Consider the following 53,923-nt stretch of genomic DNA (forward strand, 5'->3'; position numbering starts at 1 on the left):
CAAATTCCAGACGCAGATTCATGGTGTCTCTCGGGTTCCACGGCATGGCCGGCTCCAGACGATTCACTTGTCCGAAGTGTTACCCATGTCTCCGTACACCTGTTACCCATGTCTCCAGTCCATACACAGCGGCAAAGAAAAGTAGGCAAAAGAAAGCCGCTCACACCGCTAGTGTGACGCAGTTGGCAAACCGCCTTTTAGGGGGAATGGTATAGGCGCATCCGGTCCCCCGCACCATACCACTCAGTGACAAGGCGCCCGCACATCCGGCGGCGCTGCGCGCGCCGTGGGGTATAACCGGTAATTCCGCCGTGGGCATAGCCGGCAAACCATCGGTTTGCCGGCTATGCTGCACTCTTACTGCTTTGCCTCGATTCCCATCTGATTGCGTACGCGCTTCACGTCGCTCGCCGTCACCGCGCTTGCGTCGTTGCCCCACGCCGTTCGCACGAAGGTCGCCAGTTGCGCGATTTCGTCGTCGTCGTAGCGCCATGCGAACGGCGGCATCGCCAGCGGTGCCGGTGCCGATGCCGTCGACGGCAATCGCGAGCCCGCCAGAATGACCGCGATCAGCGAGTCGGGATGCTTCGCCAGTACCGATGGATTGTTCGCCAGTGACGGGAATACGCGCGCTGCGCCTTCGCCATTCTGACGATGGCAGGCCGCGCAGCTATCCATGTAGATGCGCGCGCCAACTTCGTTGGCGTGGCCCGTCATGATCGACGTTAGCGTGGCGTCGTCGGCCTTGTATGCCGGCGCGCCAGCTTCGTCCGAAAGCGGCGTGAGGCTCTTCAGGTAGACCGCGATCGCGTGCAGGTCGGTGTCGCTCAGGTACTGCGTGCTGTGCTCGACCACTTCGCCCATCGGCCCCGTCACAGCCGAATGCGCCGTGCGGCCCGTCTTCAGCAGCGCGACGATATCGGCTTCGTTCCACTCGCCCAGACCCGTGCCCTTGTCGGCGCGCAGGTTGACCGGCGAACTGCCGTCGATGCGTGCGCCCGAGAGGTAACGCGCGCTCGATCCGTCCAGATCGAGTTCCTGGAAGCCCACGCCGCGCGGCGTGTGGCAGGTGCCGCAGTGCGCGAGACCTTGCACCAGGTACGCGCCGCGATTCCATTCGATGCTATGCGCGCTGTCCTGCTTGTAGCGCGTGTCGTCGTGGAAGACGCGGTTCCAGTAGGCGAGCGGCCAGCGCGTGTCGAGCGGCCACGGAATATCCGCCGGCTGGTTCGGCTGCGGCGATGCGCTCACGCCCGAGGTGAAGTACGCATAGAGGTCGCGCAGGTCGCTGTCGCTCACCTTCGCATACGACGTATAGGGCATCGCCGGATACAGGTGGCGTCCGCCCGGCGTCACGCCTTCGCGCATCGCCAGCGCGAAGTCTTCGAAGCTCCAGTTGCCAATGCCGTGCGTCTTGTCCGGCGTGATGTTGGTCGAATAGACCGCGCCCAGCGGCGTCGACAGCGGCACGCCGCCTGCGAACGGCGCGCCGCCCTTCGAGGTATGGCAGGCCATGCAGTCGCCCGCACGTGCGAGATATTCGCCGTGCGCGGCGTTGCCCGGCGCGCTCAGCGCCTGGGCGTCGATCGTCAGGCTCGGCTTGATCAGGCTGCCGGCCCACAGGCCGCCCACGACCACGACGGCCGCGGCGATTGCTACGGTAAGTTTGCGCATGTCGTGTGGCTCCTCAAACCTGGACCATCGGGCCGGGGTTCTTCAAATAACGCTCGCGGATATTCGCGGCCGCCCAATAAGCGAGGCCGCCCACGAGACCCGTCGGGTTGTAGCCGATGCCGTGCGCGAATACGCTCGCGCCCAGCACGAATACGTTCGACACGTCCCAGCTCTGCAGGTATTTGTTGACCACCGAGGTCTTCGGATCGGCGCCCATCGACGTGCCGCCGTTCACGTGCGTGCTCTGGTACGCGCGCGTGTCCCAATGCGCGCCCGGCTTCAGAATGCGGCCCGAAATGCTCTTCGGGTTCATCTGCTTGCCGATCTCCATCATCTTGCCGGCCACGTATTCCGAGGCGCGCAGGTCGTTGTCCTGCCAGTCGAGCGTGATGCGCAGCAGCGGTTCGCCGTAGGCGTCCTTGTAGGTCGGATCGAGGTCGGCGAAGCAGCCGCGATACGCCATGTTGCTGATCTGCGATTCGATACGGCCGGTGTGCAGGAAGTTATCGGATACCGCCTGTTTCCATTCGCTGCCCCACTTGGGCGTGCCTTTGGGCAGCGGAATGCCGCGCACCGGACCATTGCCGGTCTGACGACCCCAGATAATGCCGCCGCCGATAAAGCCAAGCGGGCCGTGATCAAAGTTGTCCGCGTTGAACTCTTCGATCGCCTGGCCGCCGCCGCCCGCGCCCATGAACTGGTTGATGTAGACGTCCTTGTCCCAGAACATGTTGACGCTGTTGAGCACCTGGTAGCAGAAGTTGCGGCCCACGGTGCCTTCGCCGGTATCGACGTTGTACGGCTTGCCAATCTTCGACGACAGCATCAGGCGAATGTTGTGCAACTGGAATGCGCCCAGCACGACCATATTGGCGGGCTGGAATACTTCGTTACCCTGAGCATCGATATAGGTGACGCCGGTGGCCTGCTTGCCGTCCTTGTCCAGTTCGACGCGCAGCACGTGCGAATTCACGCGCAGTTCGAAATTGGGCTTGCGCAGCAGCGCCGGAATGATCGCGGTTTGCGGCGATGCCTTCGAATAATTCAGGCAGCCGTAATCGCTACAGAAACCGCAGAAGTTGCACGGTCCGAGCTGGCAGCCATATTCGTTCTGATACGCGCCCGACGCATTGCCGGCAGGCAGCGCGAACGGCTTGTAACCGAGTTCGCGCGCGGCCTTGGCGAACAGGCGCCCGGTCGGGTGATCGGGCAGCGGCGGCAGCGGGAATTCGCGCGAGCGATACGCTTCGAACGGATTGCCGCCTTCCTGCGGTTTGCCCTTGATATTGCCCGCACGGCCCGAGGTGCCGCACACATATTCCCAGCGGTCGAAATGCGGTTCGAGTTCGTCATAGGTGACGCCCCAATCCTGCAGTTGCATGCCTTCGGGAATGAACTTCTCGCCATAGCGTTCTTTCACGCGGCTATGCAGGCGCAGTTCGTCCGGCATCACGCGCGACTGCACGCCCGACCAGTGCGTGCCTGCTCCGCCCACGCCTTCGCCCGGTTTGAACGAGCCGATCTGGCGATAGGGCAGAGCCGTATCGTCCTTGCTATGGCGCGTGGTGACCGTGGTCTTGGAGAGATTCTGCAGGAGCGCATTGCGCGCCGAGTATTTGATTTCGTCGACGATCTGCGGATACGCGAAATTCGGAATCGTGTCGCGACCGTCGCCGCGTTCGAGCGCAACCACTTCCAGGCCCGCGCTGCACAGTTCCATCGCCATGATCGAGCCGGTCCAGCCGAAGCCGACAATGACCGCGTCTACCGGTTTTTTCTTGATTGTTGCCATGCTGCTTAACCCCGCTTGCCGTACTGGCTGACCGGACCGTACGGATACGGTTTCGATTCGCTGACCCATTCGACGTAATCCGCGCGTGCGCCCGGATAGCCGATCATCTTCCACGAGCCCATGTCCTTGTTGCCGCCGTACATCGGGTCGCCGAAGAAGCCTTCCATGGTGTTCTTGAGCAGGAAGCCGCTGAAGAACGATTTCATGTTGAAGTCGTCCTGGATCTTGCCGCCTTCGACTTCCTTCAGGAATGCGATCTGTTTTTCCTTGTCGAGCTGCGCAAAAGTCTTGCCGCCGAAATGCGCCTTGCAATACGTGTCGATGGCGCGAATGCCCAGGCGGTATTGTTCCTTCGGCGTGAGCTTCGACTGATAGCCGAATTCCGGCGCGCCCTTCTGGAACGGGCCGCTCATGTACCAGCGCGAGGCGTCGCCGTAACCGGTCTGCAGTTGACGGTCGATGTATTGCGGCACGCCCAGTTCGACGGCGCCGGGGCCGACCTTGTCCTTGGGAATCAGGCAGTCGCACGCGGCGTTCACGAAGGCCCATTCGTCGGGCGTGAAAAAGCCGGGCTGATAGTGCTCCTGGGCGGGGGTATCGGGCGGCGGCGCGGAGCGTTTGATTTCGTCCGCGGTGGGGCGCAGCACGGCAGAAGCCGTGCCGACGGCGGCAACGGGCACGATCGCAATCGATCCTTTAAGGAACGAGCGACGGCCCGCCTTGTCTGGCGATGTCATAAGGAAGGGGACTCCAGCATGTGGCGCTGATGCGCTTGTGATACATAGGGCGCGCGGCCGCTCGCGCAAAGCGAGCCGCAACGCGCCCGGAGAACGGGGAAACCGGAACGCCGTGAAGGCGTCAGGCCACCCGGAAAACCTGCACGGTGTTGCTGAGCTTGTTCGACTGCGTGTCGAGCGCTTGCGCGGCGGCAGTGACCTGCTCGACCAGTGCCGCGTTCTGCTGCGTGACTTCGTCCATCTGCGTCACGGCCGTGTCGACCTGTTCGATACCGCTTTGCTGTTGTTCGGATGCCGAAGCAATTTCGTTCATGATCGCCGTGACGCGCTCGACCGCGGTATGCAGTTCCGACATCGTCGCACCCGCCGACGACACCAGTTCCGTGCCGTGCGAGACGGTCTGCACCGAGTTCGCGATCAGATCCTTGATTTCCTTGGCTGCGGCGGCGGAGCGCTGCGCAAGCGAGCGCACTTCGCTGGCGACCACGGCGAAGCCGCGTCCCTGTTCGCCTGCGCGGGCCGCTTCGACGGCCGCGTTGAGCGCAAGAATATTGGTCTGGAACGCGATGCCTTCTATCAGCGCGGTGATGTCCGAAATCTTGCGCGAGCTGCCTTCGATTTCGCCCATCGTGTGCACCACGCGCTGCACCATGTCGCTGCCGCGCGTGGCAACGTTTGCGGCGGTTTGCGCAAGATCGCTGCCGGTGCGGGCGTTGTCCGTGTTCTGCTTCACGGCCGAGGTGAGTTCGTTCATGCTGGCGGCCGTTTCCTGCAGCGACGCCGCCTGTTCTTCGGTACGCGCCGAAAGATCGATCATGCCCGCAGCGATCTGGCGCGTGGCGACCGAGACCGACTCGCTGCCCGAGCGCACCGAGCCCGTCACATTGCCGAGTTCGATACGGGTCTTTTCGATGCTTTCCAGCAGCAGCCCCATTTCGTCATTTCGTTGCGCGCGCACCGTCTGGCTGAGATTGCCCGAGGAGATTTCCTGCAGGCTTTCCAGTGCGTAGTTGAGGGGATTCATGATCGCACGGCGCAGCAGCACCCAGCCGAGACCTGCAGAAACCAGACCCAGCACCACCATCACGCCGCTGATCGTCGAGAACAGATAGAAGTTCGATTCGGCTTCTTCGTAGCGCGTCTTCGCGTTCTCGTACAGATGCTTTTTGACCTCGTTATTCGCCGCGCTCATCTTGCTGTAGAGATCGGAGAGCTGCGTCATCGCGATGTTGTCGGCGGTTTCCTTGTCGCCCGACTGCAGCGCCTTGGTGAACGCGGAGACGGCGTCGCGCATGGCCGTGCGGCGCTCGGTCGTCTTTGCGATCAACGGCAGTTCGTCGGGTTCGTGCGGCATCTGCTGGAACTTGCCCCACCACTCGTCGGAGTTCTTGAAGAAGCCGGCGGCGCGATCGATCTGGTCGGGCACGCTCGACGCTTCGGGGTGCAGCGCTACGCGGTCGAGCACGAGGCGCGTGCGCGCGATGTAGATCTCGGCGTTGTCGATCGCCGTGGATTCGGCGAGCTTGTTGCGATAGGTGTCGCGATTGGCGCTATTGGCCTTTTCCGTGCTGATGAAGCCCAGCACACCGGAGATGGTGAGCAGGGCGGCGAGAAGTGCAAAGGTGAGTGCGATACGCGCTCGAATAGTGAGTGTCATGCGTCTGTACCGGTTTGACCAAGGATGACGCTGCGCAGTGACCGGCTTGCTGAGACGTGGGTGGCTGCGGGCGTACCTCTCTCATAACGTCATTTGTCTGACTATATTTAGGGCGCATATCAAAATTTTTAAGAAAGCACTGAAAAATGCTTTGCAATCAGTCTGTAAGGGCGCTGAAAATTTTCATCTTGTGCGGCGATCAGGTGACTTCGAGGGGCTAGATGACGCATTTCTGGTGCTTTCTTACCGGAAATTACCTGAGCGCAGCTTGTCTCGAATGGCGTCTATTTTTCTGTTTATGTGGAAAATGATTCAATAAGGCGCTCAATTATCAATTCTGGCGGCGGGTCGCAGAATGCATTCATACGCACTGCACGACGCGTCGAACCCTCCGACTCTCTCTGCCAGGAACCGTCATGAAAGCCACGCTTGCTCTTACCGCCGCCGCCCTGATCCTTGCCGCCAGTCAGGCGCAGGCCGCCGGCGCAACCGATACCAACCTCGTCCAGCCGCACGAACTGATCGTCGATAAAAGCTTGCCCGCGCAACAGGTTGAGCAACAGATCCATGCCGCGCGTCTCTACGACACCTTCTGGAGTACGGGCGACGAAGCGCAGGCGCGCGCCGCGCTCGCGCCGGACTTCACGGACCGCACGCTGCCTGCCGGGCGTGCGCAAGGTATCGCGGGGCCGCTCGCTGCATCGAAGGTCTTTCACGCCGCGGTGCCCGACGTTCACGCCGATGTCGAGCAGATGATCGTCGCTGGCGATCGTGTGATCACGCATCTGCGCTTCACGGGGCATTTCACGGGCACGTTCAACGGCGTGCAGGGCAAGGGCCAGACGGTGGATTTCATTGCCACCGATATCTATCGCATTCGCGACGGCAAGATTGCCGATAACTGGCATCTCGAAGATAACCTGACTTTCCTGCAGCAACTGGGTGTCGTTGCCCGGTGAATGGAATAAGGCGCGCCATGGAATCAGTTTCCATGGCGCGGCTTATGCAGTTGCTGCGCATCGAAGTTCGAAGTTTTTAAATCACTCGTTGAGTGCGATTCAAATCGCATTTAAAGGGAATGAATTGCCTGTGGATGCATCGGTGCCTGCTCGGGATCAGCAAAATGTGCCGTGTATAAGGGCTCAGAAAGGGCGTTTCGAAGCGAAATCGATGTGATGTAAAAAATGCCTTTAAAGACCGATTGAGCATGAATGGCAGAAGCAATTACGCGATGCTATTCACGATGAATAATCAATCTGTAACAGAATGTAATTGCGCTCAACGTAATGTGACATTGTTCGTATAAATAAAGTGTCGATTCACTGGATAATCGATAGTGTTCACTTCCCCGTAGTCCGATGCTATTCGCTTGATTGAAGCCGCATGCAGGAGCAAGGTCGATGAAACGAACCAACCTGATCGCTACCGCCGTCGCTGTGCAGATTGCCTTGATGCCGGTCGCGCCGCTCGTTCCGTTAGCTCAGGCCGCCGTCTATTCGAACGGCACCGCCACCGCCACATTCAACGTCACGCTGACATTGCAGGCCAATTGCGCGATCTCCGCCAATCCCTTGAGCTTCGGCACGAATGGCGTGCTGGGCACGGCGATCAACCAGCAGACCACGTTGAGCGTCACCTGCACGAACACGACGCCCTATAACGTGGGCCTCGACGGCGGCAACGTCACGGGCTCCAGCGTCACGAGCCGCTTGATGGCAGGCACGGCTACCGGCAACACCACCACGACCGTGGGCTTCCAGCTCTATCAGGATGCGGGCCGCACGACGATCTGGGGTAACACGCAGGGCACCAATACGGTGGCCGGCACCGGCAGCGGTTCGGCGCAAACGCTTACGGTCTACGGCCAGGTGCCCGTGCAGACCACGCCGAAGCCGGATACCTACCAGACAACGGTCACCGCGACGGTCTACTTTTGAAGCGCAGGCTCGCTGTGCACGCCGCGACGGCTGCTGCGAGGGCCATCGCGGCGGCGTTGCCGTGGGCGCTCGCCGCTCACGGCGCCATGGCCGCGACCTTGCAGATATCGCCGGTCACGATCGAGTTTTCGGCGGGCGAGGCGGCGACCGGGCTGACCCTGCGCAATCCCGGCGATACGCCGCTTTACGGTCAGGTGCGCGTGTTCCAGTGGAGCGAGGCGCAGGGCGACGACGTGCTCACGCCCACGGGCGAGGTCATCGCGAGTCCGCCGCTCATCGAGATCGCGCCGCATAGCGATCAGCTCGTGCGGCTGGTGCGTGCGAACGCCTCGGCGCCGCCGCAGGGCGCAAGCGCTGCCGCTGCGATCGAGCAGAGCTACCGCATCCTGATCGACGAACTGCCTGCGCCGGGCTCGCCGGGTGCGGAAGGCGTGACGATCCGGCTGCGCTATTCGGTGCCGGTATTCGTCGATGGGCCGGGCGGTTCGGTGGCGCGGCCTCTGCTTGCCTGGCGTCTCGTGCGCGGTCCGCAAGGCTATGCGTTGCGCGCCGATAACGCCGGCACGAAGCGTGCGCAGATCGCGGCGGTGTCGTTATTCGACGATGCCGGTCATCACTGGGATGTCACGCACGGGCTGCTCGGCTATGCGCTTGCGCGGCAGAGCCGCCAGTGGAATGTGCCGGTGCCCGCCGATACGAAATTCGGCGGCCAGCTCAAGGTGCGAGCGACGGTCAACACCTTGCCGCTCGAAGGAACCGTGTCGATCGAGCAGGGAGGCTGAGCGTAGCGAGGGCTCGTCGGCGCACGCGTCACCATGCGGCGCGCGCCGGAGGACAGCATGAAACGAACGACGAAGAATGAAACGAACTCGGAGCGGTGTGCGCCGTGGCCGGGCGAGGCGCATGGTATCGGTGGCCGTGCTGCTGGCGTTTTTCAGCGCCGCGGCGCATGCACAAGGACAGTTGATCAACGCGGGCGCAATGGATACGCGTGATCTGTATCTCGAAGTCGATGTGAACGGCCAGCGTACTGCCCAGATCGTGCACTTTCGCCAGTTGGGCGGCCATCTGTTCGCGACCGGCGAAGATCTTTCGCAGGTGGGCGTGGCGACGGCGCAACTCGGCATTGCAGACAGCGCGAGCGTCGATCTCGATTCGCTGCCGGGCCTGCATTATCGCTACGATGCGCAGCATCAGACGCTCGAACTGCAGATTCCCGATGCGATCCGCAAGCCTTTTGCCTTCGATACGCGTTCGGTTTCGGCGGTGCCGCCGGCCACGTCCGCACGCGGCTTCGTGTTCAATTACGATGCGTTCGCGCAGGGCGGCTCGGCTTCCGAATTTGCACTCTGGAGCGAGGAGCGTTATTTCGATCCTCATGGAGTGCTAAGCAATACGGGCGTGGCGTATCTGTACCACGACCGCAACGAGTACGTGCGCTACGATAGTTCGTGGAGCATGTCGAATCCCGCGAACCTGAGCACCACGCAATTCGGCGACACGATAACGTCGTCGCTCGCGTGGACGCGCTCGATCCGCATGGCCGGTTTTCAATACCGCAGCAACTTCGCCTTGCGGCCCGACCTCGTGACCTTCCCGGTGCCCGCGCTGCCGGGCAGCGCCGTGGTGCCCACGTCGGTCGATCTCTACATCAACAGCGTGCGCCAGTATTCGGGCAATGTGCCGAGCGGCCCGTTCATCATCAACGATGTGCCTGGTATCACGGGCGCGGGCCAGGCCACGGTCATCACGCACGACGCGCTGGGCCGCACGATTTCGGCTTCCGTGCCGCTCTATGTCGATACGCGCCTGATGGCGGCGGGACTGTCGAGCTATTCGTTCGAAGCGGGCTTTTTGCGCCGTAATTACGGGCTCGATTCATTCGACTACGATACGAACCCCGCGGTGAGCGCTTCGTGGCGGTATGGCCTGAACGATCATGTGACGTTCGAAGCGCACGGCGAAGCCACCGGCGGTCTCGTCAATGCGGGCGGCGGCGTGCTGTTCGGCCTGGGCACGGCGGGTGTGCTCAACGGCTCGGTATCGGGCAGCGGCGGCAAACTCAATGGCGCGCAGTTGAGCCTCGGCTATCAGTACGTATCGCAACGGTTTTCCGTCGATGCCCAGACGATCCGCGCGTTCGGCAATTACGGCGATCTCGGTTCGCGCGACGGCTCGCCCGTGCCCGATATCACGGACCGCGTGACGCTGGCCGTGCCTTTTCTGCGCAATCAGACGGTGTCGCTCAGCTATATCGGCTACAAGATTCCTTCCGCGCCGGTTTCGCAGATCGGCTCGATTGCGTGGACATTTAACTTCGGCAATCTGGTGTCGCTGAATCTGAGCGCGTACCAGGATTTTCGCCAGCACGATTCGCGTGGCGTGCTGCTTTCCGCGAGTATCGGGCTGGGCGGCAACGCTTCGATCAACGCGACCGTGGGCCGTCAGGACGGGGCATCGACATGGAACGTCAATGCGTTGCGTCCGCCTGATTATTCGGGCGGCTGGGGCTGGGGCGTGCAGGCGGGCGGCACCGGCGCGACGCCGTTCCGCCAGGGCCAGTTGCAGTATCTGGGCCGCTATGGCGAGGCCACGGCTTCGGTGCAGCAGGTGGCGGGGCAGACGATTGGCGCGCTCGATCTGACCGGCGCGGTGGTGGTGATGGACGGCACCGTGCAGCCCGCGCGGCGTATCGACGATGGCTTTACGCTGGTGTCGACCGATGGCGTGTCGGGCATTCCGGTGCTGCACGAAAACCGTGTGATTGGCGTGACCGATGGCGGCGGTCATCTGTTGATCCCCGACCTCAACTCCTTCCAGCACAATCAGGTGGCGATCGACGCCATGCATTTGCCCGTCGACGCGCGTATCGCCGATACCTCGATGGATGTGGTGCCGCAGGCGCAGTCGGGCGTGCTCGCGCACTTCGGCGTGACGCGCTATCACGCGGCTTCGATCATCGTGCACGACGCCGACGGCAAGCCGCTGCCCGCCGGCGCGCGCGTGCATCATGTGGAGAGCGGGCACGACACCATCATCGGCTATGACGGGCTGACTTTCGTCGATGGACTTGTGCCGCAGAATCATCTGCAGATCGAGTCAGGTGATAAACAGTGCGAAATATCGTTTGCGTGGGCTGAGGGCAAGGGCGATACCCTGCAGACCATCGGGCCGCTTGTGTGCCAGTTGCATGGGCAACAAGGCCAGGGAGCGCAGCCTTGAAAGCGATCAGGCACGCGCTGTTGATGATCGGCGTCTGTCTCGCGCTGCTGCTGGGCGCGAGCAGCGCGCAGGCGCAGAGTTGCACGGCGGTGGCCAATCCCGTGTCGTTCGGCTCGGTCAGCCCGATCGCGGGCGTTGCGGTCACCGCGACCACCACCATCGCCGTGACCTGCACATGGCCCGCGGTCTCGCTCACACCCGATGTGCTGGTGTGTCTGAATCTGGGCGGTACAAGCCCGCGTGTGCTCACCAACGGCACCAACCAGTTGAGCTACGACCTCTTTCGCGATGCGGGCCACAGCCAGGCGTGGGGCTCGACGTATTCGGGCACGACGCCTATTTCGCTCACGATGGCCAAACCGAGCGGCACCACGCTCACGACCAACGTGACTGTTTATGGCCAGATAAGCTCCGCGCAGCCCACGGTGCCCACTGTGAATAACGCGAGCACGGTCTATACGCAGAACTTCGGCGGTACCACCACGTCGATCAATTACGGCTTCTATTTGCTGATTGCGCCGACTTGCGCATCGCTGGGAACGGGCGGCACGTTTCCTTTTTCGGTCACGGCCACGGTCATCAATAACTGCAATATCACCGCGACGAATGTGGCGTTTGGTTCGGCGGGCGTGCTGTCATCGGCGCTCAAGGCGACCGGGGCTATCACCACGGTCTGTACCAATGGCGATGCCTTCAAGATCGCGCTCAATGGCGGCGCGAGCGGTAATGTCGCTGCGCGCGCGATGCAGCGCTCGGGTGGCGGGGGAGCGGTGAATTACCAGCTCTATCTGGATTCAGGGCATAGCAGCGCGTGGGGCGACGGCACAGGTGGCACATCCACACAGGCCGGCACGGGTTCCGGCACGCAGCAGGTTTTCACGGTCTATGGACAGGTGCCCGCACAAACTACGCCAACGCCTGGCAGCTATAGCGACACCATTACCGCCACAATCTATTTCTGATCGACAGAATCCGATCCCCTTGACGTCAAAAATCGAAACTTACCATTGCGCAGAACGCGCTTAATTATTCGCAGCACTCTTCCTAAACTGGTCGTTAGCTGGCGTCGAACGCATTGCGCGTCGCCAAAGCTGATTGAGAAATAAAAAGCAGATCGTTTAGATCGGTATTTCAATCCAATATGGAGGAGCACATCATGAACCAGGCAACTCGCACGCTAATCGCGATCGCCGCGCTGGCCCTGTCGGGCGGCGCTTTTGCGCAGAACAACACGCTGGCGACGCCGAGCGTCAAATCGCCGGTGAGCGCAACGACTGAATCGAGCGGCTATGGCACGCCAGCCGCCGCCAATACGGAAAGCGGTATGAGTGCAGCAGCGCAGGGCGCGAGCCAGCAGAACGCTACAGCGGTTACTGGCGCCTATGGCGCGAACAATACGCTGGCACGGCCGAGCGTGAAGTCGCCCGCGGCTCAATAAGCGTCGAATGAAGGTCGAATGAGCGTCGAATAGACGTAGTAAAAAAACCGCTGCTCGGTGCAGCGGTTTTTTTATGCCTTCATGGCGATTTTTACACGCCGCCTTGCACCGTTCCGGCAAGCCCGGCGACGGCTAGCACCAGCAAAAACCCCGCAGACAGAATGGAAATCCAGCGTTGCTGACGATGAATCAGCGGATGTCTGCACGCCGCGATATAGCTGCTCAGGATCGTGAAATCGACAATGATCCACATCGCCGCCAGAATCAGCAGGCTCACACGCGAATCCGAAGTGACGCCGATAAACTGCGGAAAGAACGCAACAAAAAACAGCACGTCCTTGGGATTGGCAATGCCCACAAAAAAGCCCTGAAACGTAGCGGGCAAACGCTGCGGTGTGGCAGCGGCGCCAGGCGTTGTCTTATCGCCGCTCCGCCATTCGCCGTACAAGGTGCGGATCGCCAGTATCGAAACGAAGACGCAGCCCAGAACCTGCAAGCCCGCAAGCAGGCGATCGCTGACTAACACCACGCCAAAGACCATCAACGTTGCCACGGCGATCAACACCAGGCTGGCGGCGTTCGCGCCCACGGCAGTGAGAAAGCCCTGCTGGACACCGCGTCGCGCCGCATTGCCCACCACGAGCATGACGACAGGGCCGGGTGTTGCGATCAGCAGAACGATTGCCGCCACATAGGCGAGCAGAAGCGTGTAGTGGAGATTCATGAGTAAAAGTCGAATTTAAAGCCGTGCGCGAAGAGTGCGGTTAAGGCGTGAAACCATGCAGATCGCGTAGATGGGTATAGTATTGCCGCTCAGCACCGCAGTCGAAAAACGGAAAATACTGCGCGAAAGCATGACTTTTACTCATGGTACGCCCGCCTTGAAAACCCAACCTTTGCCACCGGTTTACGCCTTGCGTGCGTTCGAAAGCGCTGCACGCACAGGTTCGTTCACGCTCGCCGCAGAAGAACTCAATCTCACGCAAAGTGCCGTGAGCAAACACGTGAAGACGCTCGAAGATTATTTCGGCCGCAAACTGTTTGTGCGCCAGGGGCCGAAGTTGCACCTGACGGCGCAGGCGCAGATATTTGCGTCGGGGCTCAGGCGCGGTTTCCGGCAGATCGAAGAGGCCTGTGCGGTGTTTCAGGCGCCGCGCGATGTGCTGCGGCTGAAAGCGCCTTCGACGCTGACCATGCGCTGGCTGCTCGACGCGCTCGCGGCGTTTCGCAAGACGCAGCCCGGGTTCGAAGTGCAGATCGCCAGCGTGTGGATGGATGTCGATACGGTCGATTTTTTCAGCGAGCCCTACGATTGCGCGATCCTGCTCGGCGGCGGCCGGTTTGGCGAAGGCACGCACAGCGTCAAGCTATTCGATGAATGGCTGATCCCGATCTGCTCGCGTGCGCTCGCGCCAGCGGCGCGCGCGAATCTGGGCGCGTGCGATCTGATTCATCCGTCAACCGACCGCCGCGACTGGCGCCGCTGGCTGAAGGCGAGCGGCCACGCTGGTCACATCGACATCACGCGTGGCCAGGTTTTCGACATGCTCGAACAGGGGATGGCCGCGGCCGCCGCGGGCCACGGTGTTTCGATTGGCGATCTCGCGCTTTGCGCGAGCGCGATCGATGCGCGGCAGCTCGTGCTGCCGTTCAAGACGGCCGTGAGCAGCGGCGACGCGTATTACCTGAGCCGGCCGGAGGACTCGGACAAAGCCGCGCAGGTGCAGGAACTGCACGCCTTCCTCGCGAGCCGGACGCCGAAACTCGACTATCCGGGCATCGCGTTCAAGGCGCTGCGCTAATGCCGGGGCGAGCCAATCAGAACGTGACCGTCCACAGCGCATTCGCGGTGCGCTGCGCGCCGAATTGCACCGCCGAGGTGATGCGGATGGGCGAAGCGTCGGCGTGGGAGACGAGGTAGGGCTCGCCGTGCAGGCAACTGACGGCGGGCGCGACACTGTCGTCGACGGCGCTCACGAGGCAGGATTGCTGGACGACAAGACTCACGACCATGGTGGCCGGTGAGGGTTCGGCGGCGTCGCCGGTGGCGAGAACCGAAAGACTGAGGGCGAGGCCGAAGGCCAAAGCCAGCCAGAGGCGGATGGGGCGGGACATGTTCGGAAACGATTCTGGAATGCCGGATTCGCGGATTCGATAACGGCGACTGAAACGGTGGTGGGAACAGCGTCTATCCCTTTGTCGGCAGCGCGGCGCAAAAGTTGAGCGCTGCGGCGATCGGCAGCAGTTTCAGACTGGGTTTTGGGTCATGGGGCGCGATCCTCGCGGTACGGCGCGCGGTGTCAGAACGGCCAGCACGGCCGCGATCACGAAAAGCGCGGGCACATCGCCCAGCAGATGGCCGGCATGGCCGGGCGTCGCGAGCGACTGCACGGTCATGATCGCGCCGTGCACCACGCTGGACCAGACCGTGAACCAGATCAGGCTCAGATGGCCGAGCGGATCACGTGCGGCGCGCATCAGAAACACGCCGAGCGTCGCATAAATGCCGGCGATCATGAGCGGATAGTCCGAATGCCCGCTATGCCAGGCCCAGCCAGCAGGCCAGAGCACCATCAGCGGATAGACGGCGAAGGTGGCGATCGCACCGGTCACGAGGAGCGCGAGGCGCAGATATCGCAGGCGTGCAGGGTCGTCCATGACTTTGACTCCGCCCGCGCGAGTGTGGGCCGATGGCGACAATATGCGCGCGGGCCACGCCGCTTGCAAGTCTGTCGAAAGAATTTGTCGATGCGGCTGGAATCCTTGCCTGCCGGGTTATCGGCCGGATTCCCCTGCTGCCGTTCCGCCATTTCTGTCCCAAGCCAACTGAAAAATTTCTTCACAATTGGTAATGTTATAACGTAACATTCGCGTCGACTGTTGCGGGCAGCCATGCACGCAGAACAGAGCAAACCATGCGCGGCGCACGCGGGCCCAGGGGAATTGGCCACGCGCCGCGTTTCAATCCACCGACGCAAAAAACAACCATCGTGGCGATTTCAACCGAGTCTGAATCTTCAGCGAAGCAGCGGCGCGCGCGTCGTTTGCCCAGCCCGCAACGCGCTTTTTCGTCCCGCGCGACGCTTTTGCGCCTCACGCCTGTCTCGTTCGCTCTCGTGAGCGCGCTGGTTCATGGGCAGTCCACGGACAGCGCAACAAACACCGCAACAAGCACCGCAACAGCGCAGCAAAACACCGCCGACGCCACGCTCGCGCCGGTGTTCGTCACCGCGAATCCGCTCGGCGATAAAGACCTGATCGCGCCCGCGACTTCGCTCAGTGGCGACGCGCTCACACTGCGCGCGGCCAATTCGATCGGCGAGACGCTCAACGGTCTGCCGGGCGTCTCGACCACGACTTATGGCCCGATGGTCGGCCGTCCGATCATTCGCGGCATGGACGGCGACCGCATCCGCATGCTGCAGAACGGCGTCGCGGCCTGGGACGCGTCCTCGCTCTCGTACGACCATGCCGTGCCGCAAGACCCGCTCACGGTCGAGCGCGTCGAAATCGTGCGCGGCCCGGCGGCGCTGCTTTATGGCGGCAACGCGATCGGCGGCGTGGTCAACACCATCGACAACCGCATTCCGCGCGAGCCGATCCAGGGCGTGACGGGCGCCGTCGATGCGAGCTACGGCGGCGCCAACGACGCCCGCGCGGGCGCCGCGCAAGTGGAGGCCGGCAATGGCCAGTTCGCCTTCCATGTGGACGCCTTCGACCGCGACACCAGCAACGAACGCATTCCCGGCTACGCGCATTCGGCGCGCCAACGCGCGCTCGACGGCAGCGACGCGAGCGAAGCCTACGGCAGCATCCCGAACAGCGATGGCCGCTGGCACGGCGGCGCGGTCGGCACCTCGTACACCTGGGCCGATGGCTACGCGGGCGTGTCGTACAACGGTTACCAGGCCGATTACGGCTCGGTTGCCGAAGACGATGTGCGCCTGCGCATGCATCAGGACCACGTGGCCGTGGCCTCGGAAGTTCGCAACCTGAGCGGCCCGTTCAGCCAGTTGAAATTCGACTTCGGCTACACCGATTACGAGCACCGCGAAATCGATAACGGCGAAGTGGGCACGACGTTCCGCAATCACGGTTACGAAGCGCGGCTGGAAGCGCGCCACAAGAAGATCGGCCCTTTCGAAGGCGCGATTGGCGTGCAGGTGAGCCAGAACACGTTTTCCGCGCTCGGCGACGAAGCGCTCGTGCCGACCACGCAGACCACCAACGTCGCGCTATTCGGTCTCGAAGAATGGAATGTCACGCCGGCGCTCAAGCTGAGCCTGGGCGCGCGTTACGAGCACGTGAAACTCGACCCCACGCCCAACGGCAACGATAAATTCGCCAGCGCGCAAGGGCGTGATTTCAACGCGGGCAGCCTTTCCGCAGGCGCGCTCTACAAGCTCGCGCCGGCCTGGTCGATTGTCGGCGACATCGCCTATACGGAACGCGCGCCTACGTTCTACGAGTTGTACGCGAACGGTCCGCACGACGCGACGGGCCAATATCTGATCGGCAACCCGGATGCGCAGAAGGAGAAAGCGGTTTCGACGGATCTGTCGCTGCGCTTCGAAAGCGGCCCGAACAAGGCCAGCGCGGGCGTGTTCTACAGCCGCTTCCGCAACTATCTGACCGAGTACAACACGGGCCGCCTCGTCAACGACGATGACGAAGTCGTCCCCGCCGGCACCGACGATGCGCTCAACGAAGCCGTCTATCGCGGCGTGCGCGCCGAGTTCTACGGCGTGGAAATCGACGGTAAATGGCGCGTGTTCGAGAAGGGCGCGCATCGCGTGGATGTGTCGTTCACGGCGGACTACACGCATGCACGCAATGTCGATACCGGCGCGCCGTTGCCGCGGATTGCGCCGCTGCGCGCGACGCTGGCGGGCGAATATGGCTACGGGCCGTTCGGCGCGCGCGCGGAACTCGTGCATGCGTGGGCGCAGCATCGCGTGCCGGAGGACGACGAGCCGACCGATGGTTACACCACGCTCGCGGTGATCCTCACGTACAAGTTTCACGTGGGATCGACGAACTGGCTGGCCTACGTGCGCGGCGATAACCTCACGAATCAGGACGTGCGTTACGCCAGTTCGGTTGTACGCGATATCGCACCGGAAGGCGGACGCAGCGTGATGGTCGGCTTGAGGACGACGTTCTAGCCCTACAGCGCGCTCCAGCGGAATCGATGACTTCAGCTTGAATAGTCATCCTAAGTGAATGAGCGAAGGCGGCATGCAAATGCCGCCTTCGCCGTGACGCTTTCAGACCTGCGCTTTGGCCACCGTTTCTTCCTGCGCGAGCAATCCGCTCACGGAAGCCGTCAAGCCTTTGCCGCCGGGATTGTTGCGCAGCACGAGCTTCAAACCGTGCCGCTGCGCGATACGCATCGCAATCGAAAGACCCAGGCCGCTGCCCGTGCCCGGCACGTGATTGGCGCGATAGAAGCGGTCGAGCACGCGCCCGAGATGTTCTTCGGGAATGCCCGGCCCGTTATCGACGACTTCGAAGCCCACATGCGAAGCCGTGCGCGTGAGCACGAGATCGATCTTGCCGCCGGGCGGCGTGTAGCGGATCGCGTTATCGATCAGGTTATTGAGCAGCGTGGCGAGGCCGTGTGCGTCGGCGGCCACGTTGCAGGCATCGTCTTCGGTCACCGGCGGGCGCAGTTCCAGCCCGAGATCGATGTTCTTTTCTTCGGCCAGCAGCGAAAGATCGCTGATCGCCTGTTCGCCCAGCCGCCGCAAGCTCATGGTGGCGACCGGCAGTTCCGCCTGCGCGTCTTCGCGCGCGAGCGTCAGCAATTGCTGCACGAGGCGGATCAGGCGATTCAGACGCGTTTCGATACGCTCGGTGGTGTGCGGCTCGCCGCTGAGCGTGCCGTCGCGCAGCGCGGCCTGCAGTTGCAGCTTGAGCGCCGCGAGCGGCGAGCGCAGTTCATGCGCGGCATCGGCGATAAACGTGCGCTGCGCCTGCGAAGCCGTGTTCAGACGCGCCAGCAGATCGTTGAGCGCGACCACCAGCGGACGCAGTTCGATGGGCACCGAGCGATCGAGCTTGAGCGGCCCGAGCGCATGGTGCGAACGCGCGGTCAACAGCGCCGAAAGCGCACCCACAGGCGCGAGCCCGCGCGCCACCACCAGCAGCACCATCACGATCGCCAGCGGCACGAACAAGGCAAGCGGCCAGAGCGTGTGCAATGCCAGCCGCATGGCCAGCGCCTCGCGCACGGAGATCGGCTGCGCGACCTGCACGAAACGGTCGGGCTGCTGCACGCCGAAGGTGCGCCAATGCGATTCCTCGTGCTCGAAGGTGTGGAAACCGGCATCGTTACGCGGTAGCGGCTCGTCGTGCGAGGAGTGATAGATCGCCCGGCCGTCGCGATCCCAGATCTCGATCAGAATGCGGTCGTCGGCGATGCCTTGCATATCGGGCGCGGGCTGATCCGCACCGTGGCCCGCACGCAGATTCGTGGGCAGCGACAGCGCCACCGCGCGCAGTTCGTAGTCGAACAACTCGCTCGCCTCGTTGCGCGCAGTGTGGAAAATGCCGAAGCCCGCCACCGCCGATCCGGCCGCGAAGCCGAAAATCAGCCAGCCCAGCAGGCGGCGCTTGATGGACCTCATTGCTCCCTCTTGAGCCGATAACCCACGCCGCGCACGGTCACGATCTGGTCGGCGCCGATCTTGCGGCGCAGGCTGTGCACATGCACTTCGATGGTGTTGCTGCCCACTTCCTCGCCCCAGCCGTACATGCGTTCTTCGAGCTCGGCCTTGGTGAACACGCGTGCGGGTTCTTCGATCAGCACGTGCAGCAGGGCGAATTCGCGCGGCACCAGCGCAATGGGCGCGCCGTCCATCGTGACTTCGTGCGCGGCGGGATCGAGCGTGAGATTGCAGTGCGCGTAGACCGGCTGCTTGCGGCCGGTGCGCCGGCGCAGCAGCGCGCGGGCGCGAGCGGCCAGTTCGTACAGATCGAAGGGCTTGACGAGGTAGTCGTCGGCGCCGGCGTCGAGACCGGCGACGCGGTCGGTCACGCTGTCGCGGGCGGTGAGGATCAGGATCGGCGCTTCGCCGCCGCGCCGCCGGTAAGCGGACAGCACGCTTACGCCGTCCTTCTTCGGCAGGCCCAGATCGAGCATCACGAGATCGTAGACGTCGTTGGCGAGCGACAGTTCGGCTTCGCGTCCGTCCTTGGCCCAGTCGACCGCATAGCCTTCGCGGCGCAGCGAATCGAGCACGGGCTCGGCGATCATTTCGTCGTCTTCTACCAGTAAAAGGCGCATCGTGGCACTCCAGTTCGCGTCGCTTGGGGTATCGCGCGTGGCTTCATGTTGGGCATTCGAGGGTGATTGTCGCTCAATTGCGTTCATGGTTCAGCCCTTCCTCAATCTTACGGTGCAGGCGTCGTTCCGGTAGACGAATCCGGCGAATCCGGCGAAGCCGATGACGTACCGCCCAGCAGCAGCCGCAGCAGCGCGGGCAGCACCAGCAGCACCAGCGGCATCTGCACGATCAGCCCGGAAATGATCGCGACCGCCAGCGGTTGCTGCATCGCCGAACCCTGGCCGAGCGCGAACGCGAGCGGCAGCAGTGCGAGGATGGCGGCAATCGTCGTCATGGCGATCGGGCGCAGGCGGTTGCGGCCCGCCGCCTGCAGGGCTTCGTGCAGCGGCAGCCCGTCGTCGCGCACGAGACCCTGGAATTCGGACACATAGAAAATGGCCACTTCCGTGACGATGCCGATAATCATCGTCATGCCCATCATCGCGGAGATATTGAGTTCGATCCCCGTGATCCACAGGCCGATAAAGACCGCGCCGGTGGCGCACAGCGGCATCGCCATGACGGCCAGCGCCACCCGAAAGCGTTCGTAGAGGAACAGCAGCAGGCCGAACACCAGCGCTACCGCCGCGCCGAACACGGCCATGAGGCCCTTGAACGCGATCTGCTGCTGCTGATACAGACCGCCCAGTTCGTAATAGACGCCGCTGGGCAGCAGGCTCGGATCGGCGAGTGCGTGCTGCACGTCGGCGATGGTCGAGCCCAGATCGCGGCCGTCGATGCGCGCGGTGACCGCCACCATGCGCTTGAGATTGTCGCGGCTGATTTCGGGCTGGCCGCTGACCGTCACGCGATCCGCCACGCGCGAGAGCGCGAACACATGGCCATCGGGCGCGCGGATCGGCAGGCGGCTGAGCGCCGTGTCGGTCATGTGGAGCGCGCCTTGCGCACGAACGCGCACGCCGATGCTCTTCGGCCCGCTCTGATACTGCGTGGCCACGTTGCCGTCGAGCAGATCGTTGACCTGCTGCGCGATCGCCTGCGGGTCCATGCCTTCGGCAGCGGCGGCGTCGGGGCGAATATGCAGATCGATGGCGTCGCCGGCCGGGTTGATGCCGTCGTTCACATCGACAATGCCCGCAATCTTGCCGATGCGCGCGGCCACGCGCTGCGCGGTGTCGTCGAGTTGCTTCGTATCGTCCGAATAGATCTTGATCTGCACGGGCTGCGGCACGGCGGTCAGATCGCCGATCAGGTCTTCCATCAACTGCGCAAGCTCGACGCTCACGCCCGGCACTTTGGTATCGATCTGGCCGCGGATTTCCTCCATCACGGTATCGATCGGCTCGCGCGAACCCGACTTCAGACGCACGAAAAAGTCGCCCTTGTTCGGCTCGTTGAGGTCGCCGCCCAGGCCCGCGCCCGTGCGGCGCGAATAAGTCGCCACGTTCGGATTGGCGCGGATGATCGCTTCGACCTGACGCATGAGGCGATCGGTTTCGGTGATCGAGGTGCCCGGCTGCGTGTGATAGTCGAGCACGAAGCCGCCTTCGTCCATCGACGGCATAAAGCCGCTGCCCACTCGCGTGAAGGCGAGCGCGGCGGCCAGCGCGAGCGGCACGATCAGCGCGAGCGCCCACACGGGACGCGCGCTGACCCGCGCCACGAGCTTCGCATAGCTGCGGTTGAGCCACGCGGCGAAGCGCGTTTCGCGATGTTCCTCGGCGTCTTTCGCGGTGAGCCAGCGATCGCAGAGAATCGGAATCGCCAGCCACGTCACGAGGAACGAGATGAAGAGGGCGCTGGCCATCGTCACGGAAAGCGCCTTGAAAAACGCGCCCGTGACGCCGGAAAGAAACGCGAGCGGCACGAAGATAATCAGCGTGGCGGCGGAGGAACCCGCGAGCGGACGCGTGAATTCCAGCGCCGCGCTCATCACGCGGCCATGAAACGCGTGCGCGCCGGCTTCGCGCATGCGCCGCGCGATGTGCTCGATCATGACGATGGCGTCGTCGATCACGAGGCCGACGGCCGCCGCCATGCCGCCGAGCGTCATGATGTTGAAGCCCATGCCGAACACGTCGAGCAGCAGGATGGTCGCGGCCATCACAATCGGCACGAGCGCCACGGCGATCAGCGTGATCTTGAGGTTGCGCAGGAACACGAACAGCGTCAGCGCGGCCAGCACCACGCCGATCATGATGGCGTCGCGCACACTCGTTGCGGACGCAATCACCAGTTCGCTCTGGTCGTACCAGTTCGACAGATGCACGCCAGGCGGCATCTGCTTGCCGAAATCGGCGAGACGCGCGCGGATGGCTTTGGCCATGGCCACGCTATTCGCGCCGGGCTGCTGATAGACGTTGATCAGTACGGCATCCTGACCATCTGCCGTCACGCGTATCCATTGCGGCACCGTGCCTTGCGAGACCGTGGCGATATCGGCAAGACGGATCTGGTTGGCGCCGGAGGTGGACACCACCACGTTTTTCAGGGCATCGAGTCCGTTGACGGCCGCATTGGCGACGACGAGGTAGAGCTTGTCGTGATCCTCGATGCGGCCGGTGGCCATCAGCACATTGCCCGCGCCGATCGCGCGCGAGACATCCGCCACGGAGAGCTTGTACGCGGCCAGCCGCGCCGGATCGACGGCGACTTCCAGCTCGTCGCGCGCGCCGCCCGTGACATCCACACGCGCCACGCCTTCGACCGACGAAAGCAGCGGACGCAACTGGAATTGCGCAAGATCGTAGAGTTGCGCGAGCGAACGCTGCGACGACGTGAGGCTGTACGCGATCACCGGGAATACCGTCGGGTCCATGCGGCGCACTTGCATGGAGGTGCCCGGCGGCAGTGTCGCGAGGATTTCGGCGATGGCCGATTGGGCCTGCAAGGTCGCCTGGGCCATGTCGGTGCCCCAGTCGAAATTCAGCGAGATTTCCGCCGATCCGCGGCTCGTGCGCGATTCCACGTCGCGCACATTGGGCACGCGGCGCAGCGCCTCTTCCACGGGCATGGTCACGAGCGTGGCCATCTGCTCGGCGGGACGGTCGCCTGCATCGAGCGACACCACCGCGCGCGGGAACGACACGTTCGGGAACAGCGAGATCGGCAGTTTCATTGCCGTGAGCGCGCCCGCGACGGCGGCCAGCGCGATCACGAACAGCAGCGAGCGCCGGTGGCGCTGCATCCATTGGCCAAAAGTCATTGTGCGCCGCCTTGCTTCGCGTTCGCTACGCTCGCGGCCTTGGCGGCATTGGGCAGACGCACGGCCATGCCGTCTTCGAGTTCGTAATTGCCGCTGACGATGAGCGGACGCGCGGCGTCGATCGCACCGTCCACGCCATAGGCGTTGCCGTTTTCCACCTTCACCGTGATGGCCACGCGATGCGCCTTGTTACCTGGCAGAACCTGGTAAACGTATTGTCCCTTGTCGTCATGCAAGACCGCTGCGCGCGGCACGTTCCACCATGTTCCCGTTTGCGCGGCGATCTCGGCGCGCACGCGCGTGCCCGGCAAGAATGCCGTGCCGGCCAGCGGCACGCTCGCGCCGACATCGACAAGCTGGCTTTGCGCATCGACGGATGCGCCCACCATCGCAATCTGCCCGTGCGCCTGCAGCGACTGCTGCGATGCGGCCAGCGGATAGAGCGTGACGCGGTCGCCTGCGTGGATCGAGGCGGCATCGGCGGCTTCCACGCCCAGCGTGACGTTCGGCGTCTTCGCGTCGCCGGCGTTGGCGCCGACGAGTTGCGCGAGCGCGGTGCCCGCCTGCACCTGATCGCCAGGCGCGGCGCTGACCTGCGCGACCACGCCGGCCGCCGGCGCGGTCACGGTTTTCGCCCCGGCTGCGATGCCCGATGCGCTTTGTGCGGCGATGGCCTGATTGGCATCGTCGAGCGCCTTTTGCGCGGCGGCGAGTTGCGATTGCGTGGCGAGTCCGTCGTCGAAGAGGGCATGCGTGCGCGCGAGTTCGCCGCGCGCGAGCGTGGCGGCGCTTTGCGCCTGGGTGAGCGCGATCACGGCGGCCGGGTCGGCCTGCACGACGAACAGCGGCGTGCCGCGCGCGACGCGCTGACCGGGCTGCACCAGCACGCGCGTGACGCGCGCGACATAGGGCAGGCTCACGGTGGCGGCGTTCGCGCCCGCTGCGGCCACCACGCCGTAAGCGACGATCTGCTGCGAAACCGGCTCGCGCACGGCCTTCGCGACCTGGATGGCGACGGAAGGCGCGGGGTTGGCGTCGCTGGCGCTGGACGTATCCGATGCATCGGCGTGCGCGGAGTTGACGGCGAACAGCGCGCCGCCCACGGCGATTGCACCGATGGCGCACAGCGCGTACACGGCGGTACGCAAGGGGAAATCTCGTTTGAGCATGAGTATCAGCGTGTGGCGGTGGTGTGCTTGTCGATGGCGCCAGCGGCGTCGCCGTAGGGCGCGGGAATCGCGCTGCCCAGCAGCGCTTCCAGGGCGATGCGCTGTTCCGCGAGCGCTTCGCGCGCGGTTGCGGCATCCACGCGGCGCGCGAGCGCGGCGCTTTGCGCATCGACGTACTGGCCGATGGCGATGTCGTGCGCCGCGTAGGCATCGCGAGCGTGGGCCGCGGCGCGGTCGAGTTCGGGCAGCGCGGCTTCGTCGTCGGCGAGCTGGTGCGTGGCCATGGCGCTATCGGCGCGCAGATGGGCGATATCGGCGTAAGCGGCGTTGAGGCGGTTCTGGTATTCGTCGGCGAGACGCTGGCGCGTGGCCTGTTCGATGGCGATATTGCCGCGATTGCGGTTGAACACCGGCAGCGTGAGATTGATCGCGAAACCGCTGGTGTAGATCTCCGAGGTGTCGCGCTGGCGCGTGAAACCCACCGAAAGGCTCGGAAACTGGTTCAGGATAGCCGCGCGATATTTCTGCTCCTGCGCTTCGTAGCCCGCCTGCAGCGCGATCAGATCGGGGCGGCGCTGGGGCAGCGCGGCGACGGCGGCGTCGAGCGTGTTGGCATCGACGGGATCGACCTGTGCCGGGCCGCTCAGTGGCAGATCGGCGTCGGGCGCGATGCCCAGCAGCGCGTTCAGATCGTGGCGCGACTGCTCGCGTGCGCGCTGCATATCGACGTATTGCTTGCGCGCGTCCTGCGCGGCGGTGAGCGCGGCCGTGGCGGTGTCGGCCGTGACGTTGTGCTCGCTGGCGGCGTGCGCGATGCGCGTGGAGCGCTGCTGCGTCAGTTCGGCCTGCTGGGCGAGCAGCGGCAGCGCCTCGTCCTGGAAGCGCGTCTTGACGAACAGCTGGCGCGCCTGCGCGACCACCTGCCATTCCTGCCAGAGCAGGCCCAGGTCGGTCTTGCGCACGGTGGCGTCGGCGGAGCGTTTGTTGGCGCCGCGCGTGACGATCGCCATGAGGTCCATGCTCAGGCCATAGCTGAACGCGCGCGAGAGGCCGACGGCGCCCGGATAGTCGCTGGAAATGCCCACTTGCGGATCGGGCAGCAGTCCTGCGGAAAACGCCTGCGCCTGCGCGATGCCGAGGTCGTCGCGCGCCAGGCGCAGATCGGGATTGTTGACGACGGCCAGCATGGCGACATCGTCGATATCGAAACCGTTGGAGGGATCGAAGCGATGGGCGCGCAGCGCGGGCAGCGGCATCTTCGCGGGATCGATCTGCACGCGCGCGAGGGCGTCGCGCGTGAGCAGCGAATCGCCTGACGGCAAAGGCTGCGCGTGATAGACGGCACAGCCGCCGAGCAGCAGCGCGGCGGCAAGCGGCAGGATGCGAAATCGCGTGCGTAACTGACGTATTTGACGTAATGACGACGGGCAGGACAACGTACGTTCCTCGATGAATGCGGACGCTGCGCTGGAGTGTCGGCAGCATTGCGAAGCATTCTGCGGGGTAAACGCTTATGTCTGGCTTAAGGGGCGGATCGAGGGGCCGATGAAGGCGTGGCGTGCTTCGAGGCAGCGACTCCGTTCAGCCCATCGGCAGGTTGTGTCGCCTCGACGAGTTTCTTTATGACGCTCGTGACCGATACGGCGCGGCGCATCTCGTCCAGTTCCTGTCGCGAGAGCTGGAGGTTTCCCGAGGTGTGTTCGGCGGCGTAAAGCGCGCTGCCGAATGCCTCCGAGGCGTCGGCAATCGTGTTGGCGAACACCGCGTTCTCTTTTTGCCGAAGCGCTTTCTCTTCCACGAGGAATTCGGAGATCTGCTTCAACACGCCGGCGATATCCGGGGCTTGCCCGGCTTTCAGCGACTTCCTGAGCGCCTCGTTGATCAGCGTCTGATAGCCCTTGCCTTCGCTTGCCGCGCGCTCGCGGAAAGCCTGGAGGACATCGTCGTCCAGCATGATGGTGATGCGCGTTTTACCTTTCGGATCAAGAATCGGGCCGCGCTTTGCCTGAGAAAAATCGAAAGTATCGCTCATCGCTTCTCCTGGTATGCCTTTCGTTCCGATGCGTCCACGTGCCGCGCGGAGATCAACGCAATGTCGCCGTTCTCTTCGTACGCATAGCAGACGAAGAGAATCGCCCCAAAGCCATTGGTCGCGATGGAAACCCAGCGCGGTTCGTCGTGACGACGATCTGGAACGGTTATCGCGTCGTAGTCCATGAAGAACGTGTCGTCGATGTCTACGAAGTCAACGTCGTGATCCTTGATGTTCTGGAGACGCTTGTTGGCGTCCCACACGATGTTTGTCTGAGCCATTATATGCATACGATATGCATACCGCAAGGCGCCCGATTTCCTGGCGAAACGGTCTGCTGTTGTGGAGCTTTTTTGAGCGCCAGCCTGTTGCCCGCAAGCGTTTTTTTCTCGCGAGGCGCGGGTGGTTTGCCCGGCTGGCGTCGAAAAGAATAGGGCGCCTGCGCGGCGGCCCCTATATGCCGAACGGCCAAAAATGCAGAGGTTTGAACGGCCGTCAAACCGCTATTTGTAGGGCAACCGTAATAACCCCCAATTGCCGATTTTCGATAACACGTCGATTAATGACTCTCTAGCATGGTCTCCATCCCCGCATGGGCCGCCGGCGAACGCATCGCGCCGAGCCCGCGCGGACCTTTATCGAGGAGAAAACACCATGCACGCAGAGTCGAAAGGCCATTCGGCGCCCGCGCTTCAGCAGACGCTCGGCACCTGGCAACTGTGGGGCATTGCCGTCGGGCTCGTGATTTCCGGCGAATATTTCGGCTGGAGCTACGGCTGGGCGAGCGCCGGCACACTGGGCTTCGTCGTCACGGCGCTGTTCGTGGCGGCCATGTACACCACCTTCATTTTCAGTTTCACCGAACTCACCACCTCGATCCCGCACGCAGGCGGCCCGTTCGCGTATGCGCGCCGCGCTTTCGGCCCGGCAGGCGGTTATCTGGCCGGTGCGGCCACGCTGGTCGAGTTCGTGTTCGCGCCGCCGGCCATTGCGCTGGCGATCGGCGCTTATCTGCACGTGCAGTTCCCGGGGCTCGAACCGAAGCACGCCGCCATGGGCGCGTACCTCGTGTTCATGGCGCTCAATATCGTCGGCGTGCAGATCGCCGCGACCTTCGAACTCGTGGTCACGCTGTTCGCGATCTTCGAGTTGCTGGTCTTCATGGGCGTGGTGTCGCCGGGCTTTTCGTGGGATCACTTCACGAAAGGCGGCTGGTCCGGTGCCGATCATTTCTCGATGGGCGCGTTCCACGGCATGTTCGCCGCGATCCCGTTCGCCATCTGGTTCTTCCTCGCGATCGAAGGCGTGGCCATGGCCGCCGAAGAGGCGAAGAACCCGAAGCGCTCGATTCCCATCGCGTATGTGGCCGGCATTCTGACGCTGGTGGCGCTGGCCGTGGGCGTGATGGTGTTTGCGGGCGGTGCGGGCGACTGGACCAAGCTCGCCAACATCAACGACCCGCTGCCGCAAGCGATGAAATACATCGTCGGCGAACATAGCGGCTGGATGCATATGCTCGTGTGGCTCGGCCTGTTCGGTCTGGTCGCGTCGTTCCACGGCATCATTCTGGGCTACTCGCGCCAGATCTTCGCGCTGGCTCGCGAAGGCTATCTGCCGGCGTGGCTGGCCAAGGTGCATCCGCGCTTCAAGACGCCTTATCGCGCGATTATCGCGGGCGGCGTGGTGGGCATCGCGGCGATCTATAGCGACGAGCTGATCCAGTTCGGCGGCCAGACGCTCACCGCGAATATCGTCACGATGTCGGTGTTCGGCGCGATCGTCATGTACATCCTCAGCATGGCCGCGCTGTTCAAGCTGCGCCGCACGCAACCGGCGCTGTCGCGTCCGTTCCGCGCGCCGCTGTATCCGTTCTTCCCGGCTTTCGCGCTGCTCGCCGCGCTGGTTTGCCTCGGCACGATGGTGTACTTCAACGCGCTGGTCGCGGTGATTTTCGTGGGCTTTCTGGCCGTCGGCTATGCTTACTTCCTCGCCACCCGTGCGCAGCGCGAAGCGGCTTCGGATGTCGCGCAAAAGCTGGAATCGCTGGAATCGCCGGGCGCGCTGCTCGAGGAATAAGCGCACAATGACCCTCTGCACCATGCCAGAGCGCAGGAGTTGAATCGATGGCCTATACGGAGACGATCGGTCCGCGTACATACCGTTTCGCGGACCTCAAGACCCTGCTCGCAAAGGCGAGTCCGCTGCGCAGCGGCGACCAGCTCGCGGGCGTGGCGGCGGCCAGCGAGGAAGAACGCGTCGCCGCGAAGATGGCGCTGGCCAACGTGCCGCTCAGGACTTTCCTGAGCGAAGCGCTGATTCCCTACGAAAGCGATGAAGTCACGCGCCTGATCGTCGATACACACGACGCTCAGGCGTTCGCGGCGGTTTCGCACCTCACCGTGGGCGATTTCCGCAACTGGCTGCTCTCGCCGGAAGCGGACAGCGCGGCACTCGAACGTGTCGGCCCGGGTCTGACGCCCGAAATGGTGGCTGCAGTCTCCAAGATCATGCGCAACCAGGATCTGATCGCAGTGGCGCGCAAGCGCCCGGTGATCACGCGCTTTCGCAATACCGTGGGGCTGCCGGGACGCATGTCCGTGCGTCTGCAGCCGAACCATCCCACCGACGACGTGAAAGGCATTGCCGCTTCCATGCTCGACGGCCTGATGTACGGCTGCGGCGACGCGATGATCGGCATCAATCCCGCGACCGATAGCCTGGCCGCCATCGTCAAGCTGCTCGCGATGATCGATGGCTTTCGCGAGCGTTATCGCGTGCCCACGCAATCGTGCGTGCTCACGCACGTCACCAACACCATCGCCGCGATTGAAAAAGGCGCGCCTGTCGATCTGGTGTTCCAGTCGATCGCGGGCACCGAAAAAGCCAACGCGAGCTTTGGCATTTCACTCGCGCTGCTGGGTGAAGCGTATGACGCGGCGCTCTCGCTCAAGCGCGGCACGGTCGGCAATAACGTCATGTACTTCGAGACGGGGCAGGGCAGCGCGTTGTCCGCCAATGCGCATTTCGGCGTCGATCAACAGACCTGCGAAGTGCGCGCCTATGCGGTCGCGCGGCGCTTCAATCCGTTTCTCGTCAACACGGTGGTGGGCTTTATCGGCCCGGAATATCTCTACGACGGCAAGCAGATCATTCGCGCCGGTCTGGAGGATCACTTCTGCGGCAAGTTATTAGGCGTGCCGATGGGTTGCGACATCTGCTACACCAATCACGCCGAAGCCGATTCCGACGACATGGACACGCTGCTCACGCTGCTGGGCGCGGCGGGCATCAACTTCATCATGGGCATTCCCGGCGCCGACGACGTGATGCTCAATTACCAGAGCACCTCGTTTCACGACGCGCTCTACGTGCGCGATCTGTTGGGTCTGCGCCGCGCGCCCGAGTTCGAGGAATGGCTGGAAACGATGGAGATCGCCGACGCGAAAGGCGCGCTGCTGCCAACTTCGCCGCGCGTGCCGTTGCTGGCGGGTGCGCATGAGTGGATGGGCATCGCGCAAGGAGCGGGCGCATGAGCGATGCGGTCGAAAAGAACCCGTGGGCCGGGCTGAAGTCCTTCACGAATGCACGTATCGCGCTGGGGCGCGCGGGCAATGGCCTGCCGACCGCGCCCCTGCTGGCGTTCAATCTCTCACATGCGCAGGCGCGCGACGCCGTGCATCAGCCGCTCGATGTCGAGGCGTTGCGTGCGCAACTGGAGGCGTCGGGGTTTTCGACGCTGGCGGCGGCGAGTGCGGCGCCGGACCGGCAGCACTATCTGCGTCGGCCGGATCTGGGGCGCAAGCTTGCCGATGAAAGCCGCGAGGCGCTCGGCAAAGCGCGTGCACAGCCGGGGCCTGACATCGTGTTCGTGGTCGGCGACGGGCTTTCGGCTTTTGCCGCGGCAAAGCAGGCCGTGCCGTTTCTCGAAGCGGTGCGCAAGCGCTTGAACGATGGCGCCGAGGGTGCCAGTTCGCCCGCCTGGCGCATCGGGCCCGTGGTGGTGGCGAGCCAGGCGCGCGTGGCGCTCGGCGACGAAATCGGCGAATTGCTGGGCGCGAAGCTCGTCGCGATGTTGATCGGCGAGCGGCCGGGTCTGAGTTCGCCGGATAGTCTTGGCGTGTATCTCACGTGGGCGCCGAAGGTGGGCTGCCACGACGCGCTGCGCAATTGCATCTCGAACGTGCGCCCCGAAGGTTTGCCGTACGAGGCGGCGGCGCACAAGCTGCATTACCTGCTCACGCACGCCAGACGGCTTCAGCTCACCGGCGTCGGTCTGAAAGACGATAGCGACGCACTGTTGCCCGAAGCCCAGTCCGTCGAGCGGATCGAAACTGCTTGATCAGATCGGTTGGCGCTATCTACGCCATCGGCGCGCACTTTTTTGGGGCGAAATGCACGATGGATACGATATTTCGCGCCACGATGCGTCGTAGTCGAACAGCGGCAATGGTCGGCAACAGTGAGCAACAGTCAGCAACACTCGGGCAACCCGCGCCCGCCTGTGCCGTTGTGGCGCAATACTGCTCCACGACTGCACAGGCGATACGCACAAAGGCAATCGAAACCCACCGCCAATGCGGGTCTGGCTGAACTGGCGCGAGTTTTGCATCGAAAGCCGATCGTTTCGACAAAATTCATGCGCAAGGAGTCACCCATGAATCAAGCGGCCACGCGCATTGCTTCCACCTCAGTACCCGCAACACCCGCAGCACCCGCGGCGCTCACCGCCGAAGACACACGCCTGAACGCGCAGGGCACCGATGTGCCCGCCGGACGCGCCATCGTCAGCGTGGCCCACGACGCGGACGAGCAGGCGCGCAATCTGGTCGGCTGGCGGCAGACTTACGACCAGCTCGCGGCGGGCCGCTTCGTGGGTACGCTCACGGAAATCCCGCTCGACACCATGAAGATTTTCTGCGAGACCACGAGCCACACGCTGCGTCAGGCGTGCGAGGTGCGTGGCGACGCGTACTGGTTCGGCATTCCGGCCGCGCGCGACGAGCAGGCGCGCATCGATTCGCAGCCCTTCGGCGAGCACGCCATTGCCGTGCGTCCCGGCAACGTCGAATTCGAACTGCTGACACCCGCGCAATTCTCGATCTACGGCGTGGTGGTGCGCGGCGACGTGCTGCGCCGCTACGCCGAAACCGTGGAGCGTGTGCCGCTCGACGCCCGCCTGCCGCCTGCGCCCACCGTGCGCGCGGGAGCCGCGCGTCTCGCCCAGCTTTGCGGCATGCTCGCGCAGCGCCTGGGCGATCCTGAAGACGGCAACGCGGTGCTGAGCGATATCGAACGCGACGACGTGCAGGCGGAACTGCTCGCGGCGCTGTTCGACGCCTGCACGACACAGGAAGACGAGCACGCCGATGACCACCCCCAGACGCATGCCGATCAACCGTCGCGCCGCCGCTGGATCGTCGCGCAGGCGCGCGATTATGTGCTCGCGCATCGCTCGCGTCCGGTCGGTGTGCCGGAGCTTTGCGAGCAGTTGCACGTGAGCCGCCGCACCTTGCAGTACTGCTTCCAGGATGTGCTGGGCATGGCGCCCGCGACGTATCTGCGCGCGCTGCGCCTGAACGGCGCGCGGCGCGATCTATGCGGCCGCGCGGCAGGTTCCGTGCAGGATGTGGCGGCGGCGTGGGGCTTCTGGCATCTGAGCCAGTTCGCGACGGATTATCGGCGCATGTTCGGCATGCGTCCGTCCGAAGCGCTGCGCGCGTCGTAGCGTTTCCGTTTTATTCGGATGACTGATTATTGGCCGGCCTGGCGATGAACTTGCCAGGACTCGTCCCTGTGAGCCGGCGAAACATCGCGATAAACGCCGACGAAGTCGCGTAACCCAGATCGAGCGCGACCGATTCCACGCTGCGTCCCGCCTGCAGCAGCGGCAGCGCGCTCACCAGCCGCAAACGCGCGCGCCATTCCGTCAACGACATGCCCAGTTCACGCTGCGCGTGGCGCATCAGCGTGCGCTCGCTCATATGAAATGCAGCGGCGAGATCGGCGATCGGGCGGTTATCGGCGGGATTGTCGTGGAAGACCTTGAGCACGGCGTCGAGTTCGGGGTCGTCCGCGTGCGGCAGATAACTGCCCGTCGTCGCGCAGGTGCCGAGTTGATCGACCAGCGCGCGCAACAGACGCGCACGCGCGGGCGATTCCTGGCCATCGTGGCCTTCGGGCGGCAACGCGCGCAGATGTTCGAGCATCGCCCGCACCAGCGGCGACACCATCATCGCGCAGGTGGCATCGGGCAGCGCGGTGCAAAGTTCGCGGTTGATATAGACCGAACAGTGCACGGTTTCCGCGTGGTTGAAACCCACATGCTCCGTGCCGGGCGCGATCCATAAGGCCATATGCGGCGGCGCGAGAAAGTAGTCTTCACGCGTCGTGACTTCGGTGATGCCGCTGAACGAATAGACGAATTCGCCCCACGGATGGCACATCGACGGATAGCTCGCATGCGAAGGCATGTGCTCGGTGCGGAAATACACGGGCACCGGCAGCGTGTCGATGAAAGGCGGCTGGCGCAGATGCTGTACGTTGCGCCTGGGCGCGGCGTGCTGGCGGATTTTGGGCGTGGTGGGCATGGCGCGGCTTTATGACGATGGCGCCGCGAGGGCGCTTTTGTGCACGCTTTTGTGTACGCTCTCGCGCGCGAGTTCGACAAAGCGCAGCGCGCAGTTCGAGGCGTTGTGCGCGCGCCAGAGCAGCGTTTGTTCGAGCGGCGCTTCGCCCGCGAGCGGCACGTAGCGCACGCCGGGCATCTGCAACGCCGCCACCGATGCCGGCACGATCGCCACGCCGCGTTCTGCAGCGACCAGCGCCACCAGCGTGGCGACCTGCGTAGCGGTGGGGCCCGGGCGCGGCGTGATGCCCGCCTGCGCGCACAGACGATTGAGCGCGGCATTGAGCGCCCAGCCGTGCCCCGGCGGATAGGTGATGAACGCTTCGTGCGCGAGCGCCGCGAAATCGATCGATTCGCACGCCGCATAGGCGCTGCCCGAAGGCACGGCGGCAACCAGCGGCTCGCTCGCAACGACGTGCTGCGCAATTTCCGGCGGTGCGGGCTCTGCCGCCGCCCAGCCAAACGCAATATCGAGCACGCCCGCCGCAATCTGCCGATGATGATCGGCGCTGCCCACTTCGCGAAAACTCAGCGCCACCTCGGGCGCGCGTCTGCCGAAATCGCGCACGATTTCACTGAATACGCGCGACATCGGAATCGAACTCGTGTAGCCGATCGCCAGCCGTCCGGCCTCGCCGCTCGCGAGCCGTTGCGCGGACGTTTGCGCGCTCAGTGCCGCATCGAGCACCTGACGCGCGTGATCGAGAAACTGCGCGCCTTCGGGCGTGAGCGTGACGGCGCGCGTCGAGCGCTCGAACAGACGTATCCCCAGTTCCGTTTCGAGCGCGGAAATCTGGCGCGTGAGCGGCGGCTGCGCAATATGCAGACGCTCGGCGGCGCGGCCGAAGTGCAGTTCGTCGGCGACGGTCACGAAATAGCGCAGGCGGCGCAGGTCGAGCATGCGGAGCGTTCCGGTATCAATGGCGACAAATTCGGTATTGGCCCGCCGCGCGTGCGCCCGGCAGACTGGCAGGACGCTATCGTCACGGAAATCCTTCATGTCTGGCAAGCCTTTGCGCGCGGCGTTCTTCTTGTGCGGCTGCGCGGCCTTTTTCAATCTCTACGCCACGCAGGGCATTCTGCGCGAACTTGCGGCGGCGTTTGGCGTGAGCGCCGAGCGCGCGGGGCAGGGCGTCAGCGCCACTACGCTGGCCGTCGCCATTATCGCGCCATTCGTGGGGGCGCTGGCCGAGCCGTTCGCGCGCCGCACGGTGATCGCGGGCGCGGCGGTGGCGTCGGCGCTGCCGGCTTTGTGGGCCGCGCAGGCGGGTGGTTTCGCCTCGTTCCTGGCCGCGCGCTTCGCGGTGGGCTTGCTGATGCCGTTTATCTTCGCGATTTCGGTTTCGATGATCGGCGAGTGTTTTTCGCGCGAAGAGACGGCGGAGGTCAGTGCGCTGTTCGTGGCGGGCACGACGCTCGGCGGTTTCGCGGGGCGTTTCGTGACGAACGCGTGCGTGGCGGCGTTGGGCTGGCGGCACGCGCTCGACGTGGTGGCGATGCTGAGCCTCGTGGCCGGCGTGGGGCTCTTCGCCTGCCTGCCCGCCATGCCGCGCGTACGCGTTGAAGCGCGGGCGGCGGATCGGCGGCTGCCGTCGCGTCTGCAACTGCTGATGCAGCCGTATTTGCTCGCGGCGTTCGGATTTGGCGCCTGCGTGCTGGCTTCGCAAGTGGCGACTTTCACGTTCGCCGGGCTGCGCCTCGCGCAAGCGCCGTACAACTTCGGCACGGCGCAGATCGGCGCGATTTATGCGGTCTTTCTGCTGGCGATGGTGGTGACGCCGCTCGCGGGACGCATCGCGCGCAAGCGTTCGCCGCGCGATCTGGCGCTCTGGGCGATGTGGCTCGGGCTGGCGGGCGCATTGCTCACGCTCGCGCACGGACTCGTGCCGATCCTCGTCGGGCTCGCGCTGGGATCGACCGCCGTGTTCGTCGAACAGGCCGCCGCCAATGCGTTCATTTCGCAGAGCGCCGGGGCGGCGCGGGCCACGGCCATCGGCTTGTATCTCTCGTTCTATTACCTGGGCGGCAGCCTGGGTTCGGTGCTGCCCGTGCCGGCGTGGCGTGCGTGGGGCTGGAGCGGCTGCGTGGGCTTCGTGATCGTCGCGCAGGCGCTGGCGGGCTGGCTCGCGTGGCGGTTCTGGCGCGAGCGCGCCCAGGCGCTCAAGCGCGCCTCAGATACGGCGGGCGCTCACGCGTAGCGCGCGAGGAACATATCGGCGGCGGCTTCGGCGACACGCGCCTGAGCCGCTTCGTCCAGCGGCGGCTGGCCCATCGTCACCTGCGGCCAGAACGCAAAACCCTTCACCATCCCCTGCAATTCCTGCGCGGCGAATAGCGGATCGTCGGTGCGCAGGCGGCCGTCGGCGGCGGCTGCGCGAATCCACACCGTCATGTCCTCTTCGCGCTCGCCCATGCGCGCGACCATATCGCGGGCGCGCTCGGGCGAGTGAATTCCGGCGGCGATCGCCACGCGCGCGAGCGCCAGAAATGACTCATCGGCCATCAGGCGCAGCTTGCGCCGGAGTTGCGCAAGCAGTTGCGGGCGCAACGGTTCGGCGGCGCGGTAGGCAGGCGGCTCGCCGGTTTCGCTGGCGTCCCACAGACGCATCATGATGGCGGCGAACAGCGCTTCCTTGCTCGGGAAGTGGTTGTAGACCGTGCGCTTGGAGACGCTCGCGCGGGCGGCGATGCGGTCCATGCTGGTTGCGTCATAACCGGCCGCGAGAAATTCCTCGATGGCCGCTTCGAGAATGGCGGCGCGTTTGCGGTCGGTCAGGCGTTGTGGGGTAGCGGTCGAATCCATGACGCGATTTTACTGGTTTGCCTGGGCGCCGAAAGGCCCCGAAAGCCGCAATCCGGTGCCTCAAGCGGACATTTTTCGCGAAAACCCGTCAGATAACCATTACGCATACAAGGGTTTTCCAACGATTGCCGGGTACAAAACATTCATCCGTGAATGTATGCAAAAGCCTTTCGTTCGATCCGCGAAAGACGGCGCAAGCCACTGATCCAGATGGATTTTTCCCACGCCGATGCCGAGCACTCAAGCGCGCACGCCGCCTGCCCGCATCGCCCAATGCTGACAATTTTGTAAAAAACTAAATGAGAATTATTTTCATCCAGGCTATGATCGAGCCCGCTTTCGAATCGTAAGAAGACCAGCAGCTCAGAATTCAGACCACGGGGTAGATCAGATGCACTTCAAACAGAGACTGGTGCGGCGCGTGTTGCCGGCGTTGATCGCCGAAGCCTGCGCGCTGTACGCCAGCCATGCATTCGCCGCCGATGCCGCCACCAGCGCGGCTGCCAGCGCCGTCGTCGCGCAAACCGCCGCAGCGAACGACGACGCCACGAAGCCCCTGCGCGCCGACGCGCTGCGCCGCGAGCAGGCGCTCAAGGCCGTTTCGGTCACGGCCACGCGCGGCGGCACGGCGGACCCGAATCGCACGGCGGCCACGGTCTCGGTCATCACCAGCGACGATATCGACGAAAACAACGCCAGGGACGTCAAGGACGCGCTCAAGTACGAGCCGGGCGTGGAAGTGCGTCATTCGGCGTATCGTCCGTCGGGCATCACGGGGTCGTCGGGGCGCGCGGGCAACGAAGGCATCAATATCCGCGGTCTCGAAGGCAACCAGGTGCTGCTGCTCGAAGACGGCGTGCCGCTGCCGCAGTCGTACGCGTTCGGCTCGGGCTCGGCTGGGCGCGGCGATTATCTGAATACGGATCTTTATCAGCGCATCGAAGTGCTGCGCGGCCCGACCTCGGCGCTGTACGGCAGCGACGGTCTCACGGGCGCGGTCAATTTCGTGACCAAGGACCCGAGCGATCTGCTCTCGATCTACAACAAGCCGACTTACTTCTCGCTGAAGGCCGGCTACGATTCGACCGACCGAAGCTGGGGCTCGACGGCCACGGCAGCATTCGGCGGCGACGTGGTGCAGGGCATGATTGCGCTTTCCGGTCGTCACGGCCATGAAACCGACAACAAGGGCGACAGCAACACGCTGGGCTCGACGCGTTCGGAAGCGGACCCGCTCACGTACAACAATCGCAGCGCGCTCGGCAAGCTGGTTTTCAAACTGACGCCGCGCGACACGCTGAAAATAACTGCCGAAACACTGAATAACGCGAATTCAAGCGATGGACTGTCGCAACTCGGCGGTGCCTATACGTGGAGCGGCTACACGGCGAACCGCTATGTGACCGGCAACGACGTGAACAGCAACCGCGTTCAACTCGATTACGATCATAACGACGCCACCAATCCTTATTTCCAGCAGCTACATGCTTCGTTGTACTACCGGAATGCGTCGACGCGGCAAACGCTCGATATCGGCGGCGTGAATTCGAGTGGCGCGACCTCATCGCGTTCGCGCACCAACGACTACGGCGACAACATTCTGGGCGGCAGCGTCGTGGCCGATAGCGCATTCGCGACCGGCTTCCTGGAACACAAGCTGACTTACGGCTTCGATGCCAGCGTCTCGCACTACAGCACCTCAAGCTCGGCGGGAACGGAGTGGACAACGGCGTCGTCCGGCTACCCGGAAGCGTTCCCGAAAACCACGCAAACGAACTTCGGCGCCTTCGTGCAGGACCAGATCCGCTGGAACAAGCTGAGCATCGTGCCCGGCCTGCGCTTCGACTGGTACAACATGACGCCGCACCCGGACGCGACTTATGAGTCGATGTCCGCAGCGTCGACGCAGCCGACCACCACATCCACCGGCAACGCCATTTCGCCGCGCATTGCGGTGCTTTACGAAGTCTCGCCTGCGTTCGTGCCGTACGTGCAGTACGCGCATGGCTTCCGCGCGCCGTCGGCTTACCAGGTCAACAGCTTCTATAACCCCGCGGGCTCGTACGGTCTCTATTACCAGCAGGTCGGCAATCCGAATCTGAAGCCCGAAACCAGCAACTCTGTCGAAGTGGGTCTGCGCGGCAAGCTGGGCGTGGGCCACGGTCAGGTGAACTACAGCGCCGCGGCTTTCGCGGGCCGCTATAGCAACTTTATCGACACCAAGGTGATTGGCGGCAGCATGACGTCGGCGACCAATCCGTACACGGTGCAGTACGTGAATTACTCGAAGGCCTCGATTCAGGGCCTGGAAGGCAAGGCCGACTGGTACGTGAACGACAGCCTCGAAGTGAAGGGCGGCTTTGCCTGGATTCACGGCACGGAAACCAAGGACGGCGTGACGTCGGGCCTCGACACGGTGCCGCCGCTTGCGGTGGTGCTGGGCGTGAAATACGCGCCCACCGAGCGCTGGTTCGCGAGCGCCGACCTCACCTACAACTCGCGCAAGAGCAAGTCGACGATGTCTACCTCGTCGTACTACTCGACGCCGTCGTACACGATCCTCGACCTGCACGCGGGCTACAACATCACGCGCCACGTGAGCGTGACGGCCGGCATCGACAACGTATTCGACCGCAAATACTGGATCTGGAACGACGTGCGCGGACTCGCGGACAGCGACGGCGCGGCGAAGATCGACGCGTACACGGCGCCGGGCCGCAACTTCAACGTGGCGATGAAGATCGACTTCTGATGCGCGCCAATCGAACGCTCGACGATATTCAATTCATGCAACAGGCAGGACCGATATGACGCAAACCTCTCAACTAGCCGATGCGAATTCCGCTGCGCTGGCACTGCTGCGCGAGGCCTTTACCGAGCTTCGCACCGCGCGCAAGCTGCGCCATCGCGAAGCGGCGGCGGAACTGGGCGTGAGCGAAGGCGAAGCGCTGGCGGCTTTCGTCGGCGAACATGTGGTGCGGCTGGGCGCGCAAAACGCCGATCAATTCGCCGCGCTGTTCGAGCAGATGCCGCTGCTCGGCGAGGTCATGGTGCTCACGCGCAATGACGCCGTCGTGCACGAGAAAACCGGCACTTTCGGCACAATGAGCCGCACCGGGCCGGTCGGATTGACGGTGGGGCCGGCCATCGATCTGCGGATTTTCTACGCGAAATGGGCGTCGGCGTTTGCAGTGCGCGAAGTCCATGACGATGGCGTGCGCAAGAGCCTGCAGTTCTTCGACGCGCAGGGCGTGGCGATCACCAAGGTGTATCTGCGCGATGCCAGCGATCATGCAGCCTTCGACGCACTGGTCGCGCAGTATGCCGCACCTTCGCAGGAAGCGGGGCTGAGCGTTGAAGCCGCACAGCCGCGCGCGCCGCAACGCGACGATGCGCAGATCGACGTGGCCGGTTTCCGTGCGGCGTGGAGCGCAATGAACGATACGCACGAATTCTTCGATGTCCTGCGTAAATTCGGCGTGGCGCGTTTGCAGGCGCTGCGTCTTGCCGATAAAGCCTACGCAGAGCCGATCGCGCTCGATGCGATCGACGCCTTGCTCAACGACGCGGCTGGCACGCAACTGCCCATCATGGTGTTCGTCGGCAATCCCGGCATGATCCAGATTCACACGGGCCCGGTGCAGACGATCCGCACGATGGGACCGTGGCTCAATGTACTCGACGCGGATTTCAACCTGCATCTGCGCACGAATCTGGTTGCGCACGCATGGGTCGTGCGCAAGCCGACCAGCGACGGCATCGTCACGTCGGTCGAACTGTTCGATGCAGCGGGCGAAAACATCGCCATGCTGTTTGGCGCGCGTAAGCCTGGCCAGCCGGAACGCGAAGACTGGCGCGCGGTGGTGCAGCGGCTCGCGCGTATCGAGCGTCCCGAATCTGCAAATGAAGGAGTCAACGCATGAGCGACGATCGTTTCGATGTGACACGCCGACGCCTGCTGATGGGCACGGGCGGTCTGCTGCTCGCGGCCTCGGGCGCGGGTTTCGGGGGACTGGCGCGGGCAACCGAAAAGGAAACCCGTCAAGCCGCTAACAGCGCGAATGCCTCGCGCGTGGTCGTGATCGGCGGCGCGCTGGGCGAGATCGTTTATGCGCTCGGCCGCGCCAATACGCTTGTGGGCGCCGATACGACCTGCACCTGGCCGCAGCAAGCGCAGGCGCTGCCCAAGGTCGGTTATCAGCGCGCGCTATCGGCGGAAGGTCTGCTTTCGCTGCAGCCGACCTTGATTCTCGCCTCGGCCGAAGCGGGACCGCCAACGGTGCTGCAACGCGTCGCGGAGACGGGCGTGAAGGTCGTGAGTTTCGGCGAAGGTCACGATGTGGCATCGGTGCGCGAGAAAATCATCGGCGTGGCGCGTGCGCTCGATGCCGATAACGCGGGGCAAACCTTGCTCGCGCGTTTCGACCGTGCGTGGAGCGAGACTTCGGCACGCGTGGCCGAAGCACAGAAGAGCGCGAAAAACCCGCCGCCGCGCGTGCTGTTTCTGATGAGCCCCGCCGGCAATCAGTCGATGGTGGCGGGGCAGCACACCGCCGCCGACGCCATGCTCGCCTACGCCGGCGCGCGCAACGCGATGCAGGGTTTTTCCGGCTATCGCGCGCTCACGCCCGAGGCGCTCGTGGCCGCTCAGCCGGACATCGTGCTCACCACCGACGACGCGCTTCAAGCCGCTGGCAGCAAACAACGTCTGCTCGATGCAGCAGGTTTCGCGCTCACACCCGCGGGGCGCACGGCACGCGTGGTCTCGCTCGACGCGCTGTTCCTGCTCGGTTTCGGCCCGCGCCTGCCCGAGGCGGTGAGCGCGCTCAACCGCAGTCTCGCGCAAGCGTGACGGCATGGACGGACGCTGATCGCTTCATCATGACCAGGCAAACTCTTCGACTCGCGCGGCCCACGGCGGCCGCGTCTCCCGTTGCGCGCGGCCCGCGTTCGCGTGCGCCGCTGGTGTTCGCGGGCCTTGGCGCGCTGCTCGCAGCGACCGTGCTCGCGGCCGTGTGCATGGGCGCGTATCCCATCTCGCCGGCGGCGCTCTGGCAGGCATTCATGAGCGGCGATCTGCACGCGGGCGCGCAGGCCGACCGGTCCGCGCTCGTGCTGCTCGAACTGCGTCTGCCGCGCGTGGCGATGGCGCTGCTGGTGGGCGCCGGGTTCGGTGCTGCCGGTAGCGCATTGCAGGCGTTGCTGCGCAATCCGCTCGCCGACCCCGGTTTGATCGGCGTATCGAGCGGCGCGGCGCTGGGCGCATCGCTGCTGATCGTGTTTGGTGCGGCGCTGCTGCCGCATCTGGGCGCATTCTGGCCCGCTGTATTCGCAGGCGGCATCGCGCCGGGCTCGAGCCAGCTCACGGCGATCGCGGCCTTCGTGGGCGCGCTGGGCGTCACGCTGGGCGTGTACCGCATCGCTTCGTCGAACGGCCGTGTGGTCTTGCCGATTTTATTGCTCGCGGGCGTGGCGGCCAATGCGCTTGCAGGCGCGGTGATCGGCGCGCTCTCCTACGTGGCCAGCGATGCGCAACTGCGCTCGCTCACGTTCTGGAGCCTGGGCAGTCTCGCCGATGCAAAGTGGTCGACGTTGAGCGCGATCGCCCCGTTCGTGATCGTCGGTATCGTGACGATGGCAGCGCATACGCGCGCGCTCAACGCCATGCAGCTTGGCGAACTGGAGGCGCACTATCTGGGCGTGCCAGTCAAACGTGTCAAGCACTCCATACTATTGGCGAGCGCATTGACCGTGGGCGCGCTGGTGTCGAGCACGGGGCAGATCGGCTTTATCGGCCTGGTGGCCCCGCATTGCGTTCGCCTGCTGTGCGGTCCGGATCAGCGTGTGGTTTTGCCCGGCGCGATGCTGCTGGGCGCGCTCCTGACCGTGGCTGCCGATCTCGCCGCGCGCACGCTGGTTGCGCCCGCCGAAATCCCGTTGGGCGTGCTCACTGCGCTGCTCGGTGCGCCATTCTTTATCGTCCTGATTCTGCGTAGCCGGCGGCATTTCGGCGGATGAGCGCGTTAAAAAACCTGGCGAAATAAATCATGCTTTCGATTCAGAATCTGCGCATCGGTTACCGCGGAAGGCCGCTCTTCGACGACTTCTCGCTGAGCGTTGCGCCCGGAGAGTTTGTCGTCGTGCTCGGGCAGAACGGTGTCGGTAAAAGTACCTTGCTCAAGGCGCTCGCGGGCGACTTTACGCTGCAGGGTTTTCCAGACCGCGAGAGCGGCGGCACGCTCACACTCAATGGCGAAGACGTGGGCCGCATCGCGCCTCAGCGTCTCGCGCAATTGCGCGCCGTGCTGGCGCAGAGCGTGCCCAACAGCTTTGCGGTGTCCGTGAGCGAAGTCGTGCAACTGGGGCGCTACGCGCATATCGACGGCGCAGCGATGCCGTTTTCCGTCGATGTACTGGTGCACGACATGCTGGCGCTCGCGGGCGTGGCGCCGCTGGCGCATCGCGACATCACCACGCTCTCGGGCGGCGAATTCGCGCGCGTGCAGTTTGCGCGGGCGCTGGCCCAATTGTGGACGCTCGATAGCCACCGCCTGCCGCCGCGCTATCTGCTGATGGACGAACCCACGGCGGCGCTCGATCTGGTGCAGCAGCACCGGCTTTTCGCCACCGCGAGAAGGCTCACGCGCGCATGGAATATCGGCGCGCTGGCGATTGCGCACGACTGCAATCTCGCGGCGCGTCACGCGGATCGGCTCGTGCTGATCGGCAATGGCCGCGTGATCGCCGACGGGCCGCCGCGCGAAGTCATGCGTACCGATCTGCTGGAGCGCTGCTATGGCGCGCCGATGCAGATTGCGGGCGCCGATGAAACCAGCGTGGCAAGCATCTTTCCCGCATGAAACCGGCGTAATCAAGCAAGCTCAACTGGGCTTGAACACCATCAGGAAGTAGACCAGCAGCATCGCGACGAAAGCCGGATAGCCGAGCCATTCCCACGTCTTCGCGTATTGCCAGTAACGCGCGGGCAATACCGTGGCGTGGGATTCATGCGCTGCCTGCGCGAGTTCGGCCAGACGCAATTGCAGCCACACCACCGGTAACCAGCACGCGCCTGCGAGCAGATAAAGCGCCATCGCCGCCAGCAGCCACGGACTACGCCACGGCCAGCCCGCAGCGTGTGCGAGCCAGACGCCGCTTGCAGGCTGGAACAGCACGGCGGGCGTGGTGAACCACCAGTCCGCGCGCACCACCAGTCGCGCCACTGCGGCAATCACGGGCACCGAGCGCGTGCGATTGGCGAAGTAGAGATAGAACGCGGTGCCGAAACCCGTGCCCACGAGCAGCACGGACGAGAGGATGTGCAAGGTCTTGACGACAAGATAGACGTTCATGATCGCGAGTCCTCGCTGAAGAGGACGAATAGAAGCGTGAGGATCGGCAGGTTCTTGAGGATTGGGCCGAATGGGTCGGTGAGCAGTTCGGGCAACGCGATGGCGATGATCGCGGAATACACGACGATCAGCGCGATCTGCGCGAGCCATAGCCGTCGCCCAGGGCGTAGCAACGTGGCCACGCCGAAGCCAAAATCGAGCGCGGACGCCGAATAAAGCGCGGCCAGCGCGATCGTCCCATGCAGATGAACACGTGCGAGCAGTGCGAGACTTTGCGCCTGCGGATGAAGCCACGCGCTCACGATCGCGCTCCAGATCCACGTCACCGCCAACGCGAATCTAAATAATAAGGATCGCCAGGTTTCCAGCGCTTCGCGACGCAAGGCCAACGCGTCGTGCGTGATGAACTGGCTCAAGCCGAGTGGCGCGCGCCCCAGTACGCGCGTGGTATCGGCAACGTCGGCGGTGCTGCCGGACTGCAGCATGCGCCACGTGTCGCGCGTCAGCATTGCGCCGGGGATGCGATCGCAAAGAACAGCGGCGGTGCCAATCAAGACGCCAGGCATGGCAATGCGCGACGCGGGCGCGAATCCAAGCGATTGCCGAAAAATCGCCAGCATCTCGCGATATTCGACTTCCTCGCCACCGACAATATCGAGCGTCTGACGCGCCGGGGTATCGGCTTCGAGCAGACGGATCACGACTTGCGCGAGATCGTCGGCGTGAATGTGGCGCAGCAATTGATGACCGCCTGCCGGAAGCACGTGCAAAGGCAGGCTCGCGAGCGCGCGAAAGAAGCGCGACGACGCACCGTTCGGCCCATACACCAGCGCGGGCCGCACGATCTGCCACTCGATCGGCAGGCTTTGCAGATGACGGTCCGCGGCGCATTTGCTGGCGAAATAGCGCGTTTCGCCCGTCTGCGCGCCTAATGCCGATATCTGCACGACACGCTTGACGCCAGCCTGCGCGCACGCGTCGAACAATGCGATCGGGCTGCGCGTATGGATGGCGTCGAACGTCTGGGTGCGCGTTTCCAGCAGAATACCGACGGAATTGATCACGGCGTCGATGCCTTCAAGTTGCGTGCGCAACGTTGCAGGGTCGAGACCGGTGGCGAAATCCATCTGCATCTCATTGGGCTGAGTAGCGCGACGCACGCCTTTCACAACACGATGGCCTTCGCGTTCCAGCCATGCGCATAGCGTTCCGCCGACAAAACCGTGTGCGCCGCAAACGAGGATTTTCATCAGCGATTCTCCCTTTGTCTGTTTTGGCTATTGTTACTGTTATTTCTGTATAGACAGAAATATACGGGCAAAAAAACGCGGGCACGGCGGCCCGCCTCTACGTTCGTCTCAAGGTTTGCGGCGAATCACCTTGCTGAGCTTCGCACCAATGCCTAGGGTCTTCATCAGCGTTTCCGGCTTCAGACGCAGCATCTCGTCGGACCAGGTCGTCAAGGTTTCCATGAACACCAGCGTGTCGCGAATGCGCTGCTCGGTTTCGCGGCTTTCGTTCTTGATTTCGGGGCTCGTGAGCGTGTCGCGCAGCACGGTCAGCGTGGGATCGATTTCGCGCTGGCGGCGGCCTTCGACGATCAGCTTGAACAGTTCCCAGACATCCGTGGAGGTTTCGAAATGATCGCGGCGGTCGCCCATCACGTGGACGACTTTTGCCAGCCGCCACGACTGCAACTCTTTCAGACTGGTGCTGACGTTCGAACGCGCGACGCCTAACGCCTCGGCAATTTCGTCGGCGGCGACGGGGCGGCCCAGCAGATAGAGTAGGGCGTGAATCTGCGCCACGGTGCGATTGACGCCCCAGCGCGAGCCCATTTCGCCCCAATGCAGGATGAATTTTTCGGCGGTCGGTGTGAGTTCCATGGAGCAGACTCTATGGGCTTCAGTTATTTCTGTCAAGACAGAAATAACTGAAGCGAGCCACCATCGGCGAAATCAGGCCGTTTTGCTGTCCGCGCCGGCTGCCCAGTCGATTGCCGAATCGAACAGTTTGATCCCCACAGCGCTGAGGTTTGGAAACGAATCATTGTCCATAAAGAACATGACGCGGCGCGCGGGCGCGAGCGCTTCATAGTCCATCGTCGCGCCTTTTTCGTAGGTGAAAATGGCCGCCTTTTCGGGCTGTCCATAGATCGTCGCGATGATCGACGCGCCGAGTCCGGGCTTGCCCCAGCTCATCGGCGCCTGCTTGCGCACGACATTGGCGACGCCCGCCGGCAGACCCGCCGAAGCCGGATGCGGCGCATTCACGAGCCACAGATAACGCTCTTTTTCCACCTCACCGAAATCGACGTCATGACGTTTGCCGCTCATGGCGAGATCGTCGAGCAGATCGTTTTCCCACGTCAGCAAGGGCACGGCCGCTTCGCGCCAGCCGGCCTGCACGTCTTTCGCCGATACCGTCGACGAAATGATCACCAGTTGCGCGCCCAGTGCGTCGCGCGGGTCGAAGTCCTGATTCACGAGCCGGACCTGATAGCCACGATTCTGCAGATGCGCGGCAATTTGCCGGTCGACGGCGATGTTGGGACCGTCGAGCTGCACGACCATCAACACCGTGCGGGCGGGGTTATGCGTTTGCGCGCGGCCATCGGGTATGGCGAACGCGCTGGCGAGCGCAGCGAGAGAAACAAGCGCATGACGTCGCGAAGGACGCAGCGAAAAGCGGGTCGAACGGGTCATGTTGATTAGAACTCGAAGGTGGAAAGCAGCGAAACCTGGCGTGCGTCGCCGACCGCAACGAAATAGCGGTTGGCGCTCGACGGGTAATAGGTTTTGTTGAAGAGATTCTTTACGTTGAGCTGGAACGATACGCGGTGGCCGCCCCATTTCGTGTCGTAAGTGGCGAAGGCATCGGCCACGGTATAAGCGGGCAGCGTAAAGCTATTGGCCGAATCGCCGGGCCGCGCGCCCACGTAATGCGCCCCCGCCCCCACACGCAACTGATCCCCGCCGAACACGGTGCCGAAGTCATAGACGGCCGCCAGCGAAGCCGTATTCTGTGCGACGTTCCAGAGCCGGTTGCCCGCGTATTCCGGGTCTTCGATCGTTTTCGCGTCGATATACGCATAGCTCGCAATCACGCTCCAGTGCTGGCCGATCTGGCCGGACACATCGAGCTCGACACCACGCGAACGCGCCTTGCCCGAGGTGCGCCAGTCGGTCTGCTTGGTGCTGTCGTTGTACTGCGAAACCAGCACGTTCGATTTGTCGATATTGAAGAGGGCGAGCGTGCCCGTGAGTCCCGCCGGCATCGCAATCTTGGCGCCCACTTCCCACGACGTGGCTTCTTCAGGCTTCACCGACGAATCGATCACCACGCCGGTGCTCAGCGGCGCGATCGTCGATGTCGGCTTGAGCGATTGTGTATAGCTGCCGTACAGCGAAACCGTATCGGTCCACTTATAGACAACGCCCGCGCGCGGCAGCCATTTATTGCCGCTCAGATCGGTGTTCGCCTTGAACGGACGCCCTTTACCGGCGATCTGGTTGTACGTCATGTAACGCGCGCCGCCCACCAGAATCCACTTCTCGCCCAGATGCAGACTGTCCTGAAAGTAGACGGACGCGTCGTGCAGCGTGTCGGTCTGGTCGCTGTCGCTGGCCGATACGGTGCTCGACGGGCTTTCCAGTCCATAGACCGGATTCAGATAATTGAAGGTGGACTGCGTGGCCTGACGCAGCAGATCCGCGCGATAAATACGGCGATATTCATCGTCCACGCCGACCTGCAGATCGTTGCGCAAGCCCACCACCGTGAAGTGGCCGTCCACGTAGGCGGTCGCGTAGCTGTCCGTGCTCACGGCGCCATGCGTCGCATCGTTGCTGCGCGAAAGCACGCCGGTCGTGCTGTTAACGCCTTGCACGCGCAACTGGTTGGCGTCGTAAGTCTCGCGGTTATAGCTATAGCCGATGTGCGCTTTCCAGTCCGCGTTGATTTGATGATCGACCTGCAACTGCGCGAGATGCGACTCGCCGGTCATATTGTTGAACGGCTCGTCCAGACGTTCGCGCGAGGAAATCGCCAGCGGCTGATTGGTCTTCGGATCGAGCGCGGTGCCGCGATCGAAGGGATAAAGAAACTTGCGATACTGATACGACAGCACGACCTGCGTATCGCGGCCATACCACGCCACGGAAGGCGCCACCAGCGTTTCGCGATGTTCGCCGAAATTGCGCCAGTATTGCTCGTTGACCTGATCGAGCACGAGACGATAAGCCAGACCCGTATCGCCGATCGGGCCGGTGGTGTCGAGCGTCGCGCCGCCGCCGTTGCGGCCGTGTCCATAGGTCGATCCAAGCACTGAAATCGCGTGATACGGCGTGAGCAGCGGCTGCTTGCTGACGACATTCACCACGCCGCCCGGGTCCATGATGCCGTAGAGCAGCGAGGTCGGGCCCTTGAGCACTTCGACGCTATCGACGGCATCGTTGAGCGCGCGGCCCTGCACGAGCGGCATGCCGTTTTCCATGATCGAGCCGTCGCGATTGCCGCCGAAGCCGCGCTTGAGCAGCGTGTCCTGGGTGCCCGCAAGCGTATTGCCCTGCACGATGCCGCTGACGTTCGCCAGCGCATCGTCCAGATTGCGCGGACGCTGATCGTGCAGCACCTGGGCCGGCACGACGTTGACGGCCTGCGCGGTGTCGAGCACGGGCGTGTCGGAGCGCGTGATATTGGCCTCGGCGGGCGCGCGATAGCTGCCGGCCTTGATCGCCGATGCATCCACTTTGACGGCGGGGAGGATCGCATTGTCCTGGGCGCTGGTGTTGGTGGGATCTTCGGCGAGCGTGAAGCTGCCGTTGTCCTGCGCGCTGGCCGCCAGACCGGTATTGCGCAGAATGCGCGTGAGGCCTTCGGCCACGCGGTAATCGCCGTGCAAGCCCGGGCTGGTGCGCTTGGCGGCAAGCGAAGCCGGATACGCGATCATCACGCCCGCCTGCTGGCCGAACTGGTTCAACGCCGTGGCGAGCGGGCCCGCGGCGATCTCGTAGTGCTGCACAGCGGACGCCTGCTGGGACGTGGCGGTGCTCGCCGCGAACGCGGCCGGCTGGGCGCTGGCGGCAAAGAGCGCGAAGACCGCAACACCGATCCAGTGATGACGTGGACGAATGGCCAGAAGAGATGAGGGCATGGAATCGAAGACTGGGAAAAGGCCGATGAAGAAGTGCTTTCATCTGACTTGTCCCGCGAGAATCGAAAACAGCTCAGGTTTTCGACAATATTTTTTTCTATCGGCGAATCAGCCGCGCGCGGGGGCGACGGTGACCCAGTAACGCGTCAGGTAATCGGCGCGTAATGGCAGCGCTTGCGTGAGGGTATCGAGCACGCGATCGGTATCGGCGAGCAGATACGTGCCGGAAACGCGCAGCGACGCCACGCGCGGATCGCAACGCACGACACCTTCGCGATAGCGCGACAGCTCGCCGAGAAAATCGGCGAGCCGCATGCCGTTGGCGACGAGCATGCCGCGCGTCCACGCGGAGTCTTCATTCGAAACTGCATCGACCGCGCTGATTGCTTGCGCGGTGAAGTTCGCAGATTCGCCCGCGCTGAGCGTGCGTGCAGCGCCAGGCGCGTCGCCGGGCACGATACGCACGGCGCCTTCGAACACGGCGAGCCGCGTCGCGTTGGCCTGCTGGCGCACCGAAAAGCGCGTGCCCAGCGGCGTGGCCGTGCCTTGCGCGGTCTGCACGATAAAGGGGCGTCCGGCGGTGTTGTTGCCGTGGCCGGTCACCACCATGATTTCGCCCCGCCGCAGCACGATGCGCCGTTCGTTCGAGGTGAAGCGCAAATCGACCGCCGATCCCGTGTTGAGCGTCAACTGCGTGCCGTCGTCGAGTGCATAGGTGCGGATTTCGCCGGTTGCCGTGTGCATATCGGCGGTCCAGCCGGGCCACGCGTTGCGATGGCGCGCGCTCCACGTCGCGCCGCCCGCGAAGAACAACAAGGCCAACGCCTTGACCGTCGAGCGTCGGCGCTGCGCGCCGCTACGTGTGAGCGCCGCGCGCGCGGCATGCGCGGACGCACCTTGCCCGATCGACTGGAAGCGCTGCGAAACGGCCTGGATATGCTGCCAGGCGCGTTCGTGATCGGCATGTTCGGCGCGCCATGCGTCGAGCGCATCGCGCTGCGCCTGCGTCACCGCGCCCGTGCCCAGATCGAGCCACCATTCGACCGCGCGATGGGCGATGTCGGGTGGAATATTGGACGGCTGGCTGGACGGATGAGTGGACGCAGCGGAACGCATCGGCATGAGGCTCAAAGCGCGAAAAAGCACTGCGCCGCCGCTTTCGCGAGATGGCGTTTGACGGTCGCGAGCGAAATGCCCAGCGTCGCGCCGATTTCGGCATGCGTGGCGCCGTCGAGTTGCGCGAGCAGAAACGCACGCTTGACGATCACCGGCAAACCGTCGAGCAGCCGGTCGATTTCGCAGAGCGTTTCGAGCAGCACGGCCTGATCTTCCGGCGAAGGCGCGAGCGCCTCGGGCACCTGCGCGAGCGCTTCCAGATACGCGCGCTCGACCTGTTCGTGACGCCAGTGGTTGTAAAGCACCCGCTGGGCGACGGTCGTGAGCAGCGCACGCGGTTCGCGCGCTTCGATCGGCTCCTCGCGCGCCAGCAGGCGCATGAAGGTGTCGTGCGCCAGATCGCTGGCGCGATGGGCGCAACCGAGCTTGCGGCGCAGCCAGCCATGCAGCCAACCGTGATGCGCACGGTAAAGCGTGTCGATCTCGAGTTGGGCGGAAGGCGGAAGGGCGGTCATGCGGCGTGAAGCCCGGCGTTGAGCGGCGGTTGTAAAGAAATCGTCGCGTAGCTTACACGGCGATTGCGCATAAGTAAATGAGAATTGTTCTCGTATAAGTGGCGATTTTGCGACGATGTTCCGCCCCTTTTATGTGCAAATGACGGCCGAAGTGTCGCCCGGATAACCGCTTCATTACGGTTTTGTTATCTGGCTGGAGATTCAGATTCCCTTAAGTTGGCGACGCCCAAAATGGCTCCGACTTCGCGATATTCATGAAGTCGCGGCGTGCAAGGCGAGATCGCTCTGGCGCGCGCTTCAATCACTTTTTGCCTTGATTCAGGAGCCTTACCATGAAAAATCGTCTGCTTGCTGCGCTTATCGTCAGTACTACGATGCTTCCCGCGTTCGCGTTTGCACAGGACCAGCATGTCTCGCGCGCCTTCGTCCAGCCGCAGGTCGCGCAGGCCGAACAAAGCGGCACGCAGCATGTTTCGAATGAGCATGACCCGGATGGCGGCATCACCACGTCGGCCACGTCGTCGGCTAAGGCGGGCAACAGCGGTTACGGCACCGCAACCGCGGAAAGCTCGCAATCGGGCAGCACCGCGCACGCGTCCGCACTGAAGGTGCTCTACCGTCATCACTGAGCCGGCAAGATGTCGAAAATGTAATCCGCCGGTCAGCCCGGCGGACGCTTGCCCCATGCGGCTTTGGGTAAAATCGTCCCACCATGAAGGCGGGAGAATGCGTATGCGAGTCCTCGTAATCGAAGACGAGCCAAAGGCGGGGGCCTATGTCAAGAAAGGCCTCGAAGAATCCGGTTGCAGTGTCGATCTGGCAACCGATGGCGCTCAAGGGCTGCTGCTTGCGCAGGAAGAGGAGTACGACGTCATCGTGCTCGACGTGATGCTGCCCGTGCTCGACGGTTGGCAGGTGCTCAAACGCCTGCGGGCGACGCGCGCGACGCCGGTGCTTTTTCTCACCGCGCGCGACGATGTCGCCGACCGCGTGCAAGGCCTCGAACTGGGCGGCGACGACTACCTGGTCAAACCATTCGCCTTTGTCGAATTGCTCGCGCGCGTGCGCACGCTGGCGCGCCGCGGGCCGCCGCGCGAAGCGGAAATGATGCGCATCGCCGATCTGGAAATCGACGTGATTCGCCGCCGCGTCAAACGCGGCACGACCCGTATCGACCTCACGCCACGCGAATTTTCCCTGCTGCAATTGCTCGCGCGCCGCCAGGGCGAAGTGCTGAGCCGCACGCAGATCGCTTCGTTCGTCTGGGATATGAATTTCGACAGCGACACCAATGTCGTCGAAGTCGCGATCCGGCGTCTGCGCGCGAAAATCGACGAAGGCTATACGAGTAAATTGATCCACACGGTACGCGGCGTGGGCTACGTGATGGAAGAAAAGGACGCTTCCTGATGGCGCGCCGCTCGCTCGCGCTCACGCTGGCGCTGGTATTCAGCGCGACGACGCTCGCGGTGTTTGCCTGCGTCGGCTGGTATCTCTATGTGGCGCTCGCGCATCAGGTGCGCAAACAGGACGATCAGGAAATCGTGCTGGCGGCGCGTCACGTGCGCAGGCTGGCCGCCGAACTGGCTTCGACGCAGGATGCACGGTTGCACGCGCAACGGCTTTCCAGCGCGGTGCTGGGCAATCAGGCGATGGCCATGCGTATCGTCGATGCACAGGGCGCTACCGTTTCGGCGCATGACGAAGGCGAGACCTTCGACGAACCGCCCAAGCCGCCCACGCATGCCGTCACCGCCGACGATGTCGATCTCTCGGCCTCCCGTGCCGGCGCACTCGTGCTCGCGCCAAACGCGCGCATTATCGATACCGCGATCCGCGAATGGCGCAGCGCGCAGGGCGTGCCCGTGCGCAGTATTGCGCTGGACGTTGCGCTGCGTAATGGCGAGACGGTACGCGTGGGAATTGCGCGCGATCTGCGCGGGCCGCTCGAACTGCTCGATTCGTATCGCGATACCCTGTGGCTGGCGGGGAGTGTCGGTACGCTGGTCGTGCTGCTTGGCAGTTATGCGCTGGTGCGGCTGGCGTTGCGGCCCTTGCGACAGATTGCCGATCAGGCGCGCGAAGTGACGGCTTATCGGCTCGATCAACCTATTCGCGTCAGACATATTCCTGCTGAACTGGCGACTCTGGTGGCCTCGCTCAATGCGATGCTCGAACGGTTGCATGCGGGGTTTCAGCGGCTTTCCCAATTCACGACCGATCTTGCGCACGATATGCGCACACCGCTTGGCAATCTGCGTGGCGCGACCGAGATTGCGCTCGCGCGACCGCGTTCCGATGAGGAATATCAGGTGGTGCTCGCTTCCAATCTGGAAGAATGCGAGCGGCTTTCGCGCATGATCGAGAATGTGATTTTTCTGGCGCGGGCGGAGCATCCGCGGTTTGAAATGAGTCGGCGCGAGTTTGATCTGCGTGACGAACTTGAGCGGATCGCCGAGTATTTTGAAGGGCTGGCGGATGAGGCGGGAATAGCCATTCGCGTGGAGGGCGACGCGCAATTGAGCGCCGATGTCGAGTTGTTCCGGCGCGCGCTGAGTAATCTGATTGCCAATGCTTTGCGCTATACGCCGGCGGGCGGGGCGATATTGCTGGCGGTAGCGGTACGCGGGGATTCAATCGATGTAGTAGTCGAAAATCCCGGTGCGCCAATTCCCGCTGAGTTTCTCGAGCGTATTTTCGAGCGGTTCTATCGCGTCGATCCTTCGCGGACGCAGGTGGCTGATTCTGCTGGAGCGTCGGCAGGGTTGGGGCTCGCGATTGTGCGTTCGGTGATGGAGTTGCACGGTGGGAAGGTGCGGGCCGAAAGCGATGAACGCAGTACGCGGTTTATTTTGACTTTTCCGCATGCGTAGGGGCACGGCGGAATGGCTATCCGCCGCGCGCCATTGAAGGAGATCGTTTAGCGGCCGGATTCAGGTTGTTCCTGGCGGAAGCCCGGCTCGAATACGTTATTCGCCAGACTCGCGCCCGACGTGTTCTGAACCGTCGATTTGATGGCGGCCACGCGGCGCGTCAGTCGCGGATGCGAGCGGCAGATCTCGGTCAGAAAACCAAAGATCGGCGGAACCATGGCTTCCTGCTCGACAAACGCATCGCAATTCATGGCGCTGTTGAGTCGCTTGCAGCCGCAGCCGAGCATCTGCAATGCACTGCGCGAGGCGTGGAAATCTTTCGACAGATACGCTCCTGCGTTGTCGCATGTATATTCGCGCGAGCGCGAGTAGGCTTTACCGAGAAACGGGATGAGTTTCGCCGGCAGTTTCAACGTATTGATCCAGGGATTCAGGTGGCCGGCTGCATGATGGCCCAGTTCGTGGCCAATGACAAACCGGACCTGTGCGTCGCTGCTGGCTTCGACAAGCGCTGAAGTCAGGAACACATAGCGTCCGCCAAACAGGCGTCGCGCAAAGGCATTGAATACGCCGTGGGAGTTATAGAGAAACGTCTTCGGCGGTTCGTTGAGGCCGATCTCGCTGGCGCCTTCAACGACCATGGCGTGAAGTTCGGGAAACTGTTTCGGTCCTAGCAGGATCATGTTGCCGAACGCCGTGGCGCGATAGGCTAGCGCGGCGATCCAGAGGAAAATCACGATCGCTACGCCGTAGCCAACGTAGAGCTTGATCATCGCTCCTGTTTTTGGGTCGTCCCAGTGCGATCCGATCGCCGATATCACCATGATCCACAGTAATACACCCGCTGCGATCATCAGCGGATGATAGATTTTTTCGCGCCTGTTTTTCAGTGAGTTGATTGTGTTTGACATTTTGGATGATCAAATCGATTAGGGTCGACGCGGAATCATCCAGTATTGTCGTGGTGAAATCAACCTTGGATGCGGCTCGCATCGAACGGTGTTCTGTAGGGGTGAATAGTTTTTGTTTTGTATTTAAAGCGCATGGGTTGACTTTTATTTTTAATGAAATTTATGCGCGTTAAATTGGGGTGTTTCTGGTTTGTTCTCGTTTTTGGTTTGTTTTGCTGTTGGCTTTTTCCTGCTTTCGTGTCGGTCTATTAGCGTCGCCCCTGTGCGGGGCGGCACCTACTTTTCTTTGCAGCGGTGTATGGACTGGAGACATAGGTAACAGGTGTGCGGGGACATGGGTAACACTTCGGACAAGTGAATCGTCTGGAGCCGGCCATGCCGTGGAACCCGAGAGACACCATGAATCTGCGTCTGGAATTTG

The 53,923-nt window shown here is 63.5% G+C and carries 46 protein-coding genes; 21 read left to right on the forward strand and 25 right to left on the reverse strand.

Annotation, left to right across the window (positions count from 1 at the left end; translation table 11 throughout):
- Window positions 1–357: 357 nt before the first annotated feature.
- From G3N59_RS34035 to G3N59_RS37395, 4 genes are all read right to left on the reverse strand, one after another.
- Complete coding sequence (locus G3N59_RS34035) at window positions 358–1,674, reverse strand: cytochrome c (protein WP_205987228.1); 1,317 nt, start codon at window positions 1,672–1,674, stop codon at window positions 358–360.
- Window positions 1,675–1,687: 13 nt separating this feature from the next.
- Window positions 1,688–3,466 (reverse strand): GMC family oxidoreductase, encoded by a 1,779-nt coding sequence (locus G3N59_RS34040; RefSeq protein ID WP_205987229.1) that lies wholly within the window; start codon window positions 3,464–3,466, stop codon window positions 1,688–1,690.
- Window positions 3,467–3,471: 5 nt separating this feature from the next.
- On the reverse strand, window positions 3,472–4,203 hold the full coding sequence (locus tag G3N59_RS34045) for a gluconate 2-dehydrogenase subunit 3 family protein (protein ID WP_205987230.1): 732 nt from the start codon (window positions 4,201–4,203) through the stop codon (window positions 3,472–3,474).
- 121 nt (window positions 4,204–4,324) lie between these two features.
- The gene (locus G3N59_RS37395; RefSeq protein ID WP_205987231.1) at window positions 4,325–5,860 is read right to left on the reverse strand and encodes a methyl-accepting chemotaxis protein; all 1,536 of its coding nucleotides are present in this window, start codon (window positions 5,858–5,860) and stop codon (window positions 4,325–4,327) included.
- A 416-nt stretch (window positions 5,861–6,276) separates the two neighbouring features.
- On the opposite strand from G3N59_RS37395, the gene G3N59_RS34055 reads away from it, so the two are divergent.
- The 6 genes from G3N59_RS34055 (at window position 6,277) to G3N59_RS34080 (ending at window position 12,457) form a co-directional block, all read left to right on the forward strand.
- Window positions 6,277–6,819, forward strand: a complete 543-nt coding sequence (locus G3N59_RS34055) for an ester cyclase (RefSeq protein ID WP_205987232.1) — start codon at window positions 6,277–6,279, stop codon at window positions 6,817–6,819.
- A gap of 492 nt (window positions 6,820–7,311) precedes the next feature.
- Entirely contained in the window at window positions 7,312–7,797 is a 486-nt protein-coding gene (locus tag G3N59_RS34060) for a spore coat U domain-containing protein (RefSeq protein WP_241024747.1), read from the forward strand.
- Complete coding sequence (locus G3N59_RS34065; protein ID WP_241024739.1) at window positions 7,794–8,579, forward strand: fimbria/pilus periplasmic chaperone; 786 nt, start codon at window positions 7,794–7,796, stop codon at window positions 8,577–8,579. Before G3N59_RS34060 ends, G3N59_RS34065 begins: the two co-directional genes overlap by 4 nt.
- Window positions 8,580–8,655: 76 nt before the next feature.
- Window positions 8,656–11,019: a fimbria/pilus outer membrane usher protein gene (locus G3N59_RS34070; RefSeq protein ID WP_205987234.1), complete on the forward strand. Its 2,364-nt coding sequence runs from the start codon at window positions 8,656–8,658 to the stop codon at window positions 11,017–11,019.
- Between the two features lie 23 nt (window positions 11,020–11,042).
- Window positions 11,043–11,981: a spore coat U domain-containing protein gene (locus G3N59_RS34075; protein ID WP_205987270.1), complete on the forward strand. Its 939-nt coding sequence runs from the start codon at window positions 11,043–11,045 to the stop codon at window positions 11,979–11,981.
- 194 nt (window positions 11,982–12,175) lie between these two features.
- Window positions 12,176–12,457, forward strand: coding sequence for a hypothetical protein (locus tag G3N59_RS34080; RefSeq protein ID WP_205987235.1), 282 nt, complete (start codon window positions 12,176–12,178; stop codon window positions 12,455–12,457).
- Between the two features lie 91 nt (window positions 12,458–12,548).
- Here G3N59_RS34080 and G3N59_RS34085 read toward each other — a convergent pair whose 3' ends face one another.
- On the reverse strand, window positions 12,549–13,181 hold the full coding sequence (locus G3N59_RS34085; RefSeq protein WP_205987236.1) for a LysE family translocator: 633 nt from the start codon (window positions 13,179–13,181) through the stop codon (window positions 12,549–12,551).
- Between the two features lie 130 nt (window positions 13,182–13,311).
- Between G3N59_RS34085 and G3N59_RS34090 the strand changes: the two genes are divergently transcribed.
- Window positions 13,312–14,259 (forward strand): LysR substrate-binding domain-containing protein, encoded by a 948-nt coding sequence (locus G3N59_RS34090; RefSeq protein ID WP_241024741.1) that lies wholly within the window; start codon window positions 13,312–13,314, stop codon window positions 14,257–14,259.
- 16 nt (window positions 14,260–14,275) lie between these two features.
- Here G3N59_RS34090 and G3N59_RS34095 read toward each other — a convergent pair whose 3' ends face one another.
- The gene (locus G3N59_RS34095; protein WP_205987237.1) at window positions 14,276–14,572 is read right to left on the reverse strand and encodes a hypothetical protein; all 297 of its coding nucleotides are present in this window, start codon (window positions 14,570–14,572) and stop codon (window positions 14,276–14,278) included.
- Window positions 14,573–14,704: 132 nt separating this feature from the next.
- Window positions 14,705–15,115 (reverse strand): DUF6632 domain-containing protein, encoded by a 411-nt coding sequence (locus G3N59_RS34100; protein WP_205987238.1) that lies wholly within the window; start codon window positions 15,113–15,115, stop codon window positions 14,705–14,707.
- A 386-nt stretch (window positions 15,116–15,501) separates the two neighbouring features.
- Between G3N59_RS34100 and G3N59_RS34105 the strand changes: the two genes are divergently transcribed.
- Window positions 15,502–17,622: a TonB-dependent receptor gene (locus G3N59_RS34105; RefSeq protein ID WP_241024743.1), complete on the forward strand. Its 2,121-nt coding sequence runs from the start codon at window positions 15,502–15,504 to the stop codon at window positions 17,620–17,622.
- Window positions 17,623–17,724: 102 nt separating this feature from the next.
- Here G3N59_RS34105 and G3N59_RS34110 read toward each other — a convergent pair whose 3' ends face one another.
- The 7 genes from G3N59_RS34110 to G3N59_RS34140 form a co-directional block, all read right to left on the reverse strand.
- Window positions 17,725–19,086, reverse strand: a complete 1,362-nt coding sequence (locus tag G3N59_RS34110) for an ATP-binding protein (RefSeq protein WP_205987240.1) — start codon at window positions 19,084–19,086, stop codon at window positions 17,725–17,727.
- Entirely contained in the window at window positions 19,083–19,745 is a 663-nt protein-coding gene (locus G3N59_RS34115; RefSeq protein WP_205987241.1) for a response regulator, read from the reverse strand. Before G3N59_RS34115 ends, G3N59_RS34110 begins: the two co-directional genes overlap by 4 nt.
- 107 nt (window positions 19,746–19,852) lie before the next feature.
- A complete protein-coding gene (locus tag G3N59_RS34120) occupies window positions 19,853–22,951 on the reverse strand; it encodes an efflux RND transporter permease subunit (protein ID WP_205987242.1) in 3,099 nt (1,032 codons plus the stop codon).
- Window positions 22,948–24,120, reverse strand: a complete 1,173-nt coding sequence (locus tag G3N59_RS34125; RefSeq protein ID WP_205987243.1) for an efflux RND transporter periplasmic adaptor subunit — start codon at window positions 24,118–24,120, stop codon at window positions 22,948–22,950. The genes G3N59_RS34120 and G3N59_RS34125 overlap by 4 nt, the downstream gene beginning before the upstream one ends.
- A 5-nt stretch (window positions 24,121–24,125) precedes the next feature.
- Window positions 24,126–25,556 (reverse strand): TolC family protein, encoded by a 1,431-nt coding sequence (locus G3N59_RS34130; protein ID WP_241024745.1) that lies wholly within the window; start codon window positions 25,554–25,556, stop codon window positions 24,126–24,128.
- A gap of 86 nt (window positions 25,557–25,642) precedes the next feature.
- Window positions 25,643–26,152, reverse strand: a complete 510-nt coding sequence (locus tag G3N59_RS34135) for a BrnA antitoxin family protein (RefSeq protein ID WP_205987244.1) — start codon at window positions 26,150–26,152, stop codon at window positions 25,643–25,645.
- The gene (locus tag G3N59_RS34140) at window positions 26,149–26,433 is read right to left on the reverse strand and encodes a BrnT family toxin (protein ID WP_205987245.1); all 285 of its coding nucleotides are present in this window, start codon (window positions 26,431–26,433) and stop codon (window positions 26,149–26,151) included. The genes G3N59_RS34135 and G3N59_RS34140 overlap by 4 nt, the downstream gene beginning before the upstream one ends.
- Before the next feature lie 373 nt (window positions 26,434–26,806).
- Here G3N59_RS34140 and eat point away from each other — a divergent pair, with 373 nt between their 5' ends.
- From eat to G3N59_RS34160, 4 genes are all read left to right on the forward strand, one after another.
- A complete protein-coding gene (gene eat / locus G3N59_RS34145; protein ID WP_205987246.1) occupies window positions 26,807–28,228 on the forward strand; it encodes an ethanolamine permease in 1,422 nt (473 codons plus the stop codon).
- 47 nt (window positions 28,229–28,275) lie between these two features.
- Window positions 28,276–29,685, forward strand: a complete 1,410-nt coding sequence (locus G3N59_RS34150; RefSeq protein ID WP_205987247.1) for an ethanolamine ammonia-lyase subunit EutB — start codon at window positions 28,276–28,278, stop codon at window positions 29,683–29,685.
- Complete coding sequence (gene eutC / locus G3N59_RS34155) at window positions 29,682–30,491, forward strand: ethanolamine ammonia-lyase subunit EutC (protein ID WP_205987248.1); 810 nt, start codon at window positions 29,682–29,684, stop codon at window positions 30,489–30,491. The genes G3N59_RS34150 and eutC overlap by 4 nt, the downstream gene beginning before the upstream one ends.
- Window positions 30,492–30,806: 315 nt before the next feature.
- On the forward strand, window positions 30,807–31,877 hold the full coding sequence (locus G3N59_RS34160; RefSeq protein ID WP_205987249.1) for a helix-turn-helix domain-containing protein: 1,071 nt from the start codon (window positions 30,807–30,809) through the stop codon (window positions 31,875–31,877).
- Window positions 31,878–31,887: 10 nt separating this feature from the next.
- Here G3N59_RS34160 and G3N59_RS34165 read toward each other — a convergent pair whose 3' ends face one another.
- Both G3N59_RS34165 and G3N59_RS34170 read right to left on the reverse strand, forming a co-directional pair.
- Window positions 31,888–32,739 (reverse strand): helix-turn-helix transcriptional regulator, encoded by an 852-nt coding sequence (locus tag G3N59_RS34165; protein WP_205987250.1) that lies wholly within the window; start codon window positions 32,737–32,739, stop codon window positions 31,888–31,890.
- Between the two features lie 9 nt (window positions 32,740–32,748).
- Window positions 32,749–33,678, reverse strand: a complete 930-nt coding sequence (locus G3N59_RS34170; protein ID WP_205987251.1) for a LysR substrate-binding domain-containing protein — start codon at window positions 33,676–33,678, stop codon at window positions 32,749–32,751.
- Between the two features lie 97 nt (window positions 33,679–33,775).
- Between G3N59_RS34170 and G3N59_RS34175 the strand changes: the two genes are divergently transcribed.
- Complete coding sequence (locus tag G3N59_RS34175; RefSeq protein WP_205987252.1) at window positions 33,776–34,975, forward strand: MFS transporter; 1,200 nt, start codon at window positions 33,776–33,778, stop codon at window positions 34,973–34,975.
- On the opposite strand, the gene G3N59_RS34180 is transcribed toward G3N59_RS34175, so the two are convergent.
- On the reverse strand, window positions 34,966–35,580 hold the full coding sequence (locus G3N59_RS34180; protein WP_205987253.1) for a TetR/AcrR family transcriptional regulator: 615 nt from the start codon (window positions 35,578–35,580) through the stop codon (window positions 34,966–34,968). The genes G3N59_RS34175 and G3N59_RS34180 overlap by 10 nt on opposite strands.
- A gap of 391 nt (window positions 35,581–35,971) precedes the next feature.
- On the opposite strand from G3N59_RS34180, the gene G3N59_RS34185 reads away from it, so the two are divergent.
- Genes G3N59_RS34185 through G3N59_RS34205 form a run of 5 tightly spaced genes read left to right on the forward strand, consistent with a single transcriptional unit; the run spans window position 35,972 to window position 42,440 of the window.
- Window positions 35,972–38,332 (forward strand): TonB-dependent hemoglobin/transferrin/lactoferrin family receptor, encoded by a 2,361-nt coding sequence (locus tag G3N59_RS34185; RefSeq protein WP_205987254.1) that lies wholly within the window; start codon window positions 35,972–35,974, stop codon window positions 38,330–38,332.
- Window positions 38,333–38,387: 55 nt separating this feature from the next.
- Window positions 38,388–39,503 (forward strand): ChuX/HutX family heme-like substrate-binding protein, encoded by a 1,116-nt coding sequence (locus G3N59_RS34190; RefSeq protein ID WP_205987255.1) that lies wholly within the window; start codon window positions 38,388–38,390, stop codon window positions 39,501–39,503.
- The gene (locus tag G3N59_RS34195; protein ID WP_205987256.1) at window positions 39,500–40,432 is read left to right on the forward strand and encodes an ABC transporter substrate-binding protein; all 933 of its coding nucleotides are present in this window, start codon (window positions 39,500–39,502) and stop codon (window positions 40,430–40,432) included. The genes G3N59_RS34190 and G3N59_RS34195 overlap by 4 nt, the downstream gene beginning before the upstream one ends.
- Window positions 40,433–40,461: 29 nt before the next feature.
- On the forward strand, window positions 40,462–41,598 hold the full coding sequence (locus G3N59_RS34200; RefSeq protein WP_205987257.1) for an iron ABC transporter permease: 1,137 nt from the start codon (window positions 40,462–40,464) through the stop codon (window positions 41,596–41,598).
- A 29-nt stretch (window positions 41,599–41,627) separates the two neighbouring features.
- Window positions 41,628–42,440, forward strand: coding sequence for an ATP-binding cassette domain-containing protein (locus G3N59_RS34205; protein WP_205987258.1), 813 nt, complete (start codon window positions 41,628–41,630; stop codon window positions 42,438–42,440).
- Window positions 42,441–42,461: 21 nt separating this feature from the next.
- Here the strand turns inward: G3N59_RS34205 and G3N59_RS34210 are convergent, their stop codons facing one another.
- From G3N59_RS34210 to G3N59_RS34240, 7 genes are all read right to left on the reverse strand, one after another.
- The gene (locus G3N59_RS34210; protein ID WP_205987259.1) at window positions 42,462–42,932 is read right to left on the reverse strand and encodes a DUF2269 domain-containing protein; all 471 of its coding nucleotides are present in this window, start codon (window positions 42,930–42,932) and stop codon (window positions 42,462–42,464) included.
- Entirely contained in the window at window positions 42,929–44,182 is a 1,254-nt protein-coding gene (locus G3N59_RS34215; RefSeq protein WP_205987260.1) for an SDR family oxidoreductase, read from the reverse strand. Before G3N59_RS34215 ends, G3N59_RS34210 begins: the two co-directional genes overlap by 4 nt.
- 108 nt (window positions 44,183–44,290) lie before the next feature.
- Complete coding sequence (locus G3N59_RS34220; RefSeq protein WP_205987261.1) at window positions 44,291–44,818, reverse strand: MarR family transcriptional regulator; 528 nt, start codon at window positions 44,816–44,818, stop codon at window positions 44,291–44,293.
- A gap of 72 nt (window positions 44,819–44,890) precedes the next feature.
- The gene (locus G3N59_RS34225; protein ID WP_205987262.1) at window positions 44,891–45,637 is read right to left on the reverse strand and encodes a hypothetical protein; all 747 of its coding nucleotides are present in this window, start codon (window positions 45,635–45,637) and stop codon (window positions 44,891–44,893) included.
- A 5-nt stretch (window positions 45,638–45,642) separates the two neighbouring features.
- A complete protein-coding gene (locus G3N59_RS34230; protein ID WP_205987263.1) occupies window positions 45,643–48,087 on the reverse strand; it encodes a TonB-dependent receptor in 2,445 nt (814 codons plus the stop codon).
- A gap of 108 nt (window positions 48,088–48,195) precedes the next feature.
- Window positions 48,196–49,209, reverse strand: coding sequence for a FecR domain-containing protein (locus G3N59_RS34235; RefSeq protein WP_346777979.1), 1,014 nt, complete (start codon window positions 49,207–49,209; stop codon window positions 48,196–48,198).
- A gap of 5 nt (window positions 49,210–49,214) precedes the next feature.
- Complete coding sequence (locus tag G3N59_RS34240; protein ID WP_205987264.1) at window positions 49,215–49,718, reverse strand: sigma-70 family RNA polymerase sigma factor; 504 nt, start codon at window positions 49,716–49,718, stop codon at window positions 49,215–49,217.
- A gap of 332 nt (window positions 49,719–50,050) precedes the next feature.
- Here G3N59_RS34240 and G3N59_RS34245 point away from each other — a divergent pair, with 332 nt between their 5' ends.
- The 3 genes from G3N59_RS34245 to G3N59_RS34255 all read left to right on the forward strand — a co-directional run bounded on the left by G3N59_RS34245 (window position 50,051) and on the right by G3N59_RS34255 (window position 52,591).
- The gene (locus tag G3N59_RS34245) at window positions 50,051–50,347 is read left to right on the forward strand and encodes a DUF4148 domain-containing protein (RefSeq protein WP_205987265.1); all 297 of its coding nucleotides are present in this window, start codon (window positions 50,051–50,053) and stop codon (window positions 50,345–50,347) included.
- Window positions 50,348–50,450: 103 nt separating this feature from the next.
- On the forward strand, window positions 50,451–51,128 hold the full coding sequence (locus G3N59_RS34250) for a heavy metal response regulator transcription factor (RefSeq protein ID WP_205987266.1): 678 nt from the start codon (window positions 50,451–50,453) through the stop codon (window positions 51,126–51,128).
- Window positions 51,128–52,591 carry a heavy metal sensor histidine kinase gene (locus G3N59_RS34255; protein ID WP_205987267.1) on the forward strand — a complete coding sequence of 488 codons (1,464 nt, stop codon included), beginning with the start codon at window positions 51,128–51,130 and terminating at the stop codon, window positions 52,589–52,591. Before G3N59_RS34250 ends, G3N59_RS34255 begins: the two co-directional genes overlap by 1 nt.
- Window positions 52,592–52,638: 47 nt before the next feature.
- Here G3N59_RS34255 and G3N59_RS34260 read toward each other — a convergent pair whose 3' ends face one another.
- Entirely contained in the window at window positions 52,639–53,502 is an 864-nt protein-coding gene (locus G3N59_RS34260; protein ID WP_205987268.1) for a M48 family metallopeptidase, read from the reverse strand.
- Between the last annotated feature and the right edge of the window lie 421 nt (window positions 53,503–53,923).

The sequence above is a fragment of the Paraburkholderia sp. Ac-20340 genome, assembly GCF_017104965.1.
In the GTDB taxonomy this organism is placed as follows: Bacteria; Pseudomonadota; Gammaproteobacteria; order Burkholderiales; family Burkholderiaceae; genus Paraburkholderia.

Coding starts and splice junctions, on each gene's coding strand:
- G3N59_RS34260 (WP_205987268.1), bottom strand. CDS start 53,502: ATGTCAAACACAATCAACTCACTGAAAAACAGGCGCGAAAAAATCTAT.
- G3N59_RS34125 (WP_205987243.1), bottom strand. CDS start 24,120: ATGCTCAAACGAGATTTCCCCTTGCGTACCGCCGTGTACGCGCTGTGC.
- G3N59_RS34040 (WP_205987229.1), bottom strand. CDS start 3,466: ATGGCAACAATCAAGAAAAAACCGGTAGACGCGGTCATTGTCGGCTTC.
- G3N59_RS34070 (WP_205987234.1), top strand. CDS start 8,656: ATGAAACGAACTCGGAGCGGTGTGCGCCGTGGCCGGGCGAGGCGCATG.
- G3N59_RS34175 (WP_205987252.1), top strand. CDS start 33,776: ATGTCTGGCAAGCCTTTGCGCGCGGCGTTCTTCTTGTGCGGCTGCGCG.
- G3N59_RS34210 (WP_205987259.1), bottom strand. CDS start 42,932: ATGAACGTCTATCTTGTCGTCAAGACCTTGCACATCCTCTCGTCCGTG.
- G3N59_RS34055 (WP_205987232.1), top strand. CDS start 6,277: ATGAAAGCCACGCTTGCTCTTACCGCCGCCGCCCTGATCCTTGCCGCC.
- G3N59_RS34160 (WP_205987249.1), top strand. CDS start 30,807: ATGAATCAAGCGGCCACGCGCATTGCTTCCACCTCAGTACCCGCAACA.
- G3N59_RS34140 (WP_205987245.1), bottom strand. CDS start 26,433: ATGGCTCAGACAAACATCGTGTGGGACGCCAACAAGCGTCTCCAGAAC.
- G3N59_RS34180 (WP_205987253.1), bottom strand. CDS start 35,580: ATGGATTCGACCGCTACCCCACAACGCCTGACCGACCGCAAACGCGCC.
- G3N59_RS34205 (WP_205987258.1), top strand. CDS start 41,628: ATGCTTTCGATTCAGAATCTGCGCATCGGTTACCGCGGAAGGCCGCTC.
- G3N59_RS34085 (WP_205987236.1), bottom strand. CDS start 13,181: ATGAATCTCCACTACACGCTTCTGCTCGCCTATGTGGCGGCAATCGTT.
- G3N59_RS34100 (WP_205987238.1), bottom strand. CDS start 15,115: ATGGACGACCCTGCACGCCTGCGATATCTGCGCCTCGCGCTCCTCGTG.
- G3N59_RS34150 (WP_205987247.1), top strand. CDS start 28,276: ATGGCCTATACGGAGACGATCGGTCCGCGTACATACCGTTTCGCGGAC.
- G3N59_RS34035 (WP_205987228.1), bottom strand. CDS start 1,674: ATGCGCAAACTTACCGTAGCAATCGCCGCGGCCGTCGTGGTCGTGGGC.
- G3N59_RS34135 (WP_205987244.1), bottom strand. CDS start 26,152: ATGAGCGATACTTTCGATTTTTCTCAGGCAAAGCGCGGCCCGATTCTT.
- G3N59_RS34185 (WP_205987254.1), top strand. CDS start 35,972: ATGCACTTCAAACAGAGACTGGTGCGGCGCGTGTTGCCGGCGTTGATC.
- G3N59_RS34120 (WP_205987242.1), bottom strand. CDS start 22,951: ATGACTTTTGGCCAATGGATGCAGCGCCACCGGCGCTCGCTGCTGTTC.
- G3N59_RS34235 (WP_346777979.1), bottom strand. CDS start 49,209: ATGCCGATGCGTTCCGCTGCGTCCACTCATCCGTCCAGCCAGCCGTCC.
- G3N59_RS34095 (WP_205987237.1), bottom strand. CDS start 14,572: ATGTCCCGCCCCATCCGCCTCTGGCTGGCTTTGGCCTTCGGCCTCGCC.
- G3N59_RS34250 (WP_205987266.1), top strand. CDS start 50,451: ATGCGAGTCCTCGTAATCGAAGACGAGCCAAAGGCGGGGGCCTATGTC.
- G3N59_RS34075 (WP_205987270.1), top strand. CDS start 11,043: ATGATCGGCGTCTGTCTCGCGCTGCTGCTGGGCGCGAGCAGCGCGCAG.
- G3N59_RS34110 (WP_205987240.1), bottom strand. CDS start 19,086: ATGAGGTCCATCAAGCGCCGCCTGCTGGGCTGGCTGATTTTCGGCTTC.
- G3N59_RS34080 (WP_205987235.1), top strand. CDS start 12,176: ATGAACCAGGCAACTCGCACGCTAATCGCGATCGCCGCGCTGGCCCTG.
- G3N59_RS34090 (WP_241024741.1), top strand. CDS start 13,312: ATGACTTTTACTCATGGTACGCCCGCCTTGAAAACCCAACCTTTGCCA.
- G3N59_RS34170 (WP_205987251.1), bottom strand. CDS start 33,678: ATGCTCGACCTGCGCCGCCTGCGCTATTTCGTGACCGTCGCCGACGAA.
- G3N59_RS34060 (WP_241024747.1), top strand. CDS start 7,312: ATGCCGGTCGCGCCGCTCGTTCCGTTAGCTCAGGCCGCCGTCTATTCG.
- G3N59_RS34190 (WP_205987255.1), top strand. CDS start 38,388: ATGACGCAAACCTCTCAACTAGCCGATGCGAATTCCGCTGCGCTGGCA.
- G3N59_RS34200 (WP_205987257.1), top strand. CDS start 40,462: ATGACCAGGCAAACTCTTCGACTCGCGCGGCCCACGGCGGCCGCGTCT.
- G3N59_RS34225 (WP_205987262.1), bottom strand. CDS start 45,637: ATGACCCGTTCGACCCGCTTTTCGCTGCGTCCTTCGCGACGTCATGCG.
- G3N59_RS34230 (WP_205987263.1), bottom strand. CDS start 48,087: ATGCCCTCATCTCTTCTGGCCATTCGTCCACGTCATCACTGGATCGGT.
- G3N59_RS34245 (WP_205987265.1), top strand. CDS start 50,051: ATGAAAAATCGTCTGCTTGCTGCGCTTATCGTCAGTACTACGATGCTT.
- G3N59_RS34115 (WP_205987241.1), bottom strand. CDS start 19,745: ATGCGCCTTTTACTGGTAGAAGACGACGAAATGATCGCCGAGCCCGTG.
- G3N59_RS34240 (WP_205987264.1), bottom strand. CDS start 49,718: ATGACCGCCCTTCCGCCTTCCGCCCAACTCGAGATCGACACGCTTTAC.
- G3N59_RS34045 (WP_205987230.1), bottom strand. CDS start 4,203: ATGACATCGCCAGACAAGGCGGGCCGTCGCTCGTTCCTTAAAGGATCG.
- G3N59_RS34165 (WP_205987250.1), bottom strand. CDS start 32,739: ATGCCCACCACGCCCAAAATCCGCCAGCACGCCGCGCCCAGGCGCAAC.
- eutC (WP_205987248.1), top strand. CDS start 29,682: ATGAGCGATGCGGTCGAAAAGAACCCGTGGGCCGGGCTGAAGTCCTTC.
- G3N59_RS34255 (WP_205987267.1), top strand. CDS start 51,128: ATGGCGCGCCGCTCGCTCGCGCTCACGCTGGCGCTGGTATTCAGCGCG.
- G3N59_RS34215 (WP_205987260.1), bottom strand. CDS start 44,182: ATGAAAATCCTCGTTTGCGGCGCACACGGTTTTGTCGGCGGAACGCTA.
- G3N59_RS34195 (WP_205987256.1), top strand. CDS start 39,500: ATGAGCGACGATCGTTTCGATGTGACACGCCGACGCCTGCTGATGGGC.
- G3N59_RS37395 (WP_205987231.1), bottom strand. CDS start 5,860: ATGACACTCACTATTCGAGCGCGTATCGCACTCACCTTTGCACTTCTC.
- G3N59_RS34220 (WP_205987261.1), bottom strand. CDS start 44,818: ATGGAACTCACACCGACCGCCGAAAAATTCATCCTGCATTGGGGCGAA.
- eat (WP_205987246.1), top strand. CDS start 26,807: ATGCACGCAGAGTCGAAAGGCCATTCGGCGCCCGCGCTTCAGCAGACG.